Consider the following 57,671-nt stretch of genomic DNA (forward strand, 5'->3'; position numbering starts at 1 on the left):
CAGCCGCCCCACCGGCGGCTTGACCCGCGGCAGGATCTCGACCGCGGCAACTGTGTCGCCAACAAGGGATACGGTGATGTCGATCCGGTTGCAGACGGCGGGCCTCATGTACGCCGCTCCGCTAGTTCACCGCGCAAAAAGTGCCGGGGGTCGATCAAACCCAACCGTGGTGCATTGGGCCAATGTGACGCTGGATGGTCGACCGGAGACATAAGCACAGCGAGCGCCGCTTCGGCGATGGCTCGGGTGGATGCCATGTCGTCGAACCCAAACATCGGCGAGAACAGGAAGGCACTCGCAATCGGGCCCACGGGTGCAACTTCAGCAGGCGAGAATTCAAGCGCGCCGCATGGAAATCGCAAGCGCAGACCCGATCTTGGTCCTGTCGACGACTGCGCAGTTCCGTGTGGCGCAGATATGACCACGTTCATGAACCGTGGCGTGACCATCACTCCGACGATCCCACCTTCATGCCCGCGAAAGCCGATCGCTTCAACGCTCAAGGCGTTGTTGAAGAATGGTAGTTCGCGCATAATGCGATCGGAGATACCGCGATATCCCTCCGCGAGCCTCTCGCCCCATGCCGATGCATCGGTGCGCTCGCTCCTGCGCGGATACCGTTCGCGGTCAGGCGTCATCTTCAATCGACATGAACTTAGATTTGGGTGCGTCGCAATTTGGACATCGCCAATCTTCGGACAATGCGGCAAAAGGCGTTCCGGCAGCAATCCGCGCCGTCTCGTCGCCGTCAGCCGGATCGTAGACGATCCAGCAGATGCTGCATTCCATGCGGGCGCCATCTGCGAGATCCTGTCGGATACCAAAATTTTCGAGCTTCGTCATCTGAAGTATGCCTCCATAATCTCCCTTAGGCGTTCGGCGGAATCCTCGAGATCCTCGTCGGCCGCTAAGACCGCCGTCGGCACGTCGCCGATCTCCAGCGTGTCCAGGATGATGCTATCGATGGAATTAAGGAACTGCACCGACCAGACGTTCCGGACGCTTGTCGTCTGCACTCGACAACTGCCGTAATCGCGTGAGATGAGCTGGACCGGCCCGCTGCCGAGGCTTTGTTGCAGAAAGGCTAGATCGACAGAGTTCATCGGCAGCAGCGTGAGGTTGATGATGTGCGTGCTCACGCCAGCCTGCCAGGCCAGCGCCCGTCCGCGGGCTTCCGCGAGCACCGGCAGCACGTTCATCGCGCCATCCGGCACCGCGTCGCTCATCAGATCGGTTGAGGTCAGATCGGTTGCGGCGCGCCGCACGATCTCCGGGATCGCACCAATCTCAACGTACTCGTGTGCCGCCTCGCCTTTGAAGCGCACGTGCCAGATTCCGGCAAACACCGTTTCCTGGAGTTGCGCCGCGGAGCCATCCGGCAACGCTACGAGGCCGGCGACCTCTCCCTTCCCAAGCACGTCGGCGACCAGATCGCGCTCAAGTTCATTGAGATGCCCGAGCCTAAACAATTGCGCTCGAACACAGCTCTTCTGGCGTGAAACGGCAGCCGCCACATTTGCTAGCAGCGCGATGGCATTCGGGCATTTCCTTGCGAGTTTCCCACCATCAAGTGAAGTGAGCATAGGCAGTGCACCTGCAGCCGACCGGCCATTAGGGATCTTGTCGACATTTACCGCGTCGACACGGACGAAGCTGAACGGCTGCGCGTCGCGTTTTGGCGCGATCCAAACACCTGCCTTCACCACGCCAGCCCTCGTTGGGTGCGCTGAACGATTTACACGATCAGCCGCAGCCAATCGCGCTTCTGCAGTCCAAGCCTCGGATAGAGCGAGCCGCGTCAGATTATTCGTTCCCGGCTGCTCGTTCATAAACCGCCTTTCTGATGGTCTCTGGTTGTGCTGGACGGGGTGTTAGCAAGCGACGTGCCAATGATGTTTGTTCGATTTCCTTCCTGCCTGGATCAGCAGTGCGAAACGCTCCCAATATCGCAAGCGGCCGGCTAGCGCAGGTGCTTGGGAAGTTGAGGCTCGTGATCAATCAAGTCCGCAAAAAAGCGATCGTAATCTTCGCCGTTTAGGACCGCATGAAGAGCGTCAAGCGCCTGTGCGATCAGCCGCGCTTCATCGTCATCCAAGAGCCGCACCGCAGTGTCGATACACACAAGCACCTTGGAGCCGACTGACGGCTCCGACAGCAGCATGACCGAGACGCGCCGCTGCTGATTGCTATACTCGCACAGCGCGGACCTGCCGTCGGTCTCAATAATCGTCATTGGGAGGCCAAGGCACACGTTGTACTCCGCGTCCAATTAGATCGACCCGCGCCTTCATCTCATAGTTTTCATAGTCGATATCATTTGCGAGCAGACGTTCTGTTTCCGGCAGCGGCACGGTCCGCATTTTTGCCGGAGAACCCCACTGCGCCAGCAGTTCGCAAGCCAGTTCGATCGCAGGCGCAATCTGGGTGCGCATTGGAGGGGTCAGCGGCCCACCCCAGCTTTCTAGATCTAGCGGTTGACAGCCGATCAGAGCGAGCTCTCGTGGACAACGGCCAAGCAGGTCTACCGCACTCAAGACCTCCTGAAAGCCGGTCTGATGCAGGCTCAACTTCTTTGCAGCGGTGAATTTCGGCACCTCGTGGCCTTGCACGAGCTTCAACCTTCCGGGTGGGAGGCCATAGTCTATGGCATCGAACACGATCAGGCAGTCGGCTTTCTGGAGAAAACTGACGAGGTAGAGCCCTAGCGTGCCGCCATCGAGGACGGATACGTTGTGGGGAACGATGTAGCCGCGGTGGAACGCCTCCACTACCCGCACACCGAACCCCTCATCAGCCCACAGGATGTTGCCGATGCCAAGCACCAGGATCGATCTCGTCTTCTTAGAACTCGGTGTCGCCATCCTTGATCAGTCGCGCAAATCGCGCTCACCCGAAATTATGGCGGAGATGCTCCGGCGCGACATGATGTCTTCGCGAATTGCCGCATAGACGTGGATAAGCACAAATGTCACGATCACCCACAGGCCAAGATGGTGCAATGTATGGACGTCGTGGCTGTTCGGGAGGACCCCAAAAATCCAGCCGAACAGCCGAAATTGCCAGCTTTCCTGGCCAGAGCCCTGTGCATAAAGTGCGAAACCGGTGACGATCATGAACGCGGTCGTCAGCGTGAACATGGAAAACATCATGAGCTGAGCTGCGGGATTGTGACCCGCACATTTTTCCGACCTGACCGGAAGGAGGGCGTACCAGCGAATCGTCTGCCACAGCTCATCCCAAAAGCACCTGCGCCAGATCGGCACGTAGAAGATCTGCTTGGCATGGGGATTTCCCATCATGGCCCAATAGATGCGCAGCAGGAAGCCGACGGTGAGTACATAACCCGCCGAGAAATGAGCAAAGCGAATATAGCCGAAGAAGAAGTTGTCGCTTGCCTCTCCTGGCATGGTCGGTACCGCAGTTCCGATGAAGTAGCCAGTTATGGCCAGCACCACAATGGCTGCCGCATTGACCCAATGCCATAGCCGCACCGGCATTTCATAGACGTAGACGACGTCACGATCAGCGCTGCGATCTTTCCCTGCCACGCCGACGGAACTAAGGACATTCAGGTCTTGCGCTGTCTTCGACATGAAATCTCCTAGCGGACTGTGACTGAGGCCACTTCTTGGCCGTCGGGACTCATGACGTGGGTTGAGCACGCCAGGCACGGATCGAAGGAATGGATCGTACGCAAAATCTCCAGCGGCTTTCCGGGATCGGCCATTGGCGTGCCAATCAGAGAGGCTTCAAATGCGCCGATATTGCCCTTGGGATCGCGGGGCGAGCCATTCCACGTCGTGGGCACGACACATTGGTAGTTGTCGATCTTGCGGTCCTTGATCTTGATCCAGTGCCCGAGCGCGCCGCGCGGCGCCTCGGTGAAGCCGTAACCCTTGACCTCCATCGGCCAGCTTTCCGGGTTCCACTTGCTGACATCGGCAGTCGCGGTGTCACCCGCCTTGATGTGGGCCACCAGCTTGTCCTGGAAATGGCGCATCTGATGTGCTGCCCACTGGCATTCAAGGGCGCGCGCTGCGGTGCGGCCCAGCGTAGAGAACAGCGCAGTCACCGGAAGCTTGAGTGCCTTGAGCAGTCTCTCAGCCGGTTCCTTGAACTCCGCTTTGTCCTGCGCATAACCTATAATGTACCGCGCCAGCGGTCCTACTTCGACGGCATTGCCGCGCCAGCGCGGCGCCTTGATCCAGGAATACTTGCCGCCTTCATCGAGCTCCTTGATATCGGTCCTGGTACCCTTGAAGTTGGCGCCAAGCTCGAAATTCGGCTCGGTGATGCCGTCCCACGGATGCAGTCCTCTGAACTCATCGGGATATTTGTACCAGGAGTGCGCGACGAATTCTTGGATCTGGTCGGGATCTCCATGGTCGACCGGCAAGACCTCCTTGAGATTGCCGTTCAGGATGACGCCGCGGGGCACCCTCAGACTTTTCGTGGAATAGTCGTTGGCATTCTCGGGGACATCGCCGTAGGACATCACGCTCCTGCCTGACAGCCCGCACCCATACAGCCAGCCTCTGTAGAACGAGCCGATCAGTTCGATGTCCGGTAGATAAACCTGCTCCACGAACTCGATCGAACGGTCGATGATTGACGACACCAAATTGAGCCGCTCCATATTGATGGCACCTATCGCACCATTTCCATCAACATTGATCGCGCAAGGCACGCCGCCGACGAGCCAGTTCGGATGCGGATTCTTGCCCCCATAGATCGCATGGATCTTCACGATCTCTTTCTGAAAGTCGAGCGCTTCCAAATAGTGCGTCACCGCCATCAGGTTCGCTTCGGCCGAAAGTTTATAGGCCGGATGTCCCCAATAGGCGTTCTTGAACGGGCCGAGCTGCCCTGAGTCGAAGAACTTGGTAAGTCTGATCTGCAAATCCTTGAAATAGCCCGGCGATGACCGCGCCCAAGGCGAGACCGACTGCGCCAGCCTCGAGGTCGCCTTTGGATCAGCCTTGAGCGCTGAGAACACATCGACCCAATCCAGCGCGTGCAAGTGGTAGAAATGGACGAGGTGATCGTGCACTTGCAAACAAAGCTGCATGATATTGCGGATCGAATTGGCATTCTCCGGGATCGTAATGCCGAGCGCATTCTCAACAGCGCGCACCGAGGTGAGCGCATGGGTGCCGGTGCAAACACCGCAAATCCGCTCTGTGAACGCCCAGGCATCGCGCGGATCGCGTCCGCGCAGGATGGTTTCGATGCCACGCCACATCGTTCCACTCGAGACGGCGTTGCAGATCACGTTGTCCGCGTCGAGATTGACTTCGACGCGAAGGTGGCCTTCAATCCGGGTCAGCGGATCAACGACAATGCGCTTGCCCGAATTATCGGTCGTGAATCCATTGGGTGTCTGGACGCGCATCGTTGTTCTAGCTCTGAACTTTCGATCGTTTCTCCTGAACGACGCCCTCCCGTTTGCGGGTCAGCCGCTTCGCGGCCGTGACCGCCGCATGCGCAGCAACGGCTAGCCCAACTGTGCCGGCAGCGGCCCTGCCGATCTGATCGGCGTTTGTCTCGATGCCGAATTGCTTTATGGTCGTGAGCCGGTCGTAAAACGAACCCTTGTCCCAGAAGCCATCTTCAGAGCAACCAAAGCAGCCGTGGCCGGATTGGATCGGGAAGGACACGCCTCCATTCCAACGAACGGCTGAGCAGGCGTTATAGGTGGTCGGCCCCTTGCAGCCCATTTTGTAGAGACAATAGCCCTTGCGTGCAGATTCATCGTCCCACTCCTCCACAAATTGACCAGCGTCGAAATGAGATCGACGATAGCACTTGTCGTGAATGCGCTGCGAATAGAACATCTTTGGTCGTCCCTGGCGGTCGAGCTCGGGAAGTTTCCCGAAGGTGGTGATAAAGGTCACAATGGCGGTCATGACCTCGGCGATGGGCGGGCAGCCAGGCACCTTGATGATCGGCTTGTTCGTGATCACCTTGTCAATCGGCGTCGCCTCAGTTGGGTTGGGCCTCGCCGCCTGCACGCAGCCCCAGGACGCACAAGAGCCCCAAGCGATGATCGCCATGGAATCTTCCGCCATCGATCGCAGCTTTTCGACGAACGGCTTGCCGACATCAATACAGAACATGCCGTCTTCATTCAGCGGTGGATTGCCTTCGATGGCGAGGACATAGCGGTCTTTGTATTTGGCGCGGGTCTCCGTGAGGATAGCTTCAGCTTGATATCCTGCTGCCGCCATGATGGTGTCGTCATAATCGAGCGAAATCATCGAGAGCACCGCGTCTTTGACCAAGGGGTGGGCCGAGCGGATAAAGCTTTCCGAACAACAAGTGCATTCGAGTCCGTGCATCCAGATCACGGGCACACGAGGCTTGGTCTCGAGCGCGATGGCAATATCGTTTGCCGCCAGCGGGCTCAGTCCGAGACTGGCTGCCGTTAGACTGCAGAACTTAAGGAAGTTGCGACGCGTAATACCCTGGCGTCTGATCACGCTGTAAAACGTTTCAGTAGCCTCGCCCATGATCCCTTCCATGTTATCGCCGTGACGAATTACTGACGTCGAGCAAAAAGTAGGCCAAGCACATGTGGGCTGTGATCGCGGTCGCGACGAAGACCTAAAGAGGGGACAGATACCAAGCCGCCGCTTCACGATCTGCGGCTACAATTGCCGAGACCGCCTATCGGCCAGACAGCTGGAGGTCTGGGCGGCCGAAAGAGCCCCGCGCAGGATAAAATATAAGCTAAAGAGCGCTTATTGCTAGCTTACAAACATAGAGATTTGTCGGGTCGTGCGATTGCAGCGGGACACCCCTATAGAGAGGAATCGGCGCGTCGGTAACTGTGCAACCGTGCCACTCATGTCCGATTTAGACCGTGATGTGGCGAAACCCACCAGGCACCGCAATCCGACGGGGCAGAGAGATATCCCAGTACTCCCAAGCCTTCTAGGGTCGAAGCTCTGACAGATCTTCGTTATCGCACCTTGCTTAGACTCGAGCACACTGGTCGATTGGTCTGCTCGGATGGACCTGGCCTCAAGTCAAAGCGTGTTGCTCTAGGACTTAGTGTATAATGTAGAGATGAATCGGCGCCGGCAGACGCGCTCGGCTTCGTTGAGCAGGAAGCGGTCAGCAGATCCGCTTCCTTCTTGCGAGTGAGAAGCCGAGAAGAAGGGATGTGCTCCTCAGATCCTGCGCATCGCGTTCCTAGCGCAGCCTTCTCAGCTCTGCTCTTGCCTGATCAGCGACCTTCCTCGTCCGCACAAGTTCGGGACTTCTTGTCGGGCAATTTGATGCCTTTGCCGGGATCCGGATTGCACCACCGCGCCTTTCCGCACGCTGTCGCATCATACGCTTGCGCGCATGCGTGCTTCCATCACCTGGATGCTTAACATCCAAACAATGGATTTTACCAATGTTAGGGAATGTTGCATCGACCACCAGCACCTAACCGGGTGCCGACCCAGCCATCGGGTGGCGCCCGGCGCCACTCGTCGAGGACGCCGCCGCGTTTGCATCGAAATGCTTGATGGGCACCAAAAAGATCAGCTCGGAGGAAATCATTGCCACGATCGCAAAGCAAGCTCCGGACGACCGCCGATTAGCGACCGCCATTGCCCCCTTCAGTTGCTGGAGAACTCTCGCACCAGCAGCACTGCTGCGCGTGGGGGCTTAGCATGCATTCGCCATTGGCGGGACGAATGCGGTCCTGCCATTCAGCATCATGAGGGAGCCGGTTCATCATCCGACCGGTGGAACGTCCGCAGCGTCTGCGCGCGGTGCGCGTTTTGCTTGGCGACAGAAGATACACAGAATCGAGCGCCTACCTTTTAGAATCACGCTGCCGGATGTCGGGCTCTCGACAAACAGCGTCTTCAATCGGACAGGGCGATAACAACAGAATCGTTGATGCGAGGCCTCTCACGGGACGTCGCAGTCTTCGAGTTCTTCGGGAGGAACGCATGACCACAATCGCAACTGCGGCGCCTGCGGGGGCCTCGAGCCGTTGGTATAAGCTTCTCTACGTTCAGGTGCTGATCGCCATCCTGATTGGCGTCTTAGTCGGCTGGTTATGGCCGTCGCTCGCGACCAACGATTGGATCAAGGCGCTGGGTGACGGCTTCATCAAGCTGATAAAGATGGTGATCGCACCGATCATCTTTTGTACCGTGGTATCCGGGATCGCGCATATTCAGGATGCAAAGAAGGTCGGGCGCGTCGGCGTCAAGGCGCTGGCCTATTTCGAAATCGTCTCCACCTCTGCCTTGGTGCTCGGCCTGGTGGTAGGCAACCTGTTTCAAATCGGCCGTGGACTCGCCGTCAAGCCAGACGCGTTGGCGGTCGCCCATTATGTTAAGCAGGCGGAAGCCTCGAAAGCCGTCGACTTCATCCTTAATGTCATTCCTGACAGCGTGGTCGGCGCCCTCGCCCGCGGCGACGTCCTGCAGGTGCTCCTGTTCGCGATCCTTTTCGGCTTTTCGCTGATGGCGATGGGCAAGCGCGGAGAGAGGTTGCGCGGCATGATCGACGACTCAGCGCACGCGCTTTTCGGGTTGATCGCCATTATCATGAAGGCGGCCCCAGTCGGCGCGTTCGGTGCCATGGCGTTTACGATCGGAAAGTTCGGACCAGCTGCGCTCGGTAATCTGATCGGTCTGGTCGCTCTATTCTACGCAACTGCAGCGTTGTTCGTCGTGCTCGTACTCGGTCTGATCGCGCGCTTCATCGGCTTTTCTATCTTCAAGTTCATCACTTATATAAAGGATGAACTTCTGATTGTGCTTGGCACCTCGTCCTCGGAAAGCGCGCTACCGCAATTGATGGAGAAGCTCGAGCGTCTAGGTTGCTCCAAGTCTGTGGTGGGCCTCGTAGTGCCGACCGGCTACTCCTTCAATCTCGACGGCACCAATATTTATATGACTCTGGCGACTTTGTTCATTGCGCAGGCGTTGGGCGTCGATCTCACTTTCAGCCAGCAACTGACGATTCTATTCGTGGCAATACTGACTTCGAAGGGCGCAAGCGGCGTTACTGGCGCGGGCTTCATTACCCTCGCTGCCACGCTGTCGGTGGTCAACCCGGCGCTGGTGCCGGGCATGGCAATCGTGTTCTCGATCGACAAGTTCATGAGTGAGGTGCGAGCGCTTACCAACATCGTGGGCAATGGCATCGCCGCCGTGTTCGTGTCCTGGTGGGAAGGCGAACTGGAGCACACCACGCTGCATGCGCGCCTAAACAGGGATAGCGATCCAGACGATGTGCAGCCGAGGAGCAAGGCCCAGTAGAGCGATGCTATATTCTAGAACGCTCGGGGTCACGCCCAACCGAGTTGTGACTTTTGATTGTTCAATTCGGCAGCAGGCGACGTGAATGCCGCCGTTGCTCGGCGGCCTCTTGGTCGCGCGCACGACTGTATCGAGCCGGACGGGCCCGATCGGCACGATTGAATAGACAGAACGTAAGCGGCAAAGAAGGCTCGGTCCGATATCTCTGGTACGCTGAGCTGCGATCGAAATCAGCTTTCGCGGGACGTGTTGCGCGGATGATCTTCGCTAAGGGCGCACGGGAGATCAAATAGCAGGACCGACGCCCATCTCATACTCCGCATCTGACGCGAGGGAGCTTCTCGTCCAGGCAACCGCAAAAGACGTATTGCAACGCGATCGTGCTTGACTGATAGCCGGCTGGACTCCATGCTCCCGGCAGCTTGGGAGCAATTCGGCAACCGTGCTTCCGATGCCGTAAGAGCGCGAGATTAGGACCGATCCAAACGTCCCGCTACCGTAAGGTATAAAAGAATTATACGAACGTTTGGGGTGCACCGTCCTTCGACCCGTGCTGTCTTGCGCGCCGAATATCGAGCTCGGAGCCGCTCATGAGCGTAGCTGGGCCGTAGGTAATTGCCGCTTTTTGCCCAGGATGTTAACCTCTCCGCCTTAAGAAGGCCGGACGAATTACACACATGAGTAACCAGCCCATTAACTTTCGACGTTCAGCCACGCAGTTTGTTTTAGGTACGATAACAATCGCAGCGCTGACGCTGACTTCGTTGTACCCGCATGCACATCTTGCCACGGCTGCGTTTGCCTATTTGGCGGTAGCATTGCTGTTTTCGCTCATGGGCAGTTTCATTGCCTCCGGCGCGCTTTCCATGGTTTGTGTCGCGGCATTAGCTTACTTCTTTGCGCCGCGAATTTTGAATCTCCGTATCGATGATCCCCAAGCTGTTTCAGTGGTTGTCGCTTTCCTCACGACCTCAATTGTCGGAACGCACCTGATTCAAACATTGCGCCAACAAAGGGACGCTGCGCTAGACACTGCAGCCAAGCTCCGGCAAAGCGCGGCTGATTTGCGCGATCGGGAGAAATGGGGGCGCGCAATTTTTGAGCACAATCCGGTCATGTACTTCATGGTCGATGAAGCCGGAACGGTTCTCAACGTCAATACTTTCGGTGCCACACAACTCGGTTATGCGCCCCACGAGCTGATCGACCGATCCGTTCTAAACATCTTTCTCAAAGACGACCGTGAGTTTTTTCGCAAATGCGTTGTGACGTGCCTTGAGAATATCGGCCAATCGCACACCTGGGAGGTCCAGAAAATCAGGAAGGACGGATCGGCAATGTGGGTGCGTGAAAACGCGAAAGGCCTGCGATGGGCTGATGACAAGCCCGTCATTCTCATTGCCTGCGAAGATATCAGCGAGCGAAAGCGGACCGAGCTTGCGCTGCAGCGAAGCGAGGCCCATTTGGCTCAGGCGCAGGAACTGAGCCACACCGGCAGCTTCGGCTGGGATGTCGCCACTGACGAGCCCTTTTGGTCAAAAGAGACTTTTCGTATTTTCGGGTACGATCCGCAGACTGAACCGTCACCGCAACTCGTCCTTGACCGGACCCATCCAGAAGATAGGGCTTGCGTTCAGGACGTTATCGATGGAGCAAGGCAACGCAAAGAGAATTTCGAGCACGAGTACCGGCTGCTCATGCCGGACGGCTCGGTGAAGTACATTCGCGCGCGGGCACGAGCGACGAAAACTGCGTCTGGCGGCACCGAGTTTGTCGGAGCATTGACGGATATCACGTCCGCCAAGCAAGCCGAACAGCAGCTGCGCCGTAGTGAGGCTTATCTGGCCGAAGCACAGCATCTCAGTCACACCGGCAGTTGGTCCTGGGATCTCTACGAGCGCGAGTTCGTGTATCGCTCTGCCGAAGTTGATCGTCTCTTTGGCTTTGATCCGAAAGAAGGTGCATCGATAGATGCTATCCTATCGCGCATCCATCCGGACGACGTGCCGCGGCTTCGGAAAGTTACGCATCAGGCGATGAAAGACAACGGAGGCAATTACGAATACGACTTCCGAATAGTTCTTCCCGGGGGCACCATAAGGCGCATACATACCGTCGCGCATGCTGTGGTCGGCAGCGACGGCAGGGTCAGCGAACTAATCGGAACACATATGGACGTCACCGCGCAACACGAAGCCAGGGAAAGGTTGGAAAACACTCTTGTTGCCCTGCGCGAAAGCGAGCAGCGCTTTCGCGACTACGCCGAAACGGCTTCTGACTGGCTATGGGAGACCGGGGCAGACCATAGCGTCACCCACTTGTCGGACCACACGAGCTATGGGGGCGTTCTGGCAGGAGAGCTCATGGGCCAGCCTCGTTGGAAAATTGCGTCCGACGTAGAAGCAGAGCCCGAGAAGTGGCGCCAGCATCGCGCCGCACTTGACGCGCATCTCCCATTTCGCGATTTGGTCTACACCGTCGACCGGTTCGGAACCCCGATCTACATCCGAGCCAGTGGCAAGCCATTTTTCGATGCAAGCGGGAATTTTCTTGGCTACCGTGGCGTCAGCACTGATATCACTGCCTCCATTCGCGCTGAGCAGGCAGAACGGGAGCTGCGGAAGGCTCACGCCGAGCTTGCGCATGTTACGCGCGTCACAACGCTTGGGGAACTAACGACCTCTATCGCCCACGAAGTAAATCAACCGCTTGCCGCCATCATCAGCAATGCCGACGCGTGCCTCGGTTGGTTAGGTCGCGAAGCTCCAGATCTTTCCGAAGCAGGCCGCTCGGTCGAGTGGATCATTGAAGACGCCATTCGGGCAAGTGAGGTTATCCGCCGGGTCCGAGCGCTTGCGAAAAAGAGCGAAATCGAAATGGTACCGTTCGATATCAATGAGGTCGTTAAGGAGGCCATCGCACTGGTGACACGTGAACTGGCCAATCACCAAGTAACATTGCGGACCGAGCTAACGCCCGCTGTTCCCCCTATACTGGGCGATCGGGTTCAACTGCAACAAGTGATCATCAATCTGGTAATGAACGGGATCGAGGCCATGCAACCCGTCAAGGACCGAGTCCGTGAGCTGGTGATTGAGTCATACATGGACGATATGGGACGTGTGCAGATTGCCGTGACTGATTGCGGGATCGGAATCGCAGACGACGACATAGACCGCGTCTTGGACCCCTTCTTCACTACCAAATCGAGCGGCCTTGGCATGGGTCTTTCAATCTGCCGTTCAATCTTGGAAGCTCACGGGGGGCGGCTTTCGATTGTTCGCAAGCAGGAGCCTGGCGCCACTTTTCAGTTTGCCCTACCATTGCATAAGGAGGTCGTCTCGTGACCGCACGCTTTGAGGCACCGCGCCAAGACAGTAAGATCGAGGCGGCGGCAGGACCAATGGTCTTCATCGTTGAGGACGATGTCTCGATGCGCCGCTCGCTCACAAACCTTTTCAAACAGGTGGGGCTAACTGCCGTCACGTTCGGATCGGCTCGTGAGATGCTGCAGAGCAAGCTTCCGGACGTTGTTAGCTGCCTGGTTCTTGACGTCCGGCTGCCAGGGGTGAGCGGCCTAGATTTCCAGAGCGAGCTCGCCAAGTTGAACATCAAAATTCCAGTTATTTTTATTACAGGCCATGGTGACATTCCGATGAGCGTCAGAGCCATGAAAGGTGGGGCGGTTGATTTCCTGACCAAGCCTTTTCGCGATCAAGAGCTGCTTGATGCTGTACTTGCTGCAGCCGAACAAGATCGCAAGAGGCGCTCCGCCGAGCAGATAGTCACGCATCTGCGGTCCTTATTCGAAGCGCTAAGCCCACGAGAGCAGGAGGTGATGAAATTGGTCGCTACCGGCCTGATGAACAAACAAATAGCCGCCGAGCTCGGGCTGGCCGAGATTACCGTCAAGATCTATCGGGGACACGTGATGAAGAAGATGCGTGCACGTTCGCTCGCCGAGTTGATTACAATGGCTGCGACACTGGGATTTCGTGCGAACCGCACCGAGCAAACCTAAGTATGATTTTACAATCTCGCCCGTGAAGCCCAATTTCGTCTCGGTAGGCTAATGCTTCGGCAAGCGCCTTCCCTGGTCAGGAGGGCTCGTCTTGTGCCTTTGATTTCCGTCGTTGACGACGACGCGTCGGTGCGTGCCGCAATTGAAAACCTGTTGAAGTCACGAGCTTACATCGTTCACCCATGTGCGTCTGCCGAGGAGTTCTTGCGCTCACCCGAGTTGACCCAGACATCCTGCGTGATTACGGACGTGCAGATGCCAGTCATGAACGGCCTGGAACTGCTGGCAGAGACGCGAGCCCGGGGCTACGATGCGCCGTTCATCTTCATTACTGCCTTTCCTGATGACCGCATTCGCACCCTAGCTTCGAGCGCCGGAGCAATTGGGTTCCTGGCTAAGCCTTTCGCCGGACGCACGCTGATCAAGTGCCTCAATACCGCCCTGACGGAACACCGGTGGTAGCGCTGGTCTGACAGAATCGCGTTCGAGCCGGGCCCCACGCGCCTCTTGGCCAATTCGCAATCAGCCCTACGCATCTGGGTGTATGGAGCTGGGCCGATAGCGCCGGCCAAAGTGGGACATTGCCAGGCCTTCGTAATGAAGACCGCGAGTTCCTAGAAAGATTGCTTTCCCGTTGTAGGGGCAGCACGAACGAAGGCTCCAATTCCACACTCCACGTCGTCTTCAACGCTTAGAAAGCCGCTCGCGCCTCACCCACGACAGAGGCCCTTGTCGCTTCTGTCACAAGATTCATTCTTCAACCCCATGGTCGACGCGGTATCGCCACCGGCTACTGGACCGATGCGCTCACTGCTCATCTCGGCGATCTGCACCGCAGCAGCCCTCGAGTTCCATTCAATCAATGAAATACCAATCCTGCGTCAGCAGGATTTGGAGGGCGGTCCAGCGTTGCACTCAGCTCCAGGCGTTCCATTTAGTATGCACGTAGCGACCTACGTGGATAAGCTTTTGCTGACCTGACGAACGCCGGTCGGCGGCCAACGTCGGGCACACTGTACGCCACCATAGGTGAACTGTGCACCAATATGGCACGAAGACGAGCAAGTATAGTTCCAAACGATCTCAGCGCTCCGCCACGTAGCGCGTGACTCTCGTCCGCTTCTCGGAGTTGCCGCACGTGCAAAATCGCCGAAGAAACATGGAAAATAAGAACTTAGAAATGCAGAGACATATTTCCGATCCCGGACCTCCAATTCCAGACGGCATGGTCTTTGTTGGGGGATGCAGCGCGCGTATTCTATTCTGACGACAGAAACGGCACGCGCGTGCGTGGCCAGCCTCGAGCTTTTGCCAGGCGAAGCGCGAATCCGGATGGCAATGACGGTCCTACTCGACCGTCACCGACTTCGCGAGATTGCGCGGCTGATCAACGTCTGTGCCCATCACGACAGCGGTATGATAAGCCAGGAGCTGGATTGGAATAGCATACACGATCGCCGAGAAGGTTGAGACCATTTCTGGAAGCACAATTCTCCCAAAGGTATGCAATGTCGCTTCCGAAACTCCTTTCGCATCAGTGATCAGGATGATGTTGCCACCGCGAGCGGCGACTTCCTGCATGTTCGAAACGGTTTTCTCGAAATGCGCGTCGTAAGGCGCAATAACCACTACCGGCACGGTATCGTCGATCAGCGCAATTGGGCCGTGCTTGAGCTCTCCTGCGGCATAGCCCTGCGAGTGGATATAGGAGATTTCCTTTAGCTTAAGCGCGCCCTCCAACGCTAAGGGGACTGACGTGCCGCGACCGAGATAGAGCACATGACTTGACTTAGAGATTTCTCGCGCAGTTTTCTCAATCTCGGGCTCGGTCTCCAGAGCCGCAGCAATCAACCGCGGAACTTCAATCAGCTCGCGTGCGAGTCTCAACTCATCGAGATCTGACAATTCACCACGCTCTTTGCCAGCTGCGACCGCAAGGGCAGCCATCACCATGAGTTGGCAGGTGAATGCTTTTGTCGAGGCGACGCCGATTTCCGGTCCCGCCAGCGTTGGCAACACGGTTTCGCTCTCCCGCGCAATCGTTGACGTCGGCACGTTGACTATCGATATCGTGTGCAGGCCCTTCGCCTTGGCGTAGCGCAGCGCGGCAAGAGTGTCAGCGGTCTCCCCCGACTGAGAGATGAAGATCCCGAGATCTCCCTTGCGCAAAGGTGCCGCCCGGTACCGGAATTCGGAGGCTACATCGATATCGACGGGAACACGTGCCAGACGCTCGAACCAGTACTTGGCGACGTGGCCGGCATAACTTGCCGTACCACAAGCGGTGATCGAGATACGCTGAACGGCATTGAAGTCAAACGGCAACTTGAGCGGCAACATTATTCGCTCGGCAGTCATATCGACGTAATGCGCCAGCGTCTGAGCGATCACTTCCGGCTGCTCGTGAATTTCCTTGGCCATGAAATGCCGATAGTTCGCTTTGTCAACGATGACCGAGGATACGCTAGGCTTTGATGCTTTCCGGTGGACGATAGCACCAGTCGAGTCATAGATCACGCCGCTCGTGCGGGTAAGCACAACCCAATCGCCATCTTCAAGATAGGTGACAGCGTCGGTGAAGGGCGCGAGCGCGATAGCGTCCGATCCGAGATAGATTTCGCCGTCGCCGTGACCGATCGCAAGCGGCGACCCCTTGCGCGCGCCGATCATGAGGTCGTGGTAGCCTTTGAACAGGAACGCCAGCGCAAATGCGCCGCGCAGCCGCTGCAGCGACGCTTTTACCGCGTCCTGCGGAGGGTACCCATCGAGCAAATACCATTCTACAAGATGAGCGACCACCTCGCTATCTGTCTCGGAGGCAAACTTAGCGCCGTTCTGCTCCAGTTCGCCGCGCAGCTCGCGGAAATTCTCGATGATCCCATTATGAACAACCGCAACATTCTCCGTGACATGCGGATGGGCGTTGCTCTCGCTCGGCTTGCCATGGGTGGCCCATCGCGTGTGGCCAATACCGCCATGACCCGAGAGAGGATCGGTGAGTAGGCGTGCCTCGAGATTTATCAGCTTTCCGGCGGCACGTCTTAGCTCAAGGCAGCCACCTTCGAGCGTTGCCACGCCTGCGGAATCGTATCCTCGATATTCGAGCCGCCTGAGCGAATCGACCAATTTCCCGACGATCGGACCACGTCCTAAGATACCAACGATTCCGCACATATGGATTAACGCACCCCAACGTCCAAGCAAGTAAGAGCCAGGCGGGGGAAAACCTCTTGGCTAGATTTACTTACGAAGATATTCAATGCTCTCTGCGGGCTTCGCTGGGACGCAACTCCACACGCTAAGAGCTTGAGCTACGTCTCCCGGTCTTTCGACATGACATGGCCCTCTGTCTGTTAGCTTGGACGAGCATCATCGCACTTTGCCGGTGACTCGACTCCGGTAGTCGAATTCAAAAGCGCGTCTTCATTGGGTAGCTCGATAGAGATTCGCGGCCGGATCAGAGTTTTCGTGTTCGTTGGACCGTCGCAACTGTCATTGTCATATGGCTTCGGCTCTGATGATTGACCATGCTTGAAACTCGGCGGAGCATATCCGCTCTTACGATAAAACTTCATGGTTCCTGCTCATCGAGTTCATTGCTGCGTCCGGGCAAAGCGGCACCCGCTGCTCGCTTGATAAGACGAGGCTAGGACCTTGAGATCGTCGGTTCAATCGTACGGAGGTAAGACTTGAGACGCGAAAGGGTTTGAAGAACTATACGATGGTTTGTAACCAAATCGCATGTCTGGGTATCAGCAAGACTAGGATGAACCGATGAGCTTGCTCTGGCCGAAATCCGCCGCTGCGACTTTCCATTGGCGGTGCATATCAATGTATATGATGCGTTTGATCCGCACTGCCGTACAATCATAGAGCAAGGATCGTTCAGTTCATCTGCGTGTAAACACGGAGTTTTCTTTGCGCGTAGTATCCCTCCGGAAAGCCGATTTAGATGCGTACAACTGGTGAGACAGTGACAGCTGAAGATTCAAAACGACGCGTTGCGCTGATCACCGGCGTCACCGGCCAGGATGGTGCGTACCTCGCGGAATATCTGCTCGGCCTCGGCTACACGGTGCACGGAATCAAGCGACGGTCGTCTTCTCTCAATACCGCACGCGTCGATCACCTGTACCAGGACCGGCATGCTGGCGACGTGCCCTTCCTGATGCACTACGGCGACATGACCGATTCCACTAACCTGATCCGGCTGATGCAACAAATCCGGCCGACCGAAATTTACAATCTAGCGGCCCAAAGTCATGTCGCGGTTAGCTTCGAGAGCCCTGAATACACCGCCAATGCCGACGGTCTCGGCGTGCTCCGCCTGCTCGAAGCGATCCGCATCTTGGGCATGGAAAAGGAGACGAGGTTCTATCAGGCCTCCACCTCGGAACTCTACGGTCTCGTCCAGGAAGTGCCGCAGAAAGAGACGACGCCATTCTATCCGCGTTCGCCCTATGCCGTAGCCAAGCTCTATGCCTACTGGATCACCGTCAACTATCGTGAGGCTTACGGCATCTTCGCTTGCAACGGAATTCTGTTCAACCATGAGAGTCCGATCCGCGGCGAGACCTTCGTCACACGCAAGATCACGCGCGCCGTCGCCCGCATCGAGGTCGGCCTCGAGGAACGCCTGTATCTCGGCAACCTAGAGGCCAAGCGCGACTGGGGCCACGCGCGTGACTATGTCGAGGGCATGCACCGCATTCTCCAGGCAGACGTGGCAGAGGATTATGTCCTGGCGACCGGCGAAACGCGGTCGGTGCGCGAGTTCGTCGAGCGGGCATTTGCCGAGGTCGGCCGGAGCATTGAATGGCGTGGCCAAGGCGTCGAGGAGACCGGCATCGACCGGGCATCGGGCAAGACTGTGGTGAAAATCGATCCGGCCTATTTTCGGCCGACCGAGGTCGATCTGCTGATTGGCGATGCTGGCAAAGCTCGCCAGAAACTCGGCTGGGAGCCTAAGACCAGCTTTGCGCAGCTGGTGAGGGAGATGGTCGCAAGCGATCTCGCCGAAGCACGTCAGGAGTGCCGCCAATGGCCAGTACGCCGTTTGAGCTGAAGCGCAAGTCGGTCTTCGTCGCCGGCCACCGCGGTATGGTTGGCTCGGCCTTGGTGCGCCGGCTCGCGAGCGAGGAGGCGAACCTACTGACGGCGGCGCGAAGTGAGCTCGATCTGCGCGACCAAGCAGCGGTGAACGCCTGGTTCACCGCGAATCGGCCCCAAGTGGTGTTCCTCGCCGCTGCCAAGGTCGGCGGCATCCTCGCCAACGACATACTTCGAGCCGAATTTCTGTACGACAATCTTGCAATATCGATCAATGTGATACAGGCAGCGCATGCGAACGGGTGCGAGAAGCTGATGTTTTGTGGCTCCTCCTGCATCTATCCGCGGCTGGCGGCGCAGCCGCTGCGAGAGGATTCGCTGCTGACCGGCCCGCTAGAGCCCACCAACGAACCCTATGCAATTGCGAAAATAGCCGGTGTGAAGATGGTGGAAGCTTATCGCAGCCAGTACGGCGCCGACTTCATCAGCGTGATGCCCACTAACCTTTACGGTCCCGGCGACAATTATCATCCCGAATGCAGCCATGTCGTCCCAGCGCTGATCCGCCGTTTCCATGAGGCCAAATTGTCCGGCGCCACGAACGTTGTAGTATGGGGCACCGGCATGCCTCGGCGCGAATTCCTCTATGTCGACGATCTTGCAGATGCCTGCATCCACCTAATGAAGACCTATTCGTCGCCGGAGCTGGTTAATATCGGCACCGGCCAGGACATCACCATCGCCGATTTGGCGCTCGCGGTCGCGGCTGCCGTCGGCTTTCGGGGCGAGATCAGCTTCGACACGTCGCGTCCCGACGGCACGCCGCGCAAGCTGCTGGACGTCAGCCGCCTGGCCAGAACCGGGTGGCAAGCCAGCATCTCGCTGGAGGAGGGCATCAGGTTGGCGTATCAGTCTTATCTCGACGACATCAACAACCGGCAGCAGGGTATGCGTGTTTGCCCGCGAGGGGAGCGCCACGGAGGAAGCTCTCGTGCATGATCATTCAGCCGTTGAATCTCTCCCTCCCTATTGACACGAGTTCTGTTGGCATTTGGATCTGGAAGCTGCCGGATTCGAATGTCTGAACGCCTGAACGAGGTCGAGTGAGCGCATGAATGTTCGACCCTCTGTGGCGAGCCTGTCGATGCCGATCCCGACTGGACCTCCTTTCGGATTCGGCCGGGTGCGCTCTTCCTGGTGGGCCGAGGGCGGTCGACTATTTTCGGTCAAGGCGACGTCACTTCGTCCCGCTGCTCTATACCCTGCCCTACGCGTGTGCGGGCTCGTCCATTCTTCAACCTTACGACGCTCTCACCGTCCTTCTGCCTCGAGTCGAGCATAGCTGCATCGCCATCACCGGCTTTCACCAGAAGCTTGCGCTCCTTGCGGCCCTGCCGGATTTCACCCTGGAGATCGACGGCGTTGGCGCCGCGGCTCACCTTCCGCGGCACCGATGTCGTGGATGTTCTGGAAAGGCTTCGCAATGAAGTGGGAATCCCTGCCACGATCCGCGTCGATCAAGGCAGCGAGTTTGTGTCGCGCGACCTCGATTTGTGGGCCTACCAGCGCGGTGTCACGCTGGACTTCTCACGGCCAGGCAAGCCGACCGACACGGATGTTGTAGACAAGCCCTATGTCGCGGAAGCCTTGGTGTGTCGGGATCGTGGCTTTGCCCGCCACCGGGACGTGAACCTCGTGTACTCCTTCTCGGCGGATTCCACGCGTGCTCGTTCCTCAGCCCTCTTCGCGGGGATGTTGTAATCATAGGCCGATCCACGCTTGGCATGGCTGGTGGGTAATCCAGCGCGCAGTTCGATGCTCCGGAACTTGCGCGCCAGCAGGGCCGGCCTGGTCCAGATGTAGTCAGTGCTCTTGGTCAGCATATGCCAGATGATCATCGCCAGCTTCCGCGCCGTCGCGACTGCCGCGACGTGCTTGCCGCGTCGTGAAGCCACGCGCTGGAAGAATGCACGCAGCGGTCCCGGCGAACGGGCTACAGCCCATGCTGCTTCGACGAGCATTCCGCGAGCTTGGCTGCGGCCCTGCTTGGTGATCCTGCCATGGTAGGCGGAGCCCTCGCCAGACTGCCTTACGCTCGGGTTTAGCCCCAGGTAGCTCACCAGCCTGGTCGGATCGGCAAAGCGCCGAATGTCGCCGACGGCCGCGGCCATGCCCGAAGCCACCGTCATATCCACACCCGGGAGCGTCATCAGCCGCCGAATGATCGGATCGGACATCGCTTCACGCGCGATATCCGCCTCGACCTCCTTCAACGAACCCTGGATCAGGTCGATCTGCGCCAGGTGCCGCTCGATTGCGGCACGCTCGTCGGCAGGTACCATCTGGGCGGCGATCCACCTGCGACCGCTGATCCCTACAAGGTTGAGGTGTGGACAGGGCGGAATGAGGTGGGCGTGAAGGATCGACTGAATGAGGTTCTTCAAGCGTACCCGCTGACGCACGAGCTGCGTACGGCGCGCAACTTGCCGTCGCAGGGCCATAGTGCGCTGATCGGGTACCCAGACCTCCGGAAGAAATCCGGTGGCGTACAACTTCGCGAGCACGGCGGCATCAATCGCATCCGTCTTGATCTTTGCGTGCGCGATCAACCGCACCTGCTTCGGGTTGGCGATGACGACACGGTCGACATACGGCGCCAGAACTTCGACAACGGCCGCGGCATTGCCGGTCGCCTCGACGACCACGTGATCATCATGGGTGAGTTCCTTCCTGGCGAAAGCCTCCAAGCTGTCACGGGTCATAGGAATGCGGCCGAGCTTCGTTAGATGTCCCTCGAGCAGCGCCACGGCCTCGGCCGCCACGCGATGGATGTCCATGCCAATGATGCGCATCTCTCCCTCCATGGTCAGTGCGAAAGGGAGCTGCGGGCAACACGACAATTACGGATCCGCGCTCGCAGCGCATCCGGGCTAGTCGCAGGGGCGGCCAGATAACGACCTCGAACTCGCAGTTCATGTCAGTGCGACGGCCTGCCCGCACTTGCGTGCTCCCGGTGCCCCGAGGCCCGGATCGGTCTACGCTAATGGGCTAGATCGAGTCTGGAAACACGGGACACCGCCTACATCATGCCGGACAACGCCTTTATCGAAGCCTTCAATGGGCGCTTCCGGGGCCGAATGTCTCAATGCCCATTGGTTCCTATCGCTTGCGGACGCCCGGGAAAAGGTGGGGACTTGGCGACGCATGGAGCCATCGGCAATCGGCCGCCGATTTTGCTGCAAAATCACGCCGGCGCCACCAGCCCGCCAACGTGATCAGAGCGCAAAACTCTAGTTCTGGGTGGTCCAAAGTTCGGTCTCGCTACAGACATACGATGCACGCGAGCGCATGCTTGTGGATTAATTGGAGGCTGGTTTCATCATCGCTTCGATCTCCGCGCGAAAAAGCTGGCGCGATGCATCACGCGAGTAGAACATGTGGCCGCCCGGATAGACCACAAGCTTGACACGCGGCGGCTCAGCGAAAGCGGGCAACTGATCGAGCACGATCTGCGAGCGGAAATAGGGCGTTACGAGGTCGAACAGGCCGTGCGCTACCAGCACCCTCATTTTCGGATCCATCGCAAGGATCTGGCGCAGCTCAAACAGCGATTGCGGGGGGCCTGGGCCATAATCCCAAGCTTGCCTGACCGCACCGTTGCTCAACTCATAGGAGCCGTCCGGCCGCCAGTTCAGCTTGCGCGTAAGGAGATCGACGGCGGCACTGGTCAGCGGCGCCTTTAGCGTGCTGCCCGAGGGATCGGCGTGTGCGGGGTTGCTAGACTCGGGGTGGGGATCGAAGCCACGCACCGAGGCGTCGTAGCGGCCGGTCACCTTGCCGTTGTTGCGGTCGAGCTCACGACTGAATTGGCCGGCATCAAAGCGGCCGGCAAGCCGGCGGCTCACTGCTTGGTCGATCCCAGTTAGCGTGGCGACCTTGTCGGCGAGGCGCGTGGCCGCCTCCTTGTCGGCCGTGCCTTTGACGAGGTCGGTCAAGAACTCGCCCCGCGCATAAGCTTCGACGTCGGCGAGATCGGCCCGCTTCACCGGTCCCTTGGCTTCGCGTGCGGTCGCGACATAGCTCGGCAGCGTTGCGACGTGTTGGAGAAGGCTCGTGCCGGACTCACGGTAGTCAAACACAGGTGACACCATGATCAGACCTTTAACGCCGACACCTTGCTGCTCCTGCAACTGGCGCACCACCTTCGGCCCGCGAATGCCGCCATAGCTTTCGCCCGCGACATATTTCGGCGACAATAACCCGTCGTGCTTCTCGAGCCAGCGGCGGATCACCAGAGCGAGCGCGCTAACATCGCCGTCCACGGAAAAGAACAGCTGCCGGACATTCTCGCCGGTCGCGACGAAGCGGCTATAGCCTGTCCCGACCGGATCGATGAAGACGAGGTCAGTGAAATCGAGCCAGGTCTCCGCATTGGGCTTCACCTCAGGAGAGCTCGATGGTGTGACTTCGTCGGCATTGATGGACAGCCGCCAAGGGCCAGCATTGCCGAGCTGTAGCCAAGCCGACGATGCACCAGGCCCTCCGTTGAAGAAGAAGGTGACGGGACGTGTAGCGCGGTCGCACCCGTCGAGCTGATAGGAAGTGTACGCAATGTCGGCCTGCGGCTCGCCCTGGTCGTCGAACAGGCGGATGGAACCTGCGGTGGCCGTGAATGCGAGCGCCCGCCCGGGCAGCTCGAGGGTTTGCATGGTGGTGGAGTCCGGCGGAAGGCGATGCTGCTCGGCCGCTGAGGGCGTGTCAGGTGTTTGGCCGGCGCGCGCGCCGGGACCGTCCTTCTGGTCTGCCAGCGTCGTGGCCTTGGAGCGCGGCGGCGGATTGTCGGCCCTGCTCCCCATCACGCCACCGGCAAACAGGACCAGCGCGCGAGAGGTGCGGCGCAGCGCGGTTCATCAAAGTGCATCGAGTCTCTCCCGTTCCCGCTGCTCTTTCGTCTCGGCCTATCCTTAGCGCGTACGAGCCGTGTCTCCTGAAGAAGTCCAACGACACTTAGCTGACAATTGAGGAAAACCAAACCTACCAAGGTCGGTAGCATTCAGCTCACGCGCTATCGCCAGTCGCGCCAAGCAGAAGGCTGTGCTTGCTTAGGCAATCACTTGTCGACGAGAGAATGGATGACTTACGAGCGTCTGGCGCGCGCGCTCATTGGACAACCTGAAATCTCGCATTCGCACTAGCCGACCGACGTGGCCTGATTGACCAAGCGATCGATATTCCGCTGGCGGACGCGCGTCAGCGCCGCCTTCATTAAGGAGCTGATGAACGTATCGCGCAATCAAGCATCGCCCGCGACGGCGGAAATATGGCTATCGCGGCGCCGGGCCGCGAGAAGTCCAGCGTGACTCGCGCTGTTAGGCCCACAAGTCAAGATCACACGAACTCGCTGCCCTGATCGACGCGGATCGTCGCCGGGAAGCCCATCCGCGATTGCTCCTCCTCTGACGTGATCAGATCGCCACGCGCGTGGCAAAGTGTCGCGAACCGGACGTGACCGGCTAGGCGACCGATCGGCATCGGCGCCGAAATCAGACCAAGACGAATCGCCTCGGCGATGGCATGGGTGCGGTTTGTCGTGCCGAGCTTTCGAATTGCATTTTTAAGGTGAAAGTTCACTGTATTCTCGCTGATATTCAGGATCTTTCCGATTTCCCAGGACGATTTTTCTTTCGCCACCCAGCGCAGGCAATCTTTCTCGCGCTCTGATAGGCTCACCTTGCTATCGCAGGCACTGTTTGAGGGCTTGGCAATCTCCGCAAATGCAATATGGAAGTGCCAAGCCAGCGCTTTGAGCCGCACCACGTGACCTTCAGGATCGGCATCATCAAAACAGGACGCGAATGATACCATTGATAGCCGTCCTGCCGGCCCAAACAACGGCACGCTGATGCCATGCTTCAGGCCTGCCTGTCTGGCCTCCTCGAGGATGCGTTGCTCACAGGCCTGGAGCTGATACTCTTTGGCAAGCTGCTCCCATACGGAGTTGCGGAGAATCGCCCCGGCATCGTCCCTTGGATGTGTCGCGATGTTGTTGGTCGCCATCGTTGTCGATCCGACTTGCACGGTCTCTCTTGATTCGAACCACCGCCTGCCGAGAGTGAGGAAGGTTGCTGGCACTCCCCACTCCAGCAACAAACAATGCCGCGCCAGCCGCTTCGTTCAATCCACAAACGAATTGCAGGGAGCTGGCGGCCTCTACCTTCCAATCCCTGCAATCTCAAACGGTCCTCGATCGGGAAAACGACTCCCGCTCAATCGCTTAGAGCCTTGTTCGCGGACGACTATGTAAGCTAGACAACAAACCGCAACTAAAGGGCCGAATGACACCGACGACCTCGCCGCAATCGAAGCCTAGCAGGACGATTGTCTTTATCTCAGCACGGGGGGCGGCTGGGCCCCGGCGACGGTTGGCGCCAGTGACAACATGGTTGGCTACGATCGATCGACTATGATCGCGGGAGAACCGCGTGGCTGTGAATCGCACGGGATGTAACGCGTACGGCCTTATTTGGTACGAAATTTGCTCTCCTTAGGCTTCGTGCCGACCGCGTCGGCTTGGAGCAATCGAGCCGACTCGAACCGCTGATGGAGACACGAATGAGTAAGGTCGGCACGAGCGACTCCAACAACAGGCTATATTGCTCGCTCTGCGGCAAGAGCCAGCACGAAGTCCGCAAACTGATCGCGGCTTCCACGGTCTGCATCTGCGACGAGTGCGTCGAGCTCTGCATGGACATCATCCGTGAGGAGAACAAGTCCTCGCCGGACAAGTAGCGCTACGGTGGAGAGCACTAGCTCAAGCGTATTCCAAAGTCATCTCTAGCTTGGTGCCCTAACAATAATACTGAACCAAGAAGGCTTGGCGGAACGTCAGGCAGTCACCACGCCAACGTACCGGTGAAGACTGCCGAACAACAAGCGGCCAGCATGATTTTGCGAACGCGTGCGTTTTGAAAATGCATGCCGCACAGACACCCGCAGGAGGGACAGCACTCGTTGATCTCAAGATTCGCCCATTCCGTGCTGTCGCCAGTACTCGACGGACAAAAGAAGCCCGACCACTTTTGGCGGCCGGGCTTAAGTCAGTCTCGGAAGGAGCGACGCTGTTACACATCGCGCCAGCTTCCGTCGGCAGAGGGAGGGCTCCTGCCGACGGTCGAATTGCGGCGAGGGCATTCGCCGCTAGCTTTAACCACAGAAGACCAAAATCCCGTCCAAATGAAATCTGGCCTTTTCGTTCGATTGAATCAGGGCTCAAGGAATTCGGCCAGATACTCGTCGCTACGAAAAATGTGGCGACCGACCGCAGCCCTTTGCCCGCCGCCAGTCGCTGCGAACCCGCGGTGTTAGGCGAGAGACCACCTGGAAACGTCGCCGGACCGTACGAGCCCGTGGCTTGACGCGACGTACACCGAGAATGTTTCTCCCCGCGAAGGCAAGGATCGATAACCATTCCGATACGATCGTCGGCTGTTTTCTTCCGATGTTATTGCTATGCGACATCCTGCAAAGTTCGTAAAATCGATTGTATTGATGGGCGGCATCTACACGGTGGATCATTTCGCGGTCGTTGGCATTTTGCGTTTAGGGATGCGCATACCCTAGCACCACCTGTCAGGGTCGAACTCAATCTGCATGAATGAGTGAGAAGGCTCTGGCGAGCGGTGAATCACGGGTGGCATCGTCAGCTCCACACGCAGCGGTCGTCTCGCACTGTCACTTCCGAAGCTATTGGTCATACGCTTCGCGCTCGACCGGCCCGCCATACTCTCCGCGAGCAGCGATAGATCGAGACAAGTCGCCGCAGCCGCAGATCACCTTTCGTGTCCCTCCGCGCCACGAATTGCAACCACCTCAGGATGGTCACGCCTCGGATAGACGAGCAGCCCCGTTACCTAGAGAAGCAACAAGCGAACGCGGGTTTATCATCAGGGGTCATCACTGGCGAGGTGGATCAGCTGACTATGAGGTCGAGCTCGGCGGCCTTCTCGGGGCGCGCACTCGCGTCAGGTCTGTGATCCGACGCGATCGCGACATAGACCGCCGGCAGCACGAATAGCGTGAACAGTGTGCCGATAGCAATGCCCGCTACGACCACCAGCCCAATCGAGAAGCGGCTCGCGGCGCCAGCACCCGTTGCAGTCAATAAGGGTAAAAGGCCCGTGACCATGGCCGCAGTGGTCATCAAGATTGGACGGAGTCGGACGCGCGCCGCCACCTCTATGGCCGAGCGACGATCAAGTCTCTTCTTGAGCTGCAGCTCATTGGCAAACTCGACCATCAGGATACCATGCTTAGAAATCAGCCCGACCAGCGTCAGCAGTCCGACCTGGGTGTAGATGTTCATCGTCGCCGCGCCAAAAAATAGCGGAATTAAGGCGCCGACGATTGCCATCGGTACGCTGACCATGATGATGAGAGGATCGCGCAGACTTTCGAACTGCGCCGCAAGCACCAAGAAAATGATGATGAGTGCAAACGCAAAGGTGATGGCAAGTTGGTTACCTTCCCGCACATACTGGCGGGCATCGGCGAGAAAGTCGTGGTTGTAGCCTGCGGGCAGTTCCTTTGCCTTCTCGTCCAGGAAGTCCACAGCTTGACCGATGGTGACGCCGGGCATCGGTACGGCTTGGAAGGTTGCAGAGTTGAGTTGATTGTAGCGGGTGAGCGCGTTGGGATCGGTCGCAGTCTCAATGGAGACCACAGTTGACAGGGGCAGCATCGCGCCCGTCGCAGCTTTTACATAGAAATTCCCGAGTGATTCCGGGGTCAGCCGGTGCTCACGCGGCACCTGCGGGATCACCTGGTAGGAGCGGCCCTCTAGGTTGAAACGGTTGACGAAGTTTCCGCCAAGTAGGGTCGCGAGCGCGCTCCCGATGTTCTGCATGGTGATGCCTAGGGCATTGGCCTTAGATCGATCTACCCTGATTCGCACCACTGGCTGGTTGAACTCAAGGTCAGAGTCGCTGACCATAAACAAACCGCTCTGGCGCGCGGCATCCTTCAACTTCGACATTTGCTCATAGATGGATTGGAAACCCTGCGTCGAGTTGATCACCATTTGCACCGGCAAGCCGCCTGAACCGCCCGGAAGTGGCGGCAGGCTAAAGGCAAATGCATTAATGCCTTCATTCTTGGACAGCTCCGCCTGCACTAACGGCTTCAGCGCGAGCGATGATCGTTTGCGCTCGTCCCAAGGCTTGAGCAACATGCCGGCCATACCGCCCTGCACACCGCTGGTGCCGTTAACCACGAAACGCAAGTCGGTCTCGGGAAACTTCTGAAACGCTTTGTCGACCTTGGCGCCGTAATAGTCGAGATAGTCGATATTGGCGTATTTAGGTGCCTTAGTTAGTACAAATAGGATGCCCTGATCCTCCTCGGGGGCGAGTTCCTTAGATGTATGCATATAAAGAAAGCCGACGAGGCCTAGCATAGTCACCGCAAACAGACCGGTAATCGGGCGATAGTCGAGCGATCGGTCGAGTTTGCGGCCGTACCACTGTGTCACGGCGCCGAACATGCGATTTACGAATGTTGCAAACCGCCCCTCCTCAGCACTCTTCAGCAAAACCGAGCACATCATCGGCGACAGCGTCAACGCGATCACGCCCGATACGATCACCGACCCCGCCAACGTAAACGCGAATTCACGAAATAGCGCACCGGTGAGGCCGCCGAGAAAGCCTATCGGCGCGTAGACGGCGGCCAGTGTAATCGTCATCGAAACGACGGGACCGACGATCTCGCGCGCCCCTTCCTTTGCGGCCTGCGTCGGCGTCGCTCCTGCTTCCAGATGGCGATGAATATTCTCCACCACGACGATCGCGTCGTCGACCACGAGACCGATCGCAAGCACCATTGCGAGGAGGGTCAGGAGATTGAATGAAAAGCCCAGTGCCAGCATCATGCTACAGACACCGACGAGCGACAGCGGAATGGCGACGACAGGGATGATGACCGACCGCAGCGAGGCGAGAAACAGAAAGATCACCAGCACAACGATAGCGACGGACTCAATAAGCGTCTTCTCCACCTCACCGATCGACGATTGAATGAATTTTGTGGAGTCGTATGCCACTTTCATTTTGACCGATGGCGGCAGGTTACGTTCGATTTCTGGAAGCAATTCCCGAACGCCTCGCACGATGTTCAACGGATTGCCTTGCGGGCTCGCCTGCACGCCGATAAAGATTGCGTGCTCGCCGTTCATGGCGACGCTGACGTCCGCGGTCTGTGCAGCAAGCTCAGCTGTCGCGATGTCCCCTATGCGAACAAAGCCGTCGTCTTTGGCTTTGACGATCATGTTCTTGAACTCGTCGACACTTCGCAGATCTGTATTGGCCGTCACGTCAGAGACGATGAAATAGCCCTTAGCCTGTCCGGCCGCGGCCTGGAAGTTATTAGCTGTGATTGCAGCCGAAACATCAGCTGGAGATACGTCGTGCCCTGCCATTCTCGCGGGATCGAGCCATAGCCGCATCGCAAAACTTTGGCCGCCCAGAATGTCTGCGGCTGCGACGCCGTCTACGGTGGACAGAACCGGTTGTACCACGCGCGAGAGATAGTCGGAGATCGCGCTGGCCGTCAGTTCTTCGCTTGAGAAGCCGATATACATGACAGCTGTCGTCTGACCGGAAGATTTGGTGACGACCGGATCGTTCGATTCCTTGGGGATTAAATATCTGACCGAGTTGACCTTCGACAGGACTTCGGTGAGCGCCTCATTTGGATCGAAGTTGAGTTTGATGTAAACCTGGATCGTCGAGGTACCGAGCACGGAGGAGGACGTTATGTAGTCGACGCCCTCGGCGGAAGCGACAGCTCGCTCCAACGGAGCCGTGATGAACCCCTGAATCATGTCAGCGGAGGCGCCTGGATAAGAGGTCGTGATATTGACGACCGTGTTCGATAGCTTGGGATACTGTCGAACCGGCAAAACGGTGGCCGCGCGAAGACCTATCAGCAGGATCAGAAGACTGACCACAACAGATAAGACCGGACGTTTTATGAAAAGCTCGATAAATGCCATCGCGACGCTCAGATTCAAAAGACTAATTCAGATCGCAAGCAGACCCGGGCCACCGCCACATTGATAAATGCGGCGACTGCCATTATGCCCGCACATGAGGAAAGACGGATCACTCGCTCTAAAAGCTTGTGTTGATGGGCCGCACGCGCTCCCTGGGTTCATCGCCCGGTGGCCAGCTCGAAACACTAGAGCAGAGCGCCTGAGCAAATCCGAAGAAAACGCTTAGAAACCAGCCCGGCCGCATCAGCCTTTATCCAAAGTTCATCGGCTGCAGGCACGAAAACGAGCGTTGATAGAGCCCCAACACGAAGGTGGGTCCGCCTAGTTCTATCACCTTCGTCCTCACGCCCCATTGGCAGTTAACAACGTCCACCAAACGCATCAAGTCAGATTCCGGCTTGGTGCCGCACGTCGAGTTCAGATGATTCCGCTTCGACGTCGAAAGTACAAACAACTCGACAGCTGTCTCAACTCTACAAGGGTTAGCGGGCGATATAGAATAGGTCGGTAAACCTATACTAAGGTTTGCCGACAGGAGATGCGCCAGACTTGCGCTGTGCCAATAGAAATGGTCTCACAGATGGATTCTAACGGCCACTGCCCGATCCTGGTGGGCTGCGACAATCCAACGTGAGCCGCTCGTCGGGCGGCTAATCAAGGAAGCGCTGACGAGCACGACCGCGAATTCGCGCTCGTCACATTGCCGATGCGCCTCGAGCAGGTATGTTATCCTTCTTTGGCCGGCCTGGATTCTTGCTCGCCAGGTTTTCTGACTGGCGGTCGAGCGCCCTTTTACAGCACAGGTCGCCTTTACTCCGCTTGCTCTCTGCCCTATCTCGGGTGTGTTTCCTGCACCTGGGCTGGGAGGCCTACGTTCACAACAATCGATTGTGATCATGATGCACAGTCCTACCAAACAGTGTTGCCGACGTTCACCGGCTCGAGCAGCTGCATCAGCAGAGTTGGTGCTGAAATGCTGGAAACTTGGCCGTTCAAGTGGATAGCACTTTGTCGCGGCGGATCTGCGTTAGAGGACACTGCTCCTCTACCTCCTTTGGCGTCTTCCGCCTCATGGACTCGGTGAGTTCTGACAAAAGCCCGCGATCAAATTCGCCGTCGCGATTGCGCTTTGTATAGCGATTGTGTCAGTGCAACACGCCTTCGCTGGATTGTGCACGACCTTGGACTTAATGTCGCGAATTGCTCGGAAAGCGCCGCCATCCCCTGCCCAAGCTTTCATTTCTGATGCTGATCTCCATCAGTGTCGACGGCGTTTGTCGTCGCAATTCGTCTCGATCCGCCATTAACTCTCCAAGAGCGGCGGGTTTCTTGTAGCGTTCGTTCCTGGCCGCGGGTGAGCCGCATGATGGAAAAGGCCGCAGTCGAGAGATTGCTTGCGCCGTGATCGGCGGCGCGTTCGTGGCCCGAGGGCTAGCGGGGGTCTTGCGGACCTACACCACGCGCGTCGCGGCCATGACGCAGGATCCGCGCTCGATCGGGCGTATCGAGCGTTAGACTACCGCTCGCCGCGCGCGACACACAGGTGCATAGCTTGCTGTTCGTCGCCCGCTCTTCACTGCTGAAGAACACGTCACGATGATCGACCTCCGCCGACGCCTCCAGGATCGGCAGCACGCAAAGGCCGCATTCTCCGCGCCGGCAACCGAAGATCATGTCGACGCCAGCATCTTCGAGAACCTCGAGCATGGAGCGATTGGCAGGAACGTCAATTTCTAGACCCAATCGGGGAATCGTGATTTTGAACGGCGCGTCTGCAATGTTGCCCGCATGGCCGAACCTCTCATAGCGAAGGTGCGCTTCGGGTCGGGCCGCCTCGCGCCATAGGCGCTTGACGGTCTGCAACATCCCGAACGGGCCACACACATAGAGCTCACCCTGCGCGTCGAGTTGGCTGATCTCGTCGGCGACGTCGATGCGTTGTCCCTCTTCACCTATGAAGAGCTGAAGGCGTTTGCCGATATAGCGAGCAAGCTCGTCCGCGAGCACCAGGTCGCGACGGCTGCGCGCGGCATATAGCAGACGAAAGTTTGCGTCCGCTTGCTTCAGCGCCAGCGCCATCGGATAGATGGGCGTGATACCGATGCCGCCGGCCACCAGCAAATATTCCGACCGGCCGTAGCTCAATTCGAAGCTGTTCTTTGGCTGGGAGACCGTGAGCCGTTCACCCGCCTTGAGGCGCCACATGCCGACAGATCCGCAGCGGCTCGATGCAAGGCGCTTGACGGCAATGCGATAGAGTCCGTCCGCAGAAGGACCCAACAGCGAATAGCTGCGAACCTGCAGCCCTCCGTCGATTGGCATGAGGATGTCGATGTGACTGCCGGGCGTTGCCGTCATCAACAGGCGGTCTGGAGCGATCTCGAAGAGCCTCACGTCAGGCGTGAGTTCGCGCGTGGCACAAAGGCGTGCGCTAGTCCATTCGACCGGTTTGGCCATCTTTCTTCGCTCACTCGGCCGCAACGTTTGCGATGACATTGGCCTGTTCGTTGGTTATCATCCGGTCGATCAATCGTCGTGCCCATAGGGCGCCGGCATCGATGTTGAGGTCATAGAAGGGTGTGCGCGGGTTTTTGTCGATGGCGGCCTGCTGCGCTTCCAATATTCTGTGATCCTGATCGTAGACGCCTGCTCCACCATTGACGTGGGCAAGCTGAAGCTCTTTGGTCAGCTGCGCATCACCCTTCCGATAATCTCGGACGAAGTTCCAGAAATAGTGGCAGGTTGCTTCAGTTTCTGGCGTGATCGTCGCCAAGAACGCGCCACTAACGCCCTGCGAGCGGTCGCCTTGCGGGGCGTCCGTATTTGTCAGCGCCACCCCGACGTCGCCAACGACAACGGACGGTGCGTGGAACGTCACGACCTGCCAGCGATCAACACGGCCCGGCCGCGCAAGCTGGCGCGCCCAGAACGGAGGCGGCTCGATGTCGATCATCCAGCGCGTCATCGTTGCGGTGTCGTCGGTGTGTGTCACATCGAAGGGCGCGGCCGTGATCGCCTCGTCGCCGATACTGCCGGCGTGCACGTAGGTCTCGTGCGTGAGATCCATCAGGTTGTCGATCACCAAACGGTAGTCGCATTTCAGCTGATAGAACGTGCCGCCCTCGCCGACCCATTGCTTTCCGTCGTTCCAGTGAAAATCCGGAATTTTGGCAGGGTCCGCGAGCGCTGGATCTCCGGGCCACAGCCATACCAGGCGATGCCGCTCGGCGACCGGATAGGCACGCACACAGGCTGACGGATTGATCGTCTTCTGCGCGGGCATGTAGGAGCAGCGCCCGGCTGAATTGAAGACCAGCCCGTGATAGCCGCACATGACGTCGTCGCCCTTCAGGTGTCCGAGAGACAACGGCAGCAGCCGGTGCCAGCAGGCATCCTCTAGGGCTGTGATGAGGCCGTCGATGCGGCGGTAGAGCACGACGTTCTTGCCGCAGATGGTGCGGGCGGACAGATCGCGGGCTATCTCGTGGGACCACGCGGCCGCGTACCAGGCGTTGAGCGGAAAAGGTTTGGCGTTCATGGGGCAGCTATCTCCATGGTTTGGCGATGGTCACGGGCTTGCCGTCTAAATTCGAGCAGATTGCGTTGGCAATAGCTCCCGCACAATCGGACAGAGTTGATATCCTTTATCTACTCTTTCGATAGGGTGTTGCAGTTTTCCGCCAGGAGGATCCTGAAGAGATGGCAAAGGATTGGGATCCACTCGCGATTGATTTTGGCGCGATCCGTACATTGCGCCTGGTCTCGGAACTGGGTTCGTTTTCGAAGGCTGCTGACGCGCTCGGCACGAACCAATCGACTATCAGCTACACAATCGACCGGCTGCGCGCCGCGTTCCACGACAAGCTATTCGTGCGCCAGCGCGGCGGCATCGCGCCAACGCCCCGATGCGCCGAAATCGTCGAATGTGCCAGCCGTATGCTCGAAGCCTTCGAGGGCTTGGTGCAGCCTGCGGATTTCGATCCCGCCAGCGCGTCCGGGCGGGTCACGATCGCCTGCAACTATTACGAACGCTCGATCATTCTGCCGCGCACCATCGCGGAGGTCAGGCGCCGGGCGCCCCGACTGGTGTTGGAGATCAAGACGGCGCGCGCCAAAGGCACGGCGAATCTGAAAAACGGTGAAGCAGATCTTCTGGTCGGCCCTTACAACGTGCATGAGGAGAGCTTCTATCACCGCCACCTGCTGGACGACCACTATGTGTGCGTCATGCATCGCAGCCATCGGCTCGCGGGCAGGAGGCTGCGGGTGAACGACTATGTCAACGCGAGCCACGCCGTCGTGACCTATGGCGGCACCTGGAAGTCAGGGTACCTCAGAGAACTCGATCAACGTGGTTTATCGCTCACCCAGGTGGTCGCGATACCGAGCATTTCCGATCTCACGCACATTCTCCCCGCAACGGATCTGATCTCGACGGTGCCGAGCCGCATCGCTTCGAACATCGCCAAATCCGTCGTGGCGACATCGTGTCCCTTCCCTGAGCCGTTTCAGATCGGCATGACCTGGACGAGCCGGACCCATCATTCCGCGGCCCACCGCTGGCTGAGACAACTCATCGGCCGAATTGCCCGCAGTTTGCCGTACAAGACCGCTCCCGCTGCGCCCTCTGGGCGCAGGGGCACCAATGCCAGAGTTTGAAGTGCCGCCCCGCGGGACGCGGGCGTAGTCCCAGGATGAGATCGAAGGCTTGCTGGATCCCGTCCTGACGAACTCGGTGGCCGTCCGATCGGGGCGGCTGCGACAGCGCGCGAATTGGAACTTTGTGCAAGGATAAATGGAGGCGGCTCCAATCGAAGAGGCTTCGAACAGGTTTCGCCGGCCGACTACATGGAGAAGGAAGCCTCTCCAGGACTAATCGGTCAGCGGGCATCAGAAGCCGGCCGCCTTCGAAGGCGATAAAGACAGAGGCGGGAGGGATGGGAAGATGCGGCTAACACGATGATAACATCAAGCCCAACGACATCTACCGTCCGGCCGTCGCCCGAGACGAGATCAATCTGCGGCCAGCTCCGTTGAGGTGCTCAAATTGCGCGCCGAGAATCTGGGCATCCCACTTTCGAGGTGTACGGCTCTCATCGATCGTCACGAGAACGTCATGGTAGAGCCTGCGCAGGTCGTTGTCGGAGGTCAACAGTGCGTCGTTGTACCGGTCCGAGAGGATGCGCCATGGCCCGGGGCCGGCGAATTGACCGCGCGGAACAGACGCAAATGCCTCGATCATTGGGGTTACGCGGGAGCGGGACTTAAAATTCTTACCATTGAGTGGCTAAGATGATTTTTGTCCGACAAATTATCCCTTAGGCGATTGACGGAGCATACGACGCTTAGCACAGTGTTAGCACAAGTTCGGCTTTAGGACGCTGAGCGTGTGCCGGCCGCGAAGCCAACGGAAGCTCATCGTCATGGACGAAGTCGCATTGCAAAGGGCTGAAAAGCAAAAGAACCACATCATCCTGGGTGGCAAGGTCCATCTTTACCGCCGCGGGAAGCGCGGCCCGTATCATTGCTCGGCAATAATTGAAGGGAAGCAATACAGAGCAGCCACGGAGAAGGACTACCTCCGGCAGGCCGAGGAAGTCGCCGAGGAATGGTATCTCAAGTTACGGGGAATGGTGCGGAGCGGTGACCTGGAAAAGGTCACCGCTCGTAAGAAGGAGATGACCTTCAAGCCCGCAGCAGAGAAATTCCTGGAAGAGTTTCCTGTGCTGACGGAAGGTCAGCGCAATCCCATCTACATCGCCGGCCACGAGCGCCGGGCGCGGAAGTACCTCATTCCCTTCTTCGGCAAGAAGGCCTTCCGCAAACTACTGGCGGTCTCGTGAACGAGTACCGCATGCATCGAGTAGCGGACACCAAGGAAAGGTGGGGAAAGCGAAGCACGCAAGGTTAAACCAAAGCGCAGACGACAAGGGGCTGAGCGGCTGGCGGAACGCGAAGTTAAATATCCCGAGTTCGATCGAGGCAGCCGCGCACAGTGGAACAAGGGCAGGCTTACCGGCAACGCGCACTCATACGCTAAGGCAGCCGCGAAGGCCGAGCGTCAAGCCGCCAGATTGCGCGAGCGGCAGCTCTACTACGCCAAGCTCGCCCGTGAAGCTGAGCCATCCAGTGACCGTGACGAGGATACAGAGGCCGCCAGGAGAGCGCATGCTCGCCATCGGTTGGCTGAGATTGCCTATTGGCTCAACGAGCTTGACTTCCTCTTCCTTGCGCTGCTTGGCATTCGCGAAGTCCGGTTGGTCCGGCGCTCTGTATGGGCCAATCGGTTTTCCGGAGGCGCGAGCGCTTACTCACGAACGGTCGGAGCCGTCCATGGATGCCGCACTAGGCGCGCCTGCGGCAGACTGCAAAGTCCACACGCGGCATGACTCTAGTCATTGATTTCATACTCCGGACTGGCGATGCTTAGACCGCAATAACAGCTCGACCAATTCCGTCATTTCTTCTCGGCTGCGCTAACGCAAGGCAAGGTCCGCGTATATAGCTTGGCCCCCAGCTGCGCAAATTCGTCACGAATTTCTTGATCTATCGTGACAACGCAAGACTTCTCTATCTTCTTTTCCGAATCAAAGAGAGTGACCGAGAATTTCATCGGGATCGACTTAAGTGGATTGTCCTTCTGGCTCATAAGCTTGAGCAACTCAGACCAATTTAAGAAATTAGACCGATCGCAGCTATCACCAACGCAGGAAAGCCGTGGATAGAAGCGGGTCTCATGGGCTTCAGACTGCCCGCCCGGAATCACTCGGGGCGTTGCGACCTTTTGAGATGCCGAAGTAGTTGTAATGTCCGAAAAGTATGTCCAATCCAAAGCTATCTGTCTGTCAGCAATCTTTGCCTCTACTTGCTCCCTTCGAAGTACCGCGTTGTAGGCCGGATCTCCGCGGTTAACATATGACATCGTCGAAGCTGTGACTGTCACCTTGCTATCGGCGGTGCACTCATCCGCCTTCCTCTCGCTGCATCTTAACTCCACCTGATCCGGTGGGAAGAACTGCACGTCGGCCCCTTTTACCCAGTTTGTAATATACCAACCGTACCCAATAATCGACAACGCAAAGGCCGCAAGCCCTGCCAGGTCCGTCGCCTTGTATTTCCAAATACGGGGCGAAGCAGGCTCAGAGCCCCGAGCCTCTGCCTTAGTCTTTGTTTTAGCTTTGCGTGAATTCAAGCGCCGTAATCCTCGCATTTTCCGGATGCAATTTCTAGTGTACAGTTGCTTGTGAGGCTTAGCCAAGGAGTTTTACGATGAGAGTCCTTGCAGTAGTCGTTGCGATTTTCACTGTTCTTTATCCCGAACAATGCCGCGCCCAGGCAATCACCCGCATTGGCATTTTGGCCGATTTTTCGAGCGTGACTTTGGACAGCCTTAGCACGGCAGCTTCAATGGCGTTGAAGGAGGTCCCGGACCGAGACCAGCGGTTCAAGGTTGAGGTCATTTCGGCAGATCACCAGATGAAGCCCGATGTTGCAGTTGGCATCGCTAGGCGGTGGATTGATACTGAAAAAGTAAGCGCAATTATTGTGAGTGGCGGCAGCGCAGTGTCTTTAGCGGTGGCTGGCCTCACAGGAGAAAGGAAAGTGCTCTCGATTATGTTGGACGTGGCACTACCGCCAAAGGAGCGAAAGGCGCCAACGTTCAACTGGGCGTCTAACGACCGATTGATCGGACTGACGCTGGCAAATTATCTCGTTGATGATGGTCACAAGAACTTCAGTATCGTTGCACCAGATACTGCATTTGGCAATGCAATCGCGAAAGCGACAAGCAAGGTGGTGACGGGCCTTGGCGGAAACATCATAGAGGTTTCCAACTATAGTTGGCAGGGAAGCTGGTCTGGACTGAAAGCTAGCGCGCGTGACGCCACAATTGTTATGTTTGGCACTTTCCTGAATGGAATTGTGGATCAGATCGATGATAAGCAGATGCCCTTTCGACTTGCGTTTGGCTCACCCCTTTTACTAGCAGATATCGATAAGATCGGGCGAACTCGTGTTGAGAATGCAATATTTGCCACCTCGTTCTATTGGGACGTGAACGACGCCACAAGGGATTGGACAAAGCGCTTTTTAAATGCGCGACGTGAACGATCAACGAGTCCACCGGACGTGACAGAGGCTGGCATATACTCCGCCGTGCGGCACTATTTGAGAGCATTGCTGGAAGCGCGAGAGAGCGACGCAGACAAGGTCGCGGAGAAGATGAAGCAGCTTCCTGTTGATGATTTTTTTGCTCCGAACGGCCGAGTACGTACAAACGGACAGCTGGTGCATCCGGTATATATTGTTCAGATCAAGCCGAAAGGGGACATCCGCTATGCAGGAGATTTTCTCAAAGTCCTGGAAGTGATTCCGGGGATTGCCGCGCAGGAAGCAGCTTGTGGTACGCCTTGCCCGAAGAAGGGCGCCTGCCCTCAAAGCTCTGATCAGCCGGACTGCCCCTGCCCGAAAGGCAACGCGTGCCCGCAGTGAGCCACACTGGTTGAGACCCTTGGCCGGCCAAGTATCAAACTTCCCACGCCAACGCAGGTTGCGCCAGGAGCGATAGTTGACCTTCGAAGCAAGCACTGGAAAGCGAAGGATGTCGCTGCGGTACATGACGATGGCATCTTGCCCGGTAGTCGCATCACTTCGACGCGTGACAGCGATGTTGTCTGCCCGACGATCTCCGATACGAACTTGGCAGCGTCCAGGTCCCTAACGTTGAAGAACACTTTGCAGGCTGCTGATTTCGCTCGAAATCGCCCATGATTCCGAAATGAAATCGCCCGCCATTCCGATTGAAATCGCCCACCATTCCGAGATGAAATCGCCCGGGGTGAAGCGGCCTCTTCTGGCTCTGATAGGTCCCTCCTTTCGGCTTTTGGCAGGAGTGGATCGGATGCCGATGGGGAGGCTTGGGATGCGCCATGTGCGCGAGGATGAGACTGAAGCGGCTGGGCTTTCGATCCGGGAGATCGGGCGGCGGGTCGGGGCCGTCCTCTCAACGGTGCGGCTGACGATCCGGCGGTTCGAAGCGGCAGGGCTGAGCTGGCCGCTTGCGGACGACGTCGCGGATACGGTTCTGGAGGAGCGCCTTTTGCAGGCGCCGGAGCCAAACGAGGCCAGAGGCGGCGCGCGGAGCCGGACTGGGCGACCATTCACCGCGAGCCCTAGCGCAAGCATGTGGCGCTGTCGATCCTCTGGGAGGAATACATCGCCAGCCAGCCGCATGGCTATCGTAGCCGCTTCTGCGAACTCTACAGGGCCTGGGCCGATCACGTCGCGCCCCGTCTTGATTGGGCTATCGTCCTTGACGAAGTAACCCCTGATAAGTGTTGGTGTCGGAGCCGTAATAACCGACGACAGCTTTGATCGGCGCCTTCGCGCAATCAGCTTGAGGATCGCGCCATAGAAGGCGCCGCCGATGTCGATATCACCAGTGACGACGGTCTGAATGTCCTGCGGCCCCCTGATGGTGTTGCCGACCCATTTCAGCTTCAGCGGGGAGAGATAGCCGAGGTCCTCCGCGACTCGATGAACGTCAACTGCCCGGCCCAGCCCTGGTAGCGGATCTCAGTCTTGTCGAGCGGCGGCTCGGCGAAAGCGGGAGCCGCGAAGCCCAGCAAAAAAACGCCGGCGAGCAGTAGCTGCGCGGTCCTGCGCGCGGTAAGCTGCCGCGCGCGCACAAAGCGAACAAAGAGGTCATTCTGATAAATCCTGTCGCTGATGCGGGATCAGGCGGCCTTGGCCGTCTGCGGTTTCGACAACTTGATGCGGGTCACGCTGCGGCGGCCATCGACGCTGAGCGGCACGTCGCCATCGATGGTGGCGCGGCGGACGACGCGATGCTGATCGCCATAGTCGTTGACCGCGTAATGCTGGGTCGCGCGGTTGTCCCAGATCGCGACGTCGCCGGCCTGCCAGGTCCAGCGCACCGTATTTTCGGGTGCGGTGATGTGGCACTGGAACAGATCGAACAGCTTTTGCCCGTCATATTTCGGCAAGCCGACGAACCGCTGGACGAAATTACCGAGCACGAGCGTGCGCTCGCCGGTTTCGGGATGGACACGCACCACCGGATGCTCGGTCTCGTAGATGGTGCCGGTAAAGACTTCGTCGAAATGTTTCTTGTCGGCCTCCGTCGCGCGCGTCTTCACGGCATAGTCATAGGCGTTGCTGTGGACCGCCCAGAGCTCGTCAGCGAGCTTGCGTAGCGGCGCCGGCAGGTCGAGATAGGCTGCCGCCGTGTTCGACCAGACGGTGTCGCCGCCGAACGGCGGAATCACCACGCCGCGCAGCACGGAGATTTTTGGGTAGGCATCGACGAAGGTGACGTCCGTGTGCCACTGGTCGGCACGGCCGCCGCCGCGCCCCGAATCCAGCTCCAGGATCGACGACGTGCCCTTGGTCGCCCCGACCGTCGGATGCGGCACCAGCTTGCCGAGCCTGACGGCGAAGCGCTCCTGCTCGGCATCGTCGAGATGACCCTGGTCACGGAAGAAGATCACCTTGTGCTCCAGCAGCACCTGGTTGATGGCGCGGACGACGTCGTCGGACAGATCGCCCGACAGCTTGACGTTCTTGATCTCGGCACCGAGCCGCGCCGCGCGCTTGACGATGTCGGCGCGGGGAATGGAATTATCGATGGTGGTCTTGTTGCTCATGATCGTGGTCTTTCCTGGGATGGGCTGGACAACGCTACGCCATGCGCCGGTCACGCCAGCGGCGGCGAGTGATGGGATGTTTCTGATTTAAGTCCTGAGGGACCGCGATGTGCATCGTTGGCTAGATGATCGGCGGCACAAGCGTCCCGGAGGTACAGCTCTCCGCGATCGGACCGGCACAGCACGGCGTGCACGGCGCAGATATCAGTCGGGCTGCTTCGTGAACGACGAGTGGATCGGCTTGCAGCATGGTCAACGACCTCGTTTGAACGTTGCAGATCGTAAGAGCGAACGCGATCCAGTCAATGAAACGAAACCAGCTTTGTTTTTACCGCCAAGCAAAGATCGCGTCGCCGATCACATAGACACGGAAATATTTACGACGATCACAGCCTGGGCGAGCGTTTAATGCGCTCGGAGCAAGCCAAATCAAGCTGGCCGGCGCAGAAAATTACCCGATTTGCGCATCCTCTTCATCAGCACGACGTCACTCGTCTCCGGTTGGCAGCGCGTTCACACGCTTCATTCTCGCTTCGCTCATAACAACGCAAATCCATTTCATCGACAGCTTTGCGAGCGCCGACATAGACTCGAGCGACGCCGCAAGCGCGGCACCCACACGCTGTAACGACCAGAGATTTGCGAGCACGCCCATGAGCAAACGCCAATTGTCCCTGAACTTCTTCATTTATCCGGACGGTCATCACGAGGCTGCCTGGCGCCACAAGGCATCGACCACTGACCGCATCCTCGACGTCACCTATTACCAGGAGCTGGCCCAGCGCGCCGAAGCGCACAAGTTCGACGCGGTGTTCTTCGCCGACGGGCCGGCGCTCGCCGACAACGTCCGCTACGCGCAACGCTTCCGGCTGGAACCAATCACGCTGCTCGCCGCGATTGCCTCCGCCACCAAGCGCATCGGCCTGATCGCAACTGCGTCGACCACCTATACCGAGCCATATAATCTGGCGCGGCTGTTCGCCTCGCTCGACCATATCAGCGGCGGCCGAGCGGGATGGAACATCGTGACGACGAGCTCGCCGCAGGCGGCGCAAAACTTTGGCCTGCCCGAGCATCCGCCGCACAACGAACGCTACGAGCGGGCGCGGGAATATCTCGATGTCATCACGCGGCTATGGGACAGTTGGGAAGACGACCCGCTGGTCAACAATCCCGTCTCCGGCATCTTCGCCGACACCAGCAAGATCCACACGATCGACCACATCGGAAAGCATTTTCGCGTGCGCGGGCCGCTCAACGTTTCGCGGCCGCCGCAGGGCCGGCCGGTCTATGTGCAGGCCGGCTCGTCCGAGGACGGACGCGCCTTTGCAGCGCGCTTTGCCGAGGCCATCTTCACCGCGCACCAGACATTGGCGAGCGCGCAGGAGTTTTACGCCGATATCAAGGGCCAGGCGCGCGCGTTGGATCGCAGCCCCGACCAGATCAAGATTTTACCCGGCATCTCGCCGTTCATCGCCAGCACGCAAACCGAGGCCGACCGGCTTCAAGAGGAGCTCGACGCGCTGATCCAGCCGGAGTTCTCGCTGACCCAGCTCCGCCAGATGACCGGGCTGGATCTCACCGGATTCGATCTCGACAGCCCCTTCCCGCGCCATCTGATCGACATTAAGGCGCGCATGGCGTGGCGAGCCGCTTTAAGCTCATCGTCGACATCCTTGATCGCGAGAAGCCGACGATCCGCCAGCTCGTGCAGCGGCTCGCTGGCGCGCGCGGCCATTGGGTGATCGCCGGACCGCCGGAAAAAATCGCCGACAACATCCAGACCTGGTTCGAAAACGGCGCGGCCGACGGATTCAACGTCATGCCGCCCTTCCTGCCCGGCGGCTTCGATCTGTTTGCCGAACACGTTGTGCCGATCCTCCGCAAGCGTGGCCTGTTCCGCCAGGACTACGCGGGCAGTACTCTTCGGGATCACTACGGTTTGAGCCACCCGACGAACGTATTCTCGCGTTCCCTTCAAGCGATCGCATGATCGATGGAAGGCAGTCACGACTTGAGCGGCGCGTGCCTTTGCTTGGGGCGGATGCGCGCAGTCCTAGCGGTCACATACTCAATATCGGCTTCACAGCCATCGAGACGAACCAACTCGCATCGCCGAAATGCCAGCCCTGTCTTCGAGAGTAGCAAGAAGAAGTGCCTAGATCTGAGCACGTCTGGTGCCCCCTCGATCAGAAGGCGAGCCCCTGTTTCCGACGCCTCGATGAGGACGCAACTGCGCCACCATCTTCCATCCGCCCCCAGAAGAGCCACCCGGTGTTCATGTTCAAAGTGAACGCGCCTGACTAGCCATTTGCTTCGAAGCATAAACATCACGCCACTCGGCGGCGCCTTCAATTGGATCCATAGAGGAAGTGGAGAGCTGCACGAAGGAGAATATCTTACGGCCCCAGCCCCGGTCGGACGAGGCCTTGCATCGACGATGTCGAAAAGGCTTGCCCAGACGAGCCAGAGCGAACTACTCGAATGAAATCATACTTGCGCTTGAGTATCACAGGTGCCTGCCCGAACAAGGGGCGGCTTTCCTTTGCGGTGAACCCACGTTCTTTTATCGTCTCTAGCCGCACAATTTCTGCCATTGCACACCAAAAATGCATTTTTGAGGCACTATCCGCGGCTACTGAGACGTAGCAGGGCACGAATCAGCTTTAGCGCTGCCGCCGGCGCCCATGGCCGTTTCAAACAGCCGCACAGACGTGATGCGCGCCGCGGCCTCATCCGTGCAAGCTGGGAGTGGATCTATCGATTGCTAGATAGAGTAGGGAGTACAGCCTCTGATTTTGATTGTCACTTTCCACCGATTTTGCAGTTGGTGGACACCAGCAAGAGAGTTTCGAGTTGCATTCAGCAGAATGCGACCCCGCCAGTCAACGCGCGTTAGCGGCAGTTCTGGCAGGAGCAGGAAGGTGTTGACGACATGCTGCTAATCTGGGGCACGTACGTTTGCTGTCAGATTCGAAGAAGGATTCGACGGTGGTCATCGAAGAAAGTCGACGATCAGCAGCTGTGAGAGGCCTGGAAACAGGCATCGGCGCGAGCGCCGCCCCTGCTCCGCTCGAGCGCGTGACGGTACCCCAAGATATTTCGGGTTGAATTGCGATATGGAAGTTGGATCTTGCCGGCGGTCCCCACGGCCGACGCCTTCGAATGCCTCAGTCAAGACGCTGGCGTGAAGTGCGCAGCAGACGATGTAGCGGGACCCGCGCCGCGTTTGCGTGCCGGCGTCCGCTCGGCCCGCGATTTTGACCAGGCCAATGTGACTTGAAACTCGAAGTGTGCACGCCCTCGTCGGCCCCCCGAGGCGCTATGCCTCAACAAGGCGAACCGGGCATGGTTCAAAGACCCAAGCAGTTGCCAATTGAGTTAAGTCAATACAACCGCTACCTGCTATGAGGCCGCGGGCCGTACGGAGTTTCACCAACGCGTAAACTGCAATATTTTCGAACTCACGACCCTATTGCACGTCCACTTCCAACATTGAGAGGGGATAGCCGTCGTTTAGTGGATCGTCTCCGTCGATCTTGGCCGCAGCTGGAGGAGCCGCGTCGGCTTTGAAGGGCTCTATTGCAGCTAAGTTCTCATCGGCAGCAGCGCTGGTCTCCAGAGGAGCCCCGTGCTGATCTATTCGCGCCCCTGTGCCAGACGGCCTCGCTTCCATCCCTTCAAGGACGGCCCTGCCATGGTTCGTGATGCGCCAACCTCCATTGATGCGCTCGATCAATCCTTGCGAAAAGATGTCGAGCCCGGGTACACGCGCCCCCATTCGCTTCGTGCGCTCAGCCCATTCCGGCCCGCTCGTAGCCAAAATGGCCATGTCCCGCTTGAGGTCGGTCATGGATGCGAACCCGTCCGGGTAACTGACCAGAATCTTCAATACTGTGACCTGGAAATTCACCGCAGGACCGCCGAGACTATCGCCACATCGTCGGCGCCGAGCGAAGTGCCTCCATGGCCACCTGTTTCAGCCCCTCTGCCGTAATTACACCTTTGCCGGCGGCCTCGAGCATCTTGGAGGCGACATGGGCGCGAAGTCCCGTCTCGCTGCGGGGGAGACCCTCGCAGACCTCATCGAGAATGGCGCGCAGCAGCGCAGTCGTGGCTGGGTCCAACACTCTGCGACTCCGACATGCAAGGAGATCAATCGCACGAAAACACTAAATGCACTTGAATGACGTTCTTTCAGACCCAAAGTCTAACCGAGTATACATGCATCGAAAAGTTTGTATCTGAAGTCTCCTGGTGAACGCGCTAGTCTCCCTGCCACGTCGGTGGTGGCGTAACTGCCATCTTGCCGAAATCCAGCGCCAGCCTGAGATTTTTAAAGATTTTCATCGCGCTCGATATGCAAACTGACAATAAGATTTTCAGCAACCGCGCACCAGACTGGGTTATTCAGCCCATTCCGCTTTACACTCCACTCTTAAGCAAGAGGCGAACCGGCCACGAACAGGAATTCGCCGCGCCTAGAACAACGATCGTCCGCGCTCGACGATTGTTCATACTATCAGGTTCTCCTTGAACGCCGCGGGCGGAGCCGGTCATGGCCCCTCTCTTTGAGCATACGGGCTCACAAGTGATGACTGGCTCTCGATGCAGTCGAGCAGCCGCGAGCTATGAAGCGGACCGGGCTCTGTTTATGTTTTTGAGCGCACCGATCATTTCGTCACGCCCGATCCGGCAAGCGGCCGAGGCGTTAGTTGCAACACCCCGGCTTGCCTGCTCATGGTCTCAAAATCTATTGGGGAAAGTCGATGAAGAGCACGCAGGAACGATCAAGCACCACCAGCCCCGCCCCCAAAGCACGCGGTCGATCGAAAACAAAAAAGCTGACGGCCACAATGAAGCGTCGCGCGCTCAAAGTGCAAAAGTCGGAGCCGCCCGCTACATCGTCACAATTACAGACCCCTGCGATTGAAACGTGCGCCGCCTCTGACGAAACGCGCGCTGCCTCCGACTGACGTCTGCGCTGCTCCGACCAAGCTCGCGCTCGCCAGAAGCTCCGTATCAACCGGCATCGCGATCCGGATCGAGCACAACATTGTCGATCAGCCGGGTCGAGCCGACATAGGCTGCTACGCAGATGGCGGCGGGACGAGATACCCGGTTTGTAACCGGCTCGAGCGTTTGGGCATCTACAATTTCCAGGTATTGCAGCTCATCGAGGTTCTCGATGAGCCGTCTGGCGCGTAACAGCAGCCGGATGGGATTGCGCTCTCCTGCCCGAAAATCGGCCTCTGCCTCGAACAGGCCCCGACTTAGCGAAAGGGCTCGCTCGCGTTCGGTGGCGCTGAGATATCGATTCCGGCTGCTCATTGCGAGCCCGTCAGGATCGCGAACCGTCGGCACCGTGACGATCTCGATCGGGAAGTTGAGATCGGCTGCCATCCGCCGGACCACCGCGCACTGCTGAAAGTCTTTCTGCCCAAAAAACGCGACATCCGGCTGCACCATGTTGAACAACTTGGAGACGACCGTGGCAACGCCGCGGAAATGGCCGGGTCTGAAGGACCCGCACAAGGGCCGAGCGGGCGCACCTGGTTCGACAAAGGTACCAAACTGAGGCGGATAGACCTCCTGCGCCAGTGGTGCGAAGAGGATGTCAACTCCTGCCGCGCGGCATAACTCTTCGTCGCGAGGGAAGTCGCGAGGATAGATACTGAGATCTTCCTTTGGGCCGAACTGAGTGGGATTGACGAAGATGCTGACGACGTTGGTGCTACACTGTCTCCTGCTCGCCTGGATGAGGGCCATATGACCATCGTGCAGATACCCCATCGTGGGCACAAAACCGATGCGCCTTTCTGGGTTGCGAGCTTCCGCCAACGCCAAGCGCAGCTCGCTAACGGTGGTTATGGTGCGCATGGTCACTCTGGCCTAGCCATCTTGCGAGGTACCCAGTTCGCGATCAGATCCTTCAGGGGATCGGGCAGGCGATAGGATTCTTGGGCAGCCGGGAACACCCCTTCGCGGACATCGGCAGCCCAGCGAGAGAGCGCCTCCTGCAACAGATGAAAACCATCGGAATAAGCTCGCACGAATTTCGGACGGTGCCCTTGGGTCAAACCCACCACGTCATGAAAGACGAGCACCTGCCCCGAACATCCAACGCCGGCGCCTATCCCGATGGTCGGGATTGTGAGCGTCTCCGTGACCCGTGCGGCCAGCTCCGCCGGTATGCCCTCAAGCACAAGGGCAAAGCATCCGGCCTCCTGGAGGCGGTGCGCATCTTCAAGCAGCTGTATTGCATCATCGTCTGAGCGCCCCTGCACCTTGAAGCCACCCATTACGTTGACGCTCTGGGGAGTAAGCCCGAGGTGTCCCATCACTGGAATTTCGCAGTCGACCAACGCGCGAACCATATCGAGGCGCTTGGCACCGCCTTCGAGCTTGACGGCATCGGCGCCGCGCTGCAGGAAACCGCCTGCGTTGCGGATGGTTTCCTGAGGGCTGATATGAAAGCTGAGGAACGGCAGATCCGCCACGAGCAAGGCGCGAGGCCGCGTGCGCGCGACCGCTTCCAGATGGTGGTTCATCATCGACAAGCTGACCGGCAGGGTATTGTCGAAGCCGAGGCACACGTTGCCGACACTATCGCCTACGAGGATGACATCCACGACGGGATCCGCGATATGCGCCGTCACGGCATCATAGGCGGTTGTCATCGTGATTCGCCGCTCCTCATTCTTCAATTGCTGAAGAAGGGGAATAGTAACCTTGGCGCTGGACGGTTGCGGTTTCTCGCTCATCTCACTGCTGGTCCGTCTCCTCGCCCGCATTGTTTCGAGCCGGCGGTTGGTAGGCGAGCTTAAACAGATTGGTCAACGGCTCCACAAAGAAAGAAACATTCTTCTTCAAAGTGCGAAGCGGCCGACCGAACATTCCAATGATCGCGCAATCATCGTGCGGTTAATTTGCGGTTGGATGCGACGGCGGCGACTTCTTAAGGCCTTGAGTCAGTCACCTAGTCTCCGTAAGTCTTTGCGCCAGGGATCGAAGCCTCAGGGCCGAGACGCACAGCGGCTCGGTTCCGAGCGCCCGATGCGGCGAAGGCCGCATGCGCGCCGGCGAAGGATCGGTTCAATTCAAATCGGATGATCGCAATTTTCTTCGCCCGCATGCGCTCTGCGCGTCATAGATTCTGATTTGAAGCATGGCAAAACGCTCCTTCAGTTCTTCTCCACCTACCCGGCGCGATCTCGGCTTAAAATTCGTTTTCTCGTTGCCATGCGCCTCAAATGCGCATGGACCGCTAATTTCCCGGTACGCCGGCAGGCACAACAACCGCGCGACCGCGCTCATCCGCTCGCTTGGACATGCCTGAGACCCAACTCTGGGCTTGCGCTTCGCTCGCCGGCCGTCGCGGACGGACCTACCAACGGCGATCGTCTAGGATCATCCGACCAGGACAATTGGTGACGCGAGACAATGAATCCTGTCGCTTACCAGTCCTCCTTTCCTTCCGGAGACACATCACGAGGGGCCCGAAGTCCCATACTAATTTACACCGGACGAGACGAAAATCCTATCTTATCTCTAACTTATCGCACGATCGCCCCGGAGAGCGCCTTTGCGTCCGGCGGTTGTTACATAAGATCTCCACCCCGACTTTGCGTGCTTGGCCAGCGCTTCCTTATGCGGGTGACGATAGACGTTACGATAACCATAAGAAATGACGAGCATGCCGCCCTCTTCCATTGGGTCTCGGCACGAACCTGTGACTCGAGTTGAAACGCGCGCAGTGATGAGTTGCGATGAGATGATCTATTCTAGCTGCATTTGAATGCATGAGGTGGGCATAATCAGCGTCGCCTGTCAGCAAGGCTGATCGGCCGCTCGTTAGGATGGCAACAACCGTCAATGCGCTATCATTGAGGTCTCCGACAGGACCTCCGCTCAGTACCAACTCGCCAAAGGGAAAGCGAATGGGCGCATTGGTGGGACGAACCAGCAGGTTGCCTTTCTCACCGAGGATTCGTGCCAGCCGCGCGGCGCCAGGCCCAAGCCGCTGATGGGGAACAATCCAGGGACAATCAAGGAGATTCGGGAATTCGAAGGCGCCGTGAAGATGATCCCAATCCCAATGCGACAGAATGATCGGCGGTCGCACGTTCGGAGCGATGTTGAACTTCGAGGGTCGCGTGTGGCGATTGAAGGAGATCGGCAGTCCGACGTCGAAATGCAGAACGGCACGGCCGAGGTCGTCACAAAGAGAGACGAAATTTGCCTGACCGACATCTCTGACCAGGACTGTTGCCGCTTGTGGGACACCTCTTGAGAATCGTTGACATTTTGGCCCCACTCGCTGGGTTTGTCAGCCATGCAAGCACAGGCGAGCGGGGGTGGCAGTACCAGCCTCGGAGCGACAGAGGCACCCAGACTTGGTGTCTTGATCTCGGGCCCCTTAACTCATCCGGTGCATCAAGCCGCCGCGCATAAGTCAAAACGCCGCGTGAGTGAACTGAATAACCATTTCCTTGGAGCTGAGCATGGGCTGGCAGACCGGACCGGGCGGGTTCAATCTCAAGATAAAACCAGTCGGCCAGCGCAGGCGTAGCACCCGCAAATTGACCGAACCTCGCCGGCGTCGTCACGACACGCAGGAGCGCGAACGGTTTGGTATGGTCAGCATGAAACCCGTCCAAAAGCTGCGGTCCGGCGCCATCAACGTAATCGGCATCGATGCAATCGAATTCATAGGACGCGCGGCGTTGAGGACTGGTACTTAACGAATCCACGCGCGATACGCGCGCATAGAGCGATCTGTGCGGAATTTCTAGTGGAAAAAAGAGAACGAAGATGGCCTCCTTGTTCAAAAAATAGCTGAGGCGGCTTCATCGGCGCCGCGCCTAGAAGCGAGCTTTATTTCAATCAGATGAACAGTCGTGACAGAAGCGTGCAAGTGCCCGAGCATGAATCTGCCAGAACTAGTCACGTGAATCTAAAGTTCGCCACATAAAGTCTGCTGGGCTTTGTGGCAGAAGCGTTTGACGGAAGCCAAAATCTGGTCTGCCGACTTAGTCCATTTGAAGGGCTTCGGGTTTCTGTTGTGCAGGTCGATGAAGGTACGGATGTCGGCCTCGAGCTGCCTGACGGAGGTGTGAACACCTCGCTGGATCTGCTTTGGCCGATGACGAACCCCGAGGCGACATCAAGTGCCGCAAACAGCGTGGTCGTACCATGCCGCACATTGCTGTGCGTGCGACGTTCCGGCACGCCAGGCATCATCGGCAAGTCTGGCTGCTCGCGATCGAGTGCCTGTATCTGACTCTTCTCATCGACGCTGAGTACAACGGCTCGGTTCGGTGGGGACAGGTAAAGCCCGACAATATCGCGCACCTTATCGACGAACAGCGGATCGCTCGACAGTTTGAATGTCTGGCTGCGGTGCGGCTGCAAGCCGAAGGCTATCCACATTCGGCGGATCGTGGTGTGAGAAAAGCCAGTTTCCGCGGCCATTGAGCGGATCGACCAATGTGTCGCGTCGGGCGGCGTCGTACGCAGTGTCGGCTCGATTACCTCAGCAACCTGATCGTCATTGATGGTTCGAGGGCGACCGGGGCGGGCCTCGTCAAGCAAGCCATCACAGCGATCCTTCAAAAATCGGCGTCGCCACTTGCCAACGGTATGTTCATGGAGGCCGAGTTCGGCAGCCACAGCCTTGCTGGGCAATTCATCCGCGCACCGCAGGATCGCGCGACATCGCTCAGATAACGACCGGGCAACGCGCTGACGGCGAACTTGCCTCTCTAAGTACGCCCGCTCTTGCTGACTCAGCGCCAACGGCGCGATCGGCCGGCCTCGCTCACCTGCATTCGCCACGAGCACTCTCCTCTGTAGAGATTCGAGCTATCAACTAATGTGACGAACTTGCGTTCCAGATGACTAGCACTACTTTGGCAGATTCTATTTGCGCCCGTGTTTTTCAAGGATTTGTTTTCGGCAGTAGGGACACCGTTGAGGCGGCGGCCGAAGGATGAGATCGACGATGGCGTGACGTACGGCGGGCATGGTTGGCTGAGGCGGTGGCCCGTTGATTCTTTTTTTTCCGCCCCGCGTGGGCGAGGCGACGATGTTGCAGGAAGGCGTAGGCGATCATTGTCATCAGGGCGTGGCGATGAAGACCCTGCCATGATCGCCCCTCGAAGTGATCAAGTCCAAGCTCCTCCTTCAACTGCTGATGCGCCTGCTCACAAATCCATCTTGCCTTGATGGTGGCGGCTAGTGTGCGCAGATCTGTCGCCGCAGGGAGATTGGCAAGATAGTATTTCTTCTCCCCTGAGGCACGTTGCTCGCCAATGAGCCAAGCTTCGTCGCCCGGGAGATGCTGCTGTCCCTTGTCCCAAATCCGCTGCGGAGGGCCATCGGCGGTGCGGACCCGGAGAGCAGCAAATCGGGCTTTTAGCCGACCTTTCGTCCCGCTGCGCCAACTCACGGTTTTCCATTTGGCGCTGGCCAGCATTTGTTCTGCCGCAATCGATAAGATATCGGGCACGTGGTGCTTTCGTGGTTTCCCGCGGACTTTAGTAATCGGCCAAATGAGCTTCACATCGACCGGATACACTTTCAGGTGCCGAGGGATACCGACAGCCCAGGCCAGCCCGCGCTCCGTTAGCCCTTGTCGAAACGGTGCGCTGAGGCCGTATCCTGCATCCGCCAGCACACATCCAAAGCGCACCTTGGCTGCCATCGCGCGGTCAATCTCGGCCAAAGCAATCTCCGGCTTGGACCGTGGCGATCGGTGTTCGACTGGTACGCGAGCGCGCTTCAAACGAGACATGTCGCTCGTCCAACTGTCGGGCAGAAAGAGACGTAACGCGACCATCACAGGCACTTCGCCGCGCGCAAGCGTTAAAGACACCAGCGTTTGGCAATTTGCTGTTTTACCGAGAGCCGACGCGTATTGAGCCGCAACACCGACCGAGCGCTCCCCCTTCTTCGGCAGTGAGGTGTCATCAATAACCAACACCGCATCGCGGCCGCCGACAAGTCGGTCCGCCTGGTTGAGCAGCTCTGTCTCCAGCGGCGTCGCGTCCCAGACACCGTCCGCAATGAAATGGTGCAACTGGTCGTAGTTGCTCGTGGCAAGGCGTTCCGCCATCGGCTGAACGCTCTTGCGATCGCCAGGACCGATCAGTCCCGCAACATACAGAGGACACATCCGCTGTCGGGTCTTATGACCCAGCCGGTCCAAGAACGGCATCAGCCAGCGTTCGAGTTCGTCTTCCCATCCCGGCATGGTCAGCCCTCCAAGAGCCGACCACCCATGAATCATTGAAAAATCGATTCGGGAATCCTATAAAACGCGACAAAATCAACAATCTGCCAAAGTAGTGCTAGGGCGTGGACTCATTAGCGCGCAGCCATAGCCTGATTGACGCAAGTTGGATGAATGCGAGGTAGTTCGCGGCGAGCCTGTCGTAACGTGTTGCGACGCGACGACATTGCTTGATCCTGTTGAAGAATCTTTCAATCCGGTTGCGCGCGCGGTAAAGATATGGGCTGAAGCAGATCGGATATTTGCGATTGCATTTTGGCGGGATGTTTGTCCATGCGCCTTTCTTCATGGCGAGAGCTCTAATCCAGTCAGCGTCGTATCCGCGATCGGCAAGCAGCATTGATCCAGGCTTCAAACGAGACAGAAGTTTACCGGCAAGCCGATTGTCATGGGCCTCACCTGGCGTCAGTGCCAGCCGTACGGGCAGGCCATTACTATCTACAAGCGCATGGATTTTGCTTGTCAAGCCGCCGCGCGACCGGCCTATCGATTGCCTCTGGTTCTTGGCGGTGCACGCTCCGTGCTGATGAACGCGGACAATAGAGGAGTCGATCATCTGGACCGCCGCATCGTGAGCAGTGGCGAGTGCATCTATGATACGGGTCCAGACACCGGCTCGCCGCCAGCGAACAAAGCAATTATAGCAGGTAGTGTAAGGGCCAAAGTGATCCGGCAGGTCGCGCCAAGGTGCCCCAGATCGTAGTACCCAGAAGATGCCGTTCAGGACGCGTCGGTCGTTTACCCGGGGAACTCCGCGCGCCTTGTTTCGCAGCATAGACTTGATAGATGTCCATTCGTAGTCCGTTAGTTCATGGCGCATCATTCGAAGCCCCAGTTTGGGAACTTGAATCACGGGCGCCCGGCCTAGCACAATGCTTTTGCCATGTCAGGCCGACTTGTCGTCACGGCTGCCCTCAAGCTTATCTCGCAAGGCCGTGATCACGCGATGGACAATCCGTATATCCTTGACCGACAGCCCTTCTGAAAGATCGTTGATCCAGGGAGCCTGCAATTCCATTGCGGCTTCGAAGGCGCGCCGTCCAGCCTCAGTGAGCACAACGAGCTGCGCCCGTCGGTGATGCGGGTTGACCTCGAAAGATACAAGACCCTCCCTATGCAGATCATTGATAATCCTTTGCACGTTTTGACGATTGCCGCCGAGGTCGCGTGCGAGCCAAGCGACCGGTTGGGGACGTTCGGCGGACACAATGGCGCCAAGCACCTGCCAACGTGCGCTTGTTAGGCCGAGCGGGGAGACCAGACGGTCGCCGGCCGTCAAAAGTAGGCTATCGAGCCTGAATAAATCGAGAACAAGATCGGTCAAAGCGTCACCCTCGGTGGTTCGCTTGGCTCTCTTCATTCGTCACCACTGTTTTATATTGACATCATGGTGTCAATTGAATATGTAGTCATAATACCAACTCGACATCATATATCAACAAGCATCGGAGCCACTCATGTCTCTGCTACGCCCACTCGACCCGTCCTTCCCGATCGACCGCCAGATCGGTATTGAGGCAAGTTCAGTCGTCCTAGTGAACCCATTCACTCTCGACAAAGACCATGAGGCGGCCTTTCTCAAGACCTGGCAGGACGACGCAGAGTTCATGAAGCGGCAGCCGGGCTTCATTTCCACCCAGCTTCACAGAGCTCTCGGCGACAGCTCGACCTATCTGAACTACGCCGTATGGGAATCCACCGCACACTTCCGCGCGGCGTTCACCCATCCTGACTTCCTAGCAAAAATCGCCAGCTATCCGGCCTCGGCGATAGCTTCCCCTCATCTGTTCCAGAAAGTTGCCGTGCCCGGCATCTGCGTTGCCTAGCCCTGCTGTTTTAGGAAGGGAAGATACTCATGATCAAGTTGATACATCCTCTCGCTGGCGCCTTATCTATCGCAACCATCGGTACATTTTGGCTCTCCACGATACTCAGTGAGCTTTTAGCGTCCCATGCCACTGTTGCAGCGGTTAAGAGCACCATACCTTGGGGTTTCTTGTTGCTGATTCCGGCGCTCGCTGCCACCGGTGGCACAGGTATCATCTTGGCAAAGGGACGCCGGGCCGGGCTGATCGGGGCCAAATTCAAGCGCATGCCATTGATTGCAGGAAACGGCATATTGATTCTTATTCCGTCTGCGCTCTTCCTTGCGTCCAAGGCTCAGGCGGCGGCATTCGATGCTACGTTCTATGCTGTGCAAGCTATCGAGCTCGTCGCGGGCGCAACAAACATTATACTTCTTGTTCTCAATATGCGGGACGGTTTCAAAATGAAGGGATGGTTGCGCCGCAAACCCGCTTGATCACCCAATTGGGACTCGCCGAGAATTGACCTGACGCCCGATATTGTCGGGACTTTATGAGTACGCGCCCTAGTCACGTGAATCTAAAGTTCGCCACATAAAGTCTGCTGGGCTTTGTGGCAGAAGCGTTTGACAGAAGCCAAAATCTGGTCTGCGGACTTGGTCCATTTGAAGGGCTTCGGGTTTTGGTTGTGCAGGTCGATGAAGGTGCGGATGTCGGCCTCGAGCTGCCTGACGGAGGTGTGAACACCTCGCTGGATCTGCTTTCTGGTGAGTTCAGCGAACCAGCGCTCGACCTGATTGATCCATGAGGCGGAAGTCGGCGTGAAGTGGATATGATAGTGCGGCCGTCGGGCGAGCCACCCTTTGATCTGGGGGGTCTTGTGGGTGGCGTAGTTGTCCATGACGATATGGACATCGAGCCCCTCAGGGATTTGAGCGTCGATCTCTTTGAGGAACTTCAAGAACTCGACCGCCCGATGGCGCTTGTAGCATTTGCCAATGACAAACCCGGAAGCGATATCGAGCGCGGCAAAAAGTGTGGTCGTACCATGCCGCACGTAGCTGTGCGTGCGACGTTCCGGCACGCCAGGCATCATCGGCAAGACCGGTTGCTCGCGATCGAGTGCCTGAATCTGGCTCTTCTCATCGATGCTGAGGACAACGGCTCGGTTCGGTGGGGACAGGTAAAGCCCGACAATATCGCGCACTTTGTCGACGAACAGCGGATCGCTCGACAGCTTGAATGTCTGGCTGCGGTGCGGCTGCAAGCCGAACGCCGTCCACATTCGGCGGATCGTGGTGTGAGAAAAGCCAGTTTCCGCAGCCATCGAGCGGATCGACCAGTGCGTCGCGTCAGGCGGCGTTGTACGCAACGTCCGCTCGATTACCTCAGCAACCCGATCGTCGTTGATGGTGCGAGGGCGGCCAGGGCGGGCCTCGTCAAGCAGGCCATCACAGCGATCCTTCAAGAATCGGCGGCGCCACTTGCCAACGGTGTGTTCATGGAGGCCAAGTTCGGCAGCCACAGACTTGCTTGGCAAGCCATCTGCACACCGCAGGATCGCGCGGCACCGCTCAGATAGCGACCGGGCCACACGATGACGACGAACCTGCCTCTCCAAGTACGCCCGCTCCTGCGGACTCAGCACCAACGGCGCGATCGGCCGGCCTTTCCCACCTGCATTCGCCACAAGCGCTCTCCTCTCTCGAGATTCGAGCTATCAACTAATGTGACGAACTTGCGTTCCGGATGACTAGTTGCGCATCGGACAGGAGGCCGTCGCCGACGAGGTTCGCCGGCAGGCGTGGCCGATAGCCCGGCTTCGGCGGCCCGACCGAAGCCATCGCGGCCGACTGCACCAGCTTGGTCGGGTGTGTCTGCGCGCCAGGGATCCGGATCGACTGGAGCCGGTACTCCTCATAGATGGCGTCGCTGAAATGCGCGCCCTCAGGCGGCGCCCAGTCGATTGTCTCATAGGCGAGGTGGACGGCTTCCGGATCGGAGACCGACGCCTCGGCCGAATGTGCGGCGGCCCGTGCGAGATAGCCGCGCACGGTGCGCGGCGCGAGCGAGGCGGCTACGGGAAGCGCGACGGTCGGAGCGACGGTCAGGCGAGATGGAACGTGTTCGCCGATCCAGCGGAGCAGACTCGCGACCTCGGGCGCCATTCGCGGCGACTGCGGGAACACATGTGGATCATCGGCCGGCGCCTTGTCGATGATCGTCAGGTGGGTCTCGATGCTGGTGCCGTGCTTGGCATACACCGGGCCCGCGATCGCGGCGGTGAACACCACGCGGCCGCGTTCCTGCAGCCGGGCGAAGGCATCACGCCAGGCCGAGGCTTCGGGTGAGAAGTTTGCGCCGGTGATCGTGACCAGCCGGCCGCCATCCGCAAGACGCGCCAGGGCCGAGGCGATGTGACGGTACGCCGCGTCGGCCATGCGGCCGGAAACGTTCGCGATCGCCGAGAACGGCGGGTTCATCAGCACGACGCTGGGAACGATCGCGGGATCGAGGTGATCGTCAATTTGGGCCGCGTCGAAACGCGTGACGGAGATGGCCGGAAAGAGGGAAGCGAGCAGCGCGGCGCGGGTCTCGGCGAGTTCGTTCACGACGAGCGTGCCGCCGGCGATCTCGGCGAGAATGGCGAGCAGGCCGGTGCCTGCGGACGGCTCCAGTACGCAGTCCGCCGGCGTAATGGCGGCAGCAGTAAGCGCCGCCAGCCCGAGCGGGATCGGCGTCGAGAACTGCTGAAAGGTCTCGCTTTCAGCTGAGGCTCGCGTGTGGGTTGGGAGAAGGCCGGCGACTTTCGTCAACGCGGAAAGCCGTGAAGCCGGAGAGTCGGCTTTACGGAACAGCGCCTTTCCGTATTTGCGCAGGAACAGGACGGTGGCGACTTCGCAAGTGTCATAGGCCGTCTTCCAGCCCCAAGCGCCGGACGCATCTGAGCCGCCAAAGGCGGTTTCCATGGCGTTGCGCAGGATCGCGGCATCGACGCGTTGGCCGCGCTCGAGATGTGGCAGGAGCTGTTCGGCCGCAGCGATGATGAAGCTGGCGCCGTCAGGAGCGCAGACAGATGCAATCGGCGCGGCCTGCTCGGCCGCGATCGGGGAAACGTTGTTCATGAGGGAAGCCTTAACGAGAGCGGGAGCGGGCGAGCCGGCCGGCGCTCTCTCTCGACCGCACCGGCTCAAACCCGTCCCGGCCCGCCTCTCACTCTGCCCGACACCTTGAAACCTTGCGGGTGGGACATTAATTTTGCCGCGTCAGGGTCGCCGCGCGTTGCGCGGCAAGAACCGCTTGTGGCGCAAGCCTAAAGAGCTGAATGGCCTGGTCAACAGGCTGCCGCTGACCTGCATCCGCGCCTTTTGCGCGGGTCGGGTCTCGGCATGCGGTTCACGAGCCCCGACAAACCATCGAGCCGCTTCGCACAATGAAGGAGGATTTGATGGCTCAGATTCTAAAATTTCCCACCAAGAAGATCGAACCCGTAACCGTTCGCAGCGGAGGTAAGCACCGCATCAGCGTCGAGGTCATCGATGATCTTCGGCCCCGACGCACGCGGTGGAGGCTTCAGTTCGAGATCCAGGAAGCGGCAGGATTTACTGCTTTGAAGGGCTTTACCGATAGCGCTGTGGCTCGCGGCTATCGACATCGCTTCGAAGTCAGCAACACGCGGGCGGTACGGCGGTTCGCGGCGGAAACCTCCGGCCTCGTCGCCGCCGGCAAGGTCGCGATCTGGATCGACGGCCTGCGGGTGCAGCCGCGGGTGGCTCGCAGCGCATAAAAATAGGCTGGGGCGACGTTCGTCGCCCCAGCCAGCCTTTCTACTCGGCAGCGATCATGTGCGGCTCGTCCGGTTCGTCGGTCGGAGCTTCCTCGTCGTCACCGGCGAGGAATTCCGGCAGCGCCGCGCCAGCGCCCTCGGGCTCTGCGGCATCGACCGACACCGCCACGTCGGCGCCGGCCATGCGCAGCGGCTCGGGCAGCCAGCCGGTCTCGGCCAGGAGACGTTCGGCCTCCTTGGCCATGTCGCCCTTCTTCAGATGGTCGATGAGCTGGGCCGCTCGTTCGCCTGCGCCTTCCCGCACCGCCTCCAGGATGCGGCGCTTCGGCACGCGGCCGAGATAGTTCTCGACGGTCGGACGCCAACCGGCTTCCACCATGTCGAGGTCGACGGCTTTGGCCATGCGATCGGCCTCAGTGATGCGCTGCTCGACCGTGTGCGGCGTGACGGCGCCGCCGTAGCGGTCGCCCTTCTCGTACAGCGCGTTGACGCCGAACGAGGCGCAGTGCGCAAAGAGCGCCGCCTGCTCGTCGCCCGTGAGGCCGGTGAGCCAATCCCAGAGGCCCGCCTTGTCCTTCGGCATCCGCTCCTCCCAGGTCTTGTGGCGCGCGTCGATCGCCTTGGCCGCCGGCGTGTCCTTCAGCCCCTGCACCTGCACCGGGAAGCTGACGTTGCGCACGGAGACCTCCATCGCCGTGCCATGGGAAAAATAGCGGGAGAAGACGTCGAG

At 58.5% G+C, this 57,671-nt stretch carries 42 protein-coding genes and 7 pseudogenes (2 of these 49 running past the window's edge); 18 read left to right on the forward strand and 31 right to left on the reverse strand.

From position 1 onward, the window contains the following. The 9 genes from ACVWYQ_RS18140 to ACVWYQ_RS18180 form a co-directional block, all read right to left on the reverse strand. Positions 1-108, reverse strand: partial view of a nickel-dependent hydrogenase large subunit gene (locus tag ACVWYQ_RS18140; RefSeq protein ID WP_456726205.1) — the beginning only. 990 nt of this gene lie to the left of the window's left edge; only the first 108 of its 1,098 coding nucleotides appear in the window; the start codon lies at positions 106-108; its stop codon lies off the left edge, out of view. Next, entirely contained in the window at positions 105-638 is a 534-nt protein-coding gene (gene hybE / locus ACVWYQ_RS18145) for a [NiFe]-hydrogenase assembly chaperone HybE (protein ID WP_456726206.1), read from the reverse strand. The genes ACVWYQ_RS18140 and hybE overlap by 4 nt, the downstream gene beginning before the upstream one ends. Then, positions 628-843: a rubredoxin gene (locus ACVWYQ_RS18150; protein WP_157286156.1), complete on the reverse strand. Its 216-nt coding sequence runs from the start codon at positions 841-843 to the stop codon at positions 628-630. Before ACVWYQ_RS18150 ends, hybE begins: the two co-directional genes overlap by 11 nt. Beyond that, positions 840-1,703 (reverse strand): hydrogenase expression/formation C-terminal domain-containing protein, encoded by an 864-nt coding sequence (locus ACVWYQ_RS18155; RefSeq protein WP_456727191.1) that lies wholly within the window; start codon positions 1,701-1,703, stop codon positions 840-842. Before ACVWYQ_RS18155 ends, ACVWYQ_RS18150 begins: the two co-directional genes overlap by 4 nt. A gap of 257 nt (positions 1,704-1,960) precedes the next feature. Next, on the reverse strand, positions 1,961-2,251 hold the full coding sequence (locus ACVWYQ_RS18160) for a HypC/HybG/HupF family hydrogenase formation chaperone (RefSeq protein WP_275501608.1): 291 nt from the start codon (positions 2,249-2,251) through the stop codon (positions 1,961-1,963). Then, a complete protein-coding gene (locus ACVWYQ_RS18165) occupies positions 2,220-2,861 on the reverse strand; it encodes a HyaD/HybD family hydrogenase maturation endopeptidase (RefSeq protein ID WP_456726207.1) in 642 nt (213 codons plus the stop codon). The genes ACVWYQ_RS18160 and ACVWYQ_RS18165 overlap by 32 nt, the downstream gene beginning before the upstream one ends. Before the next feature lie 6 nt (positions 2,862-2,867). Further along, positions 2,868-3,593 carry a Ni/Fe-hydrogenase, b-type cytochrome subunit gene (gene cybH / locus ACVWYQ_RS18170; protein WP_456726208.1) on the reverse strand — a complete coding sequence of 242 codons (726 nt, stop codon included), beginning with the start codon at positions 3,591-3,593 and terminating at the stop codon, positions 2,868-2,870. An 8-nt stretch (positions 3,594-3,601) separates the two neighbouring features. After that, a complete protein-coding gene (locus ACVWYQ_RS18175; RefSeq protein WP_456726209.1) occupies positions 3,602-5,392 on the reverse strand; it encodes a nickel-dependent hydrogenase large subunit in 1,791 nt (596 codons plus the stop codon). A gap of 7 nt (positions 5,393-5,399) precedes the next feature. Continuing rightward, positions 5,400-6,509: a hydrogenase small subunit gene (locus ACVWYQ_RS18180; RefSeq protein ID WP_456727192.1), complete on the reverse strand. Its 1,110-nt coding sequence runs from the start codon at positions 6,507-6,509 to the stop codon at positions 5,400-5,402. 1,440 nt (positions 6,510-7,949) lie between these two features. Here ACVWYQ_RS18180 and dctA point away from each other — a divergent pair. From dctA to ACVWYQ_RS18200, 4 genes are all read left to right on the forward strand, one after another. Continuing rightward, positions 7,950-9,272 (forward strand): C4-dicarboxylate transporter DctA, encoded by a 1,323-nt coding sequence (gene dctA, locus ACVWYQ_RS18185; protein ID WP_275517634.1) that lies wholly within the window; start codon positions 7,950-7,952, stop codon positions 9,270-9,272. A 677-nt stretch (positions 9,273-9,949) separates the two neighbouring features. Then, positions 9,950-12,619, forward strand: a complete 2,670-nt coding sequence (locus ACVWYQ_RS18190) for a PAS domain S-box protein (RefSeq protein WP_456726210.1) — start codon at positions 9,950-9,952, stop codon at positions 12,617-12,619. Positions 12,620-12,675: 56 nt separating this feature from the next. Beyond that, on the forward strand, positions 12,676-13,293 hold the full coding sequence (locus ACVWYQ_RS18195; protein WP_456727193.1) for a response regulator transcription factor: 618 nt from the start codon (positions 12,676-12,678) through the stop codon (positions 13,291-13,293). Positions 13,294-13,392: 99 nt separating this feature from the next. Then, positions 13,393-13,755 (forward strand): response regulator transcription factor, encoded by a 363-nt coding sequence (locus ACVWYQ_RS18200; RefSeq protein WP_456727194.1) that lies wholly within the window; start codon positions 13,393-13,395, stop codon positions 13,753-13,755. A gap of 885 nt (positions 13,756-14,640) precedes the next feature. Here the strand turns inward: ACVWYQ_RS18200 and glmS are convergent. Continuing rightward, on the reverse strand, positions 14,641-16,467 hold the full coding sequence (glmS, locus tag ACVWYQ_RS18205; RefSeq protein WP_456726211.1) for a glutamine--fructose-6-phosphate transaminase (isomerizing): 1,827 nt from the start codon (positions 16,465-16,467) through the stop codon (positions 14,641-14,643). A 778-nt stretch (positions 16,468-17,245) separates the two neighbouring features. Here glmS and gmd point away from each other — a divergent pair. The 3 genes and pseudogenes from gmd to ACVWYQ_RS18220 all read left to right on the forward strand — a co-directional run. Beyond that, a pseudogene (gene gmd, locus ACVWYQ_RS18210) lies at positions 17,246-18,353 on the forward strand (GDP-mannose 4,6-dehydratase). Further along, positions 18,334-19,341, forward strand: coding sequence for a GDP-L-fucose synthase (fcl, locus tag ACVWYQ_RS18215; protein ID WP_456726212.1), 1,008 nt, complete (start codon positions 18,334-18,336; stop codon positions 19,339-19,341). The pseudogene gmd and the gene fcl overlap by 20 nt, the downstream one beginning before the upstream one ends. Positions 19,342-19,764: 423 nt before the next feature. Then, positions 19,765-19,968: pseudogene (locus ACVWYQ_RS18220) on the forward strand (DDE-type integrase/transposase/recombinase); the annotation flags it as partial. A 5-nt stretch (positions 19,969-19,973) separates the two neighbouring features. On the opposite strand, the gene ACVWYQ_RS18225 reads toward ACVWYQ_RS18220, so the two are convergent. Further along, a complete protein-coding gene (locus tag ACVWYQ_RS18225) occupies positions 19,974-21,194 on the reverse strand; it encodes an IS110 family RNA-guided transposase (protein WP_456726213.1) in 1,221 nt (406 codons plus the stop codon). 240 nt (positions 21,195-21,434) lie between these two features. Between ACVWYQ_RS18225 and ACVWYQ_RS18230 the strand changes: the two are divergent. Further along, positions 21,435-21,617 (forward strand): annotated as a pseudogene (locus ACVWYQ_RS18230) (integrase core domain-containing protein); the annotation flags it as partial. A gap of 84 nt (positions 21,618-21,701) precedes the next feature. Here ACVWYQ_RS18230 and ACVWYQ_RS18235 read toward each other — a convergent pair. Both ACVWYQ_RS18235 and ACVWYQ_RS18240 read right to left on the reverse strand, forming a co-directional pair. Continuing rightward, a complete protein-coding gene (locus tag ACVWYQ_RS18235) occupies positions 21,702-23,198 on the reverse strand; it encodes a S10 family peptidase (RefSeq protein ID WP_456726214.1) in 1,497 nt (498 codons plus the stop codon). Between the two features lie 532 nt (positions 23,199-23,730). Then, complete coding sequence (locus tag ACVWYQ_RS18240; RefSeq protein ID WP_456726215.1) at positions 23,731-24,399, reverse strand: LuxR C-terminal-related transcriptional regulator; 669 nt, start codon at positions 24,397-24,399, stop codon at positions 23,731-23,733. A 555-nt stretch (positions 24,400-24,954) separates the two neighbouring features. Between ACVWYQ_RS18240 and ACVWYQ_RS18245 the strand changes: the two are divergent. After that, positions 24,955-25,119: pseudogene (locus tag ACVWYQ_RS18245) on the forward strand (ClpX C4-type zinc finger protein); the annotation flags it as partial. A 1,192-nt stretch (positions 25,120-26,311) separates the two neighbouring features. Here the strand turns inward: ACVWYQ_RS18245 and ACVWYQ_RS18250 are convergent. The 3 genes from ACVWYQ_RS18250 to ACVWYQ_RS18260 all read right to left on the reverse strand — a co-directional run bounded on the left by ACVWYQ_RS18250 (position 26,312) and on the right by ACVWYQ_RS18260 (position 32,927). Further along, positions 26,312-29,389, reverse strand: coding sequence for an efflux RND transporter permease subunit (locus tag ACVWYQ_RS18250; RefSeq protein ID WP_456726216.1), 3,078 nt, complete (start codon positions 29,387-29,389; stop codon positions 26,312-26,314). Positions 29,390-30,820: 1,431 nt separating this feature from the next. Then, positions 30,821-31,846: a PDR/VanB family oxidoreductase gene (locus ACVWYQ_RS18255; RefSeq protein WP_456726217.1), complete on the reverse strand. Its 1,026-nt coding sequence runs from the start codon at positions 31,844-31,846 to the stop codon at positions 30,821-30,823. A gap of 10 nt (positions 31,847-31,856) precedes the next feature. Beyond that, positions 31,857-32,927, reverse strand: coding sequence for an aromatic ring-hydroxylating dioxygenase subunit alpha (locus ACVWYQ_RS18260; RefSeq protein ID WP_456726218.1), 1,071 nt, complete (start codon positions 32,925-32,927; stop codon positions 31,857-31,859). Between the two features lie 161 nt (positions 32,928-33,088). Here ACVWYQ_RS18260 and ACVWYQ_RS18265 point away from each other — a divergent pair, with 161 nt between their 5' ends. Continuing rightward, positions 33,089-34,048 carry a LysR family transcriptional regulator gene (locus ACVWYQ_RS18265; protein ID WP_456726219.1) on the forward strand — a complete coding sequence of 320 codons (960 nt, stop codon included), beginning with the start codon at positions 33,089-33,091 and terminating at the stop codon, positions 34,046-34,048. A 325-nt stretch (positions 34,049-34,373) separates the two neighbouring features. Here ACVWYQ_RS18265 and ACVWYQ_RS18270 read toward each other — a convergent pair whose 3' ends face one another. Continuing rightward, positions 34,374-34,631, reverse strand: coding sequence for a hypothetical protein (locus ACVWYQ_RS18270; protein ID WP_456726220.1), 258 nt, complete (start codon positions 34,629-34,631; stop codon positions 34,374-34,376). A 181-nt stretch (positions 34,632-34,812) separates the two neighbouring features. Between ACVWYQ_RS18270 and ACVWYQ_RS18275 the strand changes: the two genes are divergently transcribed. Continuing rightward, the gene (locus ACVWYQ_RS18275) at positions 34,813-35,232 is read left to right on the forward strand and encodes a hypothetical protein (protein WP_456726221.1); all 420 of its coding nucleotides are present in this window, start codon (positions 34,813-34,815) and stop codon (positions 35,230-35,232) included. A gap of 614 nt (positions 35,233-35,846) precedes the next feature. On the opposite strand, the gene ACVWYQ_RS18280 is transcribed toward ACVWYQ_RS18275, so the two are convergent. Further along, entirely contained in the window at positions 35,847-36,581 is a 735-nt protein-coding gene (locus tag ACVWYQ_RS18280; protein WP_456726222.1) for a hypothetical protein, read from the reverse strand. Between the two features lie 77 nt (positions 36,582-36,658). Between ACVWYQ_RS18280 and ACVWYQ_RS18285 the strand changes: the two genes are divergently transcribed. After that, entirely contained in the window at positions 36,659-37,882 is a 1,224-nt protein-coding gene (locus tag ACVWYQ_RS18285; RefSeq protein WP_456726223.1) for an ABC transporter substrate-binding protein, read from the forward strand. A gap of 1,244 nt (positions 37,883-39,126) precedes the next feature. Here ACVWYQ_RS18285 and ACVWYQ_RS18290 read toward each other — a convergent pair. Next, positions 39,127-40,056, reverse strand: coding sequence for a TauD/TfdA dioxygenase family protein (locus ACVWYQ_RS18290; protein WP_456726224.1), 930 nt, complete (start codon positions 40,054-40,056; stop codon positions 39,127-39,129). 653 nt (positions 40,057-40,709) lie between these two features. Between ACVWYQ_RS18290 and ACVWYQ_RS18295 the strand changes: the two are divergent. Then, positions 40,710-42,049 (forward strand): annotated as a pseudogene (locus ACVWYQ_RS18295) (LLM class flavin-dependent oxidoreductase). Between the two features lie 1,479 nt (positions 42,050-43,528). On the opposite strand, the gene ACVWYQ_RS18300 reads toward ACVWYQ_RS18295, so the two are convergent. After that, positions 43,529-43,969 carry a hypothetical protein gene (locus ACVWYQ_RS18300; RefSeq protein WP_456726225.1) on the reverse strand — a complete coding sequence of 147 codons (441 nt, stop codon included), beginning with the start codon at positions 43,967-43,969 and terminating at the stop codon, positions 43,529-43,531. 16 nt (positions 43,970-43,985) lie between these two features. Next, the gene (locus tag ACVWYQ_RS18305) at positions 43,986-44,186 is read right to left on the reverse strand and encodes a hypothetical protein (RefSeq protein ID WP_456726226.1); all 201 of its coding nucleotides are present in this window, start codon (positions 44,184-44,186) and stop codon (positions 43,986-43,988) included. Positions 44,187-44,614: 428 nt separating this feature from the next. Between ACVWYQ_RS18305 and ACVWYQ_RS18310 the strand changes: the two genes are divergently transcribed. Beyond that, entirely contained in the window at positions 44,615-44,989 is a 375-nt protein-coding gene (locus ACVWYQ_RS18310) for a hypothetical protein (RefSeq protein WP_456726227.1), read from the forward strand. Between the two features lie 89 nt (positions 44,990-45,078). On the opposite strand, the gene panC is transcribed toward ACVWYQ_RS18310, so the two are convergent. The 3 genes from panC to ACVWYQ_RS18325 all read right to left on the reverse strand — a co-directional run bounded on the left by panC (position 45,079) and on the right by ACVWYQ_RS18325 (position 48,373). Beyond that, positions 45,079-45,936 carry a pantoate--beta-alanine ligase gene (panC, locus tag ACVWYQ_RS18315; protein ID WP_456726228.1) on the reverse strand — a complete coding sequence of 286 codons (858 nt, stop codon included), beginning with the start codon at positions 45,934-45,936 and terminating at the stop codon, positions 45,079-45,081. Between the two features lie 2 nt (positions 45,937-45,938). After that, positions 45,939-46,820 carry a 3-methyl-2-oxobutanoate hydroxymethyltransferase gene (gene panB, locus ACVWYQ_RS18320; RefSeq protein ID WP_456726229.1) on the reverse strand — a complete coding sequence of 294 codons (882 nt, stop codon included), beginning with the start codon at positions 46,818-46,820 and terminating at the stop codon, positions 45,939-45,941. A 905-nt stretch (positions 46,821-47,725) separates the two neighbouring features. Next, positions 47,726-48,373 (reverse strand): MBL fold metallo-hydrolase, encoded by a 648-nt coding sequence (locus tag ACVWYQ_RS18325; RefSeq protein ID WP_456726230.1) that lies wholly within the window; start codon positions 48,371-48,373, stop codon positions 47,726-47,728. 187 nt (positions 48,374-48,560) lie between these two features. Here ACVWYQ_RS18325 and ACVWYQ_RS18330 point away from each other — a divergent pair, with 187 nt between their 5' ends. Beyond that, positions 48,561-48,800 (forward strand): hypothetical protein, encoded by a 240-nt coding sequence (locus ACVWYQ_RS18330; RefSeq protein ID WP_456726231.1) that lies wholly within the window; start codon positions 48,561-48,563, stop codon positions 48,798-48,800. 212 nt (positions 48,801-49,012) lie between these two features. Here the strand turns inward: ACVWYQ_RS18330 and ACVWYQ_RS18335 are convergent. The 4 genes and pseudogenes from ACVWYQ_RS18335 to ACVWYQ_RS18350 all read right to left on the reverse strand — a co-directional run bounded on the left by ACVWYQ_RS18335 (position 49,013) and on the right by ACVWYQ_RS18350 (position 52,709). Beyond that, a pseudogene (locus tag ACVWYQ_RS18335) lies at positions 49,013-49,893 on the reverse strand (IS630 family transposase). A gap of 103 nt (positions 49,894-49,996) precedes the next feature. Continuing rightward, the gene (locus ACVWYQ_RS18340; protein ID WP_456726232.1) at positions 49,997-51,346 is read right to left on the reverse strand and encodes an IS701 family transposase; all 1,350 of its coding nucleotides are present in this window, start codon (positions 51,344-51,346) and stop codon (positions 49,997-49,999) included. Between the two features lie 61 nt (positions 51,347-51,407). Next, a complete protein-coding gene (locus tag ACVWYQ_RS18345; protein WP_456726233.1) occupies positions 51,408-52,172 on the reverse strand; it encodes an IS5 family transposase in 765 nt (254 codons plus the stop codon). A 63-nt stretch (positions 52,173-52,235) separates the two neighbouring features. Beyond that, positions 52,236-52,709 carry a MarR family winged helix-turn-helix transcriptional regulator gene (locus ACVWYQ_RS18350; RefSeq protein ID WP_456726234.1) on the reverse strand — a complete coding sequence of 158 codons (474 nt, stop codon included), beginning with the start codon at positions 52,707-52,709 and terminating at the stop codon, positions 52,236-52,238. 97 nt (positions 52,710-52,806) lie between these two features. Between ACVWYQ_RS18350 and ACVWYQ_RS18355 the strand changes: the two genes are divergently transcribed. Continuing rightward, complete coding sequence (locus ACVWYQ_RS18355) at positions 52,807-53,175, forward strand: antibiotic biosynthesis monooxygenase family protein (RefSeq protein ID WP_456726235.1); 369 nt, start codon at positions 52,807-52,809, stop codon at positions 53,173-53,175. Between the two features lie 29 nt (positions 53,176-53,204). Continuing rightward, positions 53,205-53,651, forward strand: a complete 447-nt coding sequence (locus ACVWYQ_RS18360) for a hypothetical protein (RefSeq protein ID WP_456726236.1) — start codon at positions 53,205-53,207, stop codon at positions 53,649-53,651. Positions 53,652-53,734: 83 nt separating this feature from the next. Here the strand turns inward: ACVWYQ_RS18360 and ACVWYQ_RS18365 are convergent, their stop codons facing one another. Both ACVWYQ_RS18365 and ACVWYQ_RS18370 read right to left on the reverse strand, forming a co-directional pair. After that, the gene (locus ACVWYQ_RS18365; protein ID WP_456725842.1) at positions 53,735-54,844 is read right to left on the reverse strand and encodes an IS630 family transposase; all 1,110 of its coding nucleotides are present in this window, start codon (positions 54,842-54,844) and stop codon (positions 53,735-53,737) included. A 64-nt stretch (positions 54,845-54,908) separates the two neighbouring features. Beyond that, positions 54,909-56,279 (reverse strand): annotated as a pseudogene (locus tag ACVWYQ_RS18370) (strawberry notch-like NTP hydrolase domain-containing protein); the annotation flags it as partial. 308 nt (positions 56,280-56,587) lie between these two features. On the opposite strand from ACVWYQ_RS18370, the gene ACVWYQ_RS18375 reads away from it, so the two are divergent. Next, positions 56,588-56,941, forward strand: coding sequence for a hypothetical protein (locus ACVWYQ_RS18375; protein ID WP_456726237.1), 354 nt, complete (start codon positions 56,588-56,590; stop codon positions 56,939-56,941). Positions 56,942-56,981: 40 nt separating this feature from the next. Here the strand turns inward: ACVWYQ_RS18375 and ACVWYQ_RS18380 are convergent, their stop codons facing one another. Further along, a protein-coding gene (locus tag ACVWYQ_RS18380) for a ParB/RepB/Spo0J family partition protein (protein WP_456726238.1) crosses the window boundary here: on the reverse strand, positions 56,982-57,671 show its end. The gene runs 1,461 nt beyond the window's last position; only the last 690 of its 2,151 coding nucleotides appear in the window; its start codon lies off the right edge, out of view; the stop codon is at positions 56,982-56,984.

The sequence above is a fragment of the Bradyrhizobium sp. USDA 3397 genome, assembly GCF_054060965.1.

What these genes read in the sequence shown, in the direction of transcription:
- panB (WP_456726229.1), bottom strand. Translation starts at nt 46,820, where the DNA reads ATGAGCGAGAAACCGCAACCGTCCAGCGCCAAGGTTACTATTCCCCTT.
- cybH (WP_456726208.1), bottom strand. Translation starts at nt 3,593, where the DNA reads ATGTCGAAGACAGCGCAAGACCTGAATGTCCTTAGTTCCGTCGGCGTG.
- ACVWYQ_RS18375 (WP_456726237.1), top strand. Translation starts at nt 56,588, where the DNA reads ATGAAGGAGGATTTGATGGCTCAGATTCTAAAATTTCCCACCAAGAAG.
- ACVWYQ_RS18235 (WP_456726214.1), bottom strand. Translation starts at nt 23,198, where the DNA reads ATGGGGAGCAGGGCCGACAATCCGCCGCCGCGCTCCAAGGCCACGACG.
- ACVWYQ_RS18265 (WP_456726219.1), top strand. Translation starts at nt 33,089, where the DNA reads ATGGCAAAGGATTGGGATCCACTCGCGATTGATTTTGGCGCGATCCGT.
- ACVWYQ_RS18250 (WP_456726216.1), bottom strand. Translation starts at nt 29,389, where the DNA reads ATGGCATTTATCGAGCTTTTCATAAAACGTCCGGTCTTATCTGTTGTG.
- ACVWYQ_RS18175 (WP_456726209.1), bottom strand. Translation starts at nt 5,392, where the DNA reads ATGCGCGTCCAGACACCCAATGGATTCACGACCGATAATTCGGGCAAG.
- ACVWYQ_RS18165 (WP_456726207.1), bottom strand. Translation starts at nt 2,861, where the DNA reads ATGGCGACACCGAGTTCTAAGAAGACGAGATCGATCCTGGTGCTTGGC.
- ACVWYQ_RS18345 (WP_456726233.1), bottom strand. Translation starts at nt 52,172, where the DNA reads ATGATGCGCCATGAACTAACGGACTACGAATGGACATCTATCAAGTCT.
- ACVWYQ_RS18150 (WP_157286156.1), bottom strand. Translation starts at nt 843, where the DNA reads ATGACGAAGCTCGAAAATTTTGGTATCCGACAGGATCTCGCAGATGGC.
- ACVWYQ_RS18285 (WP_456726223.1), top strand. Translation starts at nt 36,659, where the DNA reads ATGAGAGTCCTTGCAGTAGTCGTTGCGATTTTCACTGTTCTTTATCCC.
- ACVWYQ_RS18190 (WP_456726210.1), top strand. Translation starts at nt 9,950, where the DNA reads ATGAGTAACCAGCCCATTAACTTTCGACGTTCAGCCACGCAGTTTGTT.
- ACVWYQ_RS18195 (WP_456727193.1), top strand. Translation starts at nt 12,676, where the DNA reads ATGGTCTTCATCGTTGAGGACGATGTCTCGATGCGCCGCTCGCTCACA.
- ACVWYQ_RS18240 (WP_456726215.1), bottom strand. Translation starts at nt 24,399, where the DNA reads ATGGCGACCAACAACATCGCGACACATCCAAGGGACGATGCCGGGGCG.
- ACVWYQ_RS18360 (WP_456726236.1), top strand. Translation starts at nt 53,205, where the DNA reads ATGATCAAGTTGATACATCCTCTCGCTGGCGCCTTATCTATCGCAACC.
- ACVWYQ_RS18290 (WP_456726224.1), bottom strand. Translation starts at nt 40,056, where the DNA reads ATGAGCAACAAGACCACCATCGATAATTCCATTCCCCGCGCCGACATC.
- ACVWYQ_RS18355 (WP_456726235.1), top strand. Translation starts at nt 52,807, where the DNA reads ATGTCTCTGCTACGCCCACTCGACCCGTCCTTCCCGATCGACCGCCAG.
- glmS (WP_456726211.1), bottom strand. Translation starts at nt 16,467, where the DNA reads ATGTGCGGAATCGTTGGTATCTTAGGACGTGGTCCGATCGTCGGGAAA.
- dctA (WP_275517634.1), top strand. Translation starts at nt 7,950, where the DNA reads ATGACCACAATCGCAACTGCGGCGCCTGCGGGGGCCTCGAGCCGTTGG.
- ACVWYQ_RS18260 (WP_456726218.1), bottom strand. Translation starts at nt 32,927, where the DNA reads ATGAACGCCAAACCTTTTCCGCTCAACGCCTGGTACGCGGCCGCGTGG.
- ACVWYQ_RS18255 (WP_456726217.1), bottom strand. Translation starts at nt 31,846, where the DNA reads ATGGCCAAACCGGTCGAATGGACTAGCGCACGCCTTTGTGCCACGCGC.
- ACVWYQ_RS18330 (WP_456726231.1), top strand. Translation starts at nt 48,561, where the DNA reads ATGGGCTGGCAGACCGGACCGGGCGGGTTCAATCTCAAGATAAAACCA.
- panC (WP_456726228.1), bottom strand. Translation starts at nt 45,936, where the DNA reads ATGCGCACCATAACCACCGTTAGCGAGCTGCGCTTGGCGTTGGCGGAA.
- ACVWYQ_RS18225 (WP_456726213.1), bottom strand. Translation starts at nt 21,194, where the DNA reads ATGCGCATCATTGGCATGGACATCCATCGCGTGGCGGCCGAGGCCGTG.
- ACVWYQ_RS18180 (WP_456727192.1), bottom strand. Translation starts at nt 6,509, where the DNA reads ATGGGCGAGGCTACTGAAACGTTTTACAGCGTGATCAGACGCCAGGGT.
- ACVWYQ_RS18340 (WP_456726232.1), bottom strand. Translation starts at nt 51,346, where the DNA reads ATGATTCATGGGTGGTCGGCTCTTGGAGGGCTGACCATGCCGGGATGG.
- fcl (WP_456726212.1), top strand. Translation starts at nt 18,334, where the DNA reads ATGGCCAGTACGCCGTTTGAGCTGAAGCGCAAGTCGGTCTTCGTCGCC.
- ACVWYQ_RS18270 (WP_456726220.1), bottom strand. Translation starts at nt 34,631, where the DNA reads ATGATCGAGGCATTTGCGTCTGTTCCGCGCGGTCAATTCGCCGGCCCC.
- ACVWYQ_RS18275 (WP_456726221.1), top strand. Translation starts at nt 34,813, where the DNA reads ATGGACGAAGTCGCATTGCAAAGGGCTGAAAAGCAAAAGAACCACATC.
- hybE (WP_456726206.1), bottom strand. Translation starts at nt 638, where the DNA reads ATGACGCCTGACCGCGAACGGTATCCGCGCAGGAGCGAGCGCACCGAT.
- ACVWYQ_RS18310 (WP_456726227.1), top strand. Translation starts at nt 44,615, where the DNA reads ATGGCCCCTCTCTTTGAGCATACGGGCTCACAAGTGATGACTGGCTCT.
- ACVWYQ_RS18350 (WP_456726234.1), bottom strand. Translation starts at nt 52,709, where the DNA reads ATGAAGAGAGCCAAGCGAACCACCGAGGGTGACGCTTTGACCGATCTT.